The organism is Ensifer adhaerens, from assembly GCF_000697965.2.
Taxonomy (GTDB): domain Bacteria; phylum Pseudomonadota; class Alphaproteobacteria; order Rhizobiales; family Rhizobiaceae; genus Ensifer; species Ensifer adhaerens.
On sequence record NZ_CP015880.1, the window covers coordinates 3,420,344 to 3,475,214 of the forward strand.

57 protein-coding genes and 1 tRNA gene (2 of these 58 cut by a window edge) are annotated in these 54,871 nt (G+C 63.6%); 32 read left to right on the forward strand and 26 right to left on the reverse strand.

All coding sequences use genetic code 11. The features are described from left to right. The 6 genes from zapE to sdhC form a co-directional block, all read right to left on the reverse strand. Positions 1 to 97, reverse strand: the start of a protein-coding gene (zapE, locus tag FA04_RS16625) for a cell division protein ZapE (protein ID WP_034802567.1). Its footprint begins 1,058 nt before the window's first position; the window shows 97 of its 1,155 coding nt (coding positions 1–97); it begins with the start codon at positions 95 to 97; the stop codon falls past the left edge of the window. A gap of 59 nt (positions 98 to 156) precedes the next feature. Then, positions 157 to 705, reverse strand: coding sequence for a protease inhibitor Inh/omp19 family protein (locus FA04_RS16630; RefSeq protein ID WP_034802570.1), 549 nt, complete (start codon positions 703 to 705; stop codon positions 157 to 159). A gap of 299 nt (positions 706 to 1,004) precedes the next feature. Then, positions 1,005 to 1,784 carry a succinate dehydrogenase iron-sulfur subunit gene (locus tag FA04_RS16635; protein ID WP_034802573.1) on the reverse strand — a complete coding sequence of 260 codons (780 nt, stop codon included), beginning with the start codon at positions 1,782 to 1,784 and terminating at the stop codon, positions 1,005 to 1,007. 18 nt (positions 1,785 to 1,802) lie between these two features. Continuing rightward, complete coding sequence (gene sdhA, locus FA04_RS16640; RefSeq protein WP_034802575.1) at positions 1,803 to 3,644, reverse strand: succinate dehydrogenase flavoprotein subunit; 1,842 nt, start codon at positions 3,642 to 3,644, stop codon at positions 1,803 to 1,805. Positions 3,645 to 3,651: 7 nt separating this feature from the next. Continuing rightward, on the reverse strand, positions 3,652 to 4,032 hold the full coding sequence (sdhD, locus tag FA04_RS16645; protein WP_034802578.1) for a succinate dehydrogenase, hydrophobic membrane anchor protein: 381 nt from the start codon (positions 4,030 to 4,032) through the stop codon (positions 3,652 to 3,654). Positions 4,033 to 4,048: 16 nt separating this feature from the next. Further along, positions 4,049 to 4,441, reverse strand: coding sequence for a succinate dehydrogenase, cytochrome b556 subunit (gene sdhC / locus FA04_RS16650; RefSeq protein ID WP_034802580.1), 393 nt, complete (start codon positions 4,439 to 4,441; stop codon positions 4,049 to 4,051). A 305-nt stretch (positions 4,442 to 4,746) separates the two neighbouring features. Here sdhC and FA04_RS16655 point away from each other — a divergent pair, with 305 nt between their 5' ends. Continuing rightward, on the forward strand, positions 4,747 to 5,568 hold the full coding sequence (locus FA04_RS16655) for a hypothetical protein (protein ID WP_051659629.1): 822 nt from the start codon (positions 4,747 to 4,749) through the stop codon (positions 5,566 to 5,568). Between the two features lie 76 nt (positions 5,569 to 5,644). Here FA04_RS16655 and FA04_RS16660 read toward each other — a convergent pair whose 3' ends face one another. Genes FA04_RS16660 through tsaD form a run of 5 tightly spaced genes read right to left on the reverse strand, consistent with a single transcriptional unit; the run spans position 5,645 to position 9,264 of the window. Further along, on the reverse strand, positions 5,645 to 6,304 hold the full coding sequence (locus tag FA04_RS16660) for a class I SAM-dependent methyltransferase (protein ID WP_034802582.1): 660 nt from the start codon (positions 6,302 to 6,304) through the stop codon (positions 5,645 to 5,647). A 48-nt stretch (positions 6,305 to 6,352) separates the two neighbouring features. Then, positions 6,353 to 6,784, reverse strand: coding sequence for an EVE domain-containing protein (locus FA04_RS16665; RefSeq protein WP_034802584.1), 432 nt, complete (start codon positions 6,782 to 6,784; stop codon positions 6,353 to 6,355). A gap of 7 nt (positions 6,785 to 6,791) precedes the next feature. Next, positions 6,792 to 7,085, reverse strand: a complete 294-nt coding sequence (locus tag FA04_RS16670; RefSeq protein WP_034802587.1) for a YciI-like protein — start codon at positions 7,083 to 7,085, stop codon at positions 6,792 to 6,794. A 56-nt stretch (positions 7,086 to 7,141) separates the two neighbouring features. Continuing rightward, positions 7,142 to 8,143 carry an NAD(P)H-dependent glycerol-3-phosphate dehydrogenase gene (locus FA04_RS16675; protein ID WP_034802589.1) on the reverse strand — a complete coding sequence of 334 codons (1,002 nt, stop codon included), beginning with the start codon at positions 8,141 to 8,143 and terminating at the stop codon, positions 7,142 to 7,144. Between the two features lie 26 nt (positions 8,144 to 8,169). Next, positions 8,170 to 9,264 (reverse strand): tRNA (adenosine(37)-N6)-threonylcarbamoyltransferase complex transferase subunit TsaD, encoded by a 1,095-nt coding sequence (tsaD, locus tag FA04_RS16680; RefSeq protein WP_034802592.1) that lies wholly within the window; start codon positions 9,262 to 9,264, stop codon positions 8,170 to 8,172. A gap of 74 nt (positions 9,265 to 9,338) precedes the next feature. Here tsaD and hemC point away from each other — a divergent pair, with 74 nt between their 5' ends. The 6 genes from hemC to FA04_RS16710 all read left to right on the forward strand — a co-directional run bounded on the left by hemC (position 9,339) and on the right by FA04_RS16710 (position 15,278). Further along, a complete protein-coding gene (hemC, locus tag FA04_RS16685; protein WP_034802595.1) occupies positions 9,339 to 10,268 on the forward strand; it encodes a hydroxymethylbilane synthase in 930 nt (309 codons plus the stop codon). 4 nt (positions 10,269 to 10,272) lie between these two features. Further along, positions 10,273 to 10,986, forward strand: a complete 714-nt coding sequence (locus tag FA04_RS16690) for a uroporphyrinogen-III synthase (RefSeq protein WP_034802598.1) — start codon at positions 10,273 to 10,275, stop codon at positions 10,984 to 10,986. A 102-nt stretch (positions 10,987 to 11,088) separates the two neighbouring features. Then, positions 11,089 to 12,369: a COG4223 family protein gene (locus tag FA04_RS16695; protein ID WP_034802600.1), complete on the forward strand. Its 1,281-nt coding sequence runs from the start codon at positions 11,089 to 11,091 to the stop codon at positions 12,367 to 12,369. A gap of 11 nt (positions 12,370 to 12,380) precedes the next feature. Further along, the gene (locus FA04_RS16700; protein ID WP_034802602.1) at positions 12,381 to 14,027 is read left to right on the forward strand and encodes a heme biosynthesis protein HemY; all 1,647 of its coding nucleotides are present in this window, start codon (positions 12,381 to 12,383) and stop codon (positions 14,025 to 14,027) included. Between the two features lie 26 nt (positions 14,028 to 14,053). Further along, positions 14,054 to 14,536, forward strand: coding sequence for a tellurite resistance TerB family protein (locus tag FA04_RS16705; RefSeq protein ID WP_034802604.1), 483 nt, complete (start codon positions 14,054 to 14,056; stop codon positions 14,534 to 14,536). Between the two features lies 1 nt (position 14,537). Continuing rightward, positions 14,538 to 15,278: a glutamine amidotransferase gene (locus FA04_RS16710; protein WP_370689573.1), complete on the forward strand. Its 741-nt coding sequence runs from the start codon at positions 14,538 to 14,540 to the stop codon at positions 15,276 to 15,278. 21 nt (positions 15,279 to 15,299) lie between these two features. On the opposite strand, the gene FA04_RS16715 is transcribed toward FA04_RS16710, so the two are convergent. Then, positions 15,300 to 16,541, reverse strand: coding sequence for an MFS transporter (locus tag FA04_RS16715; RefSeq protein WP_034802606.1), 1,242 nt, complete (start codon positions 16,539 to 16,541; stop codon positions 15,300 to 15,302). Positions 16,542 to 16,778: 237 nt separating this feature from the next. Between FA04_RS16715 and FA04_RS16720 the strand changes: the two genes are divergently transcribed. Beyond that, entirely contained in the window at positions 16,779 to 17,072 is a 294-nt protein-coding gene (locus FA04_RS16720; protein WP_089044330.1) for a YggT family protein, read from the forward strand. Positions 17,073 to 17,093: 21 nt separating this feature from the next. Further along, positions 17,094 to 17,411, forward strand: coding sequence for a DUF167 domain-containing protein (locus FA04_RS16725; protein WP_034802611.1), 318 nt, complete (start codon positions 17,094 to 17,096; stop codon positions 17,409 to 17,411). A gap of 3 nt (positions 17,412 to 17,414) precedes the next feature. Here FA04_RS16725 and ppa read toward each other — a convergent pair whose 3' ends face one another. Continuing rightward, the gene (gene ppa / locus FA04_RS16730) at positions 17,415 to 17,948 is read right to left on the reverse strand and encodes an inorganic diphosphatase (RefSeq protein WP_034802613.1); all 534 of its coding nucleotides are present in this window, start codon (positions 17,946 to 17,948) and stop codon (positions 17,415 to 17,417) included. 160 nt (positions 17,949 to 18,108) lie between these two features. On the opposite strand from ppa, the gene FA04_RS16735 reads away from it, so the two are divergent. Continuing rightward, on the forward strand, positions 18,109 to 18,708 hold the full coding sequence (locus FA04_RS16735; protein ID WP_034802616.1) for a hypothetical protein: 600 nt from the start codon (positions 18,109 to 18,111) through the stop codon (positions 18,706 to 18,708). 33 nt (positions 18,709 to 18,741) lie between these two features. Here FA04_RS16735 and FA04_RS16740 read toward each other — a convergent pair whose 3' ends face one another. From FA04_RS16740 to FA04_RS16750, 3 genes are all read right to left on the reverse strand, one after another. Continuing rightward, complete coding sequence (locus tag FA04_RS16740; RefSeq protein WP_034802619.1) at positions 18,742 to 19,248, reverse strand: GNAT family N-acetyltransferase; 507 nt, start codon at positions 19,246 to 19,248, stop codon at positions 18,742 to 18,744. Positions 19,249 to 19,456: 208 nt separating this feature from the next. Continuing rightward, the gene (typA, locus tag FA04_RS16745; protein WP_034802622.1) at positions 19,457 to 21,283 is read right to left on the reverse strand and encodes a translational GTPase TypA; all 1,827 of its coding nucleotides are present in this window, start codon (positions 21,281 to 21,283) and stop codon (positions 19,457 to 19,459) included. 201 nt (positions 21,284 to 21,484) lie between these two features. Continuing rightward, positions 21,485 to 23,050, reverse strand: coding sequence for an alkaline phosphatase D family protein (locus FA04_RS16750; RefSeq protein ID WP_034802625.1), 1,566 nt, complete (start codon positions 23,048 to 23,050; stop codon positions 21,485 to 21,487). A gap of 263 nt (positions 23,051 to 23,313) precedes the next feature. Between FA04_RS16750 and FA04_RS16755 the strand changes: the two genes are divergently transcribed. Beyond that, a complete protein-coding gene (locus tag FA04_RS16755) occupies positions 23,314 to 24,624 on the forward strand; it encodes an amidase (RefSeq protein ID WP_034803099.1) in 1,311 nt (436 codons plus the stop codon). Positions 24,625 to 25,097: 473 nt separating this feature from the next. Here the strand turns inward: FA04_RS16755 and FA04_RS35670 are convergent, their stop codons facing one another. Beyond that, complete coding sequence (locus FA04_RS35670; protein ID WP_089044398.1) at positions 25,098 to 25,259, reverse strand: hypothetical protein; 162 nt, start codon at positions 25,257 to 25,259, stop codon at positions 25,098 to 25,100. 241 nt (positions 25,260 to 25,500) lie between these two features. On the opposite strand from FA04_RS35670, the gene FA04_RS16765 reads away from it, so the two are divergent. The 6 genes from FA04_RS16765 to FA04_RS16790 all read left to right on the forward strand — a co-directional run bounded on the left by FA04_RS16765 (position 25,501) and on the right by FA04_RS16790 (position 31,770). Then, positions 25,501 to 26,004, forward strand: coding sequence for a hypothetical protein (locus FA04_RS16765; protein WP_034803102.1), 504 nt, complete (start codon positions 25,501 to 25,503; stop codon positions 26,002 to 26,004). A gap of 148 nt (positions 26,005 to 26,152) precedes the next feature. After that, complete coding sequence (locus tag FA04_RS16770) at positions 26,153 to 27,298, forward strand: PspA/IM30 family protein (RefSeq protein ID WP_234798715.1); 1,146 nt, start codon at positions 26,153 to 26,155, stop codon at positions 27,296 to 27,298. Positions 27,299 to 27,303: 5 nt separating this feature from the next. Further along, the gene (locus FA04_RS16775) at positions 27,304 to 27,933 is read left to right on the forward strand and encodes an OB-fold-containig protein (RefSeq protein ID WP_034802632.1); all 630 of its coding nucleotides are present in this window, start codon (positions 27,304 to 27,306) and stop codon (positions 27,931 to 27,933) included. Positions 27,934 to 27,966: 33 nt separating this feature from the next. Then, entirely contained in the window at positions 27,967 to 29,643 is a 1,677-nt protein-coding gene (locus FA04_RS16780; RefSeq protein ID WP_034802635.1) for a flotillin family protein, read from the forward strand. Positions 29,644 to 30,073: 430 nt separating this feature from the next. Beyond that, positions 30,074 to 31,180: a DUF937 domain-containing protein gene (locus FA04_RS16785; protein ID WP_167550703.1), complete on the forward strand. Its 1,107-nt coding sequence runs from the start codon at positions 30,074 to 30,076 to the stop codon at positions 31,178 to 31,180. 92 nt (positions 31,181 to 31,272) lie between these two features. Then, a complete protein-coding gene (locus FA04_RS16790) occupies positions 31,273 to 31,770 on the forward strand; it encodes a hypothetical protein (RefSeq protein ID WP_034802641.1) in 498 nt (165 codons plus the stop codon). A 430-nt stretch (positions 31,771 to 32,200) separates the two neighbouring features. Here the strand turns inward: FA04_RS16790 and FA04_RS16795 are convergent. Then, positions 32,201 to 32,290 (reverse strand) — tRNA-Ser (locus FA04_RS16795). Between the two features lie 295 nt (positions 32,291 to 32,585). Between FA04_RS16795 and rplU the strand changes: the two genes are divergently transcribed. The 4 genes from rplU (at position 32,586) to FA04_RS16815 (ending at position 34,603) form a co-directional block, all read left to right on the forward strand. Beyond that, positions 32,586 to 32,960: a 50S ribosomal protein L21 gene (gene rplU / locus FA04_RS16800; protein WP_034802644.1), complete on the forward strand. Its 375-nt coding sequence runs from the start codon at positions 32,586 to 32,588 to the stop codon at positions 32,958 to 32,960. 33 nt (positions 32,961 to 32,993) lie between these two features. Beyond that, on the forward strand, positions 32,994 to 33,263 hold the full coding sequence (rpmA, locus tag FA04_RS16805; protein ID WP_034802646.1) for a 50S ribosomal protein L27: 270 nt from the start codon (positions 32,994 to 32,996) through the stop codon (positions 33,261 to 33,263). Positions 33,264 to 33,389: 126 nt separating this feature from the next. Then, a complete protein-coding gene (locus FA04_RS16810; protein WP_034802649.1) occupies positions 33,390 to 34,022 on the forward strand; it encodes a GNAT family N-acetyltransferase in 633 nt (210 codons plus the stop codon). Then, entirely contained in the window at positions 34,019 to 34,603 is a 585-nt protein-coding gene (locus FA04_RS16815; RefSeq protein ID WP_034802652.1) for a GNAT family N-acetyltransferase, read from the forward strand. The genes FA04_RS16810 and FA04_RS16815 overlap by 4 nt, the downstream gene beginning before the upstream one ends. 43 nt (positions 34,604 to 34,646) lie before the next feature. Here FA04_RS16815 and FA04_RS16820 read toward each other — a convergent pair whose 3' ends face one another. Next, positions 34,647 to 35,507, reverse strand: coding sequence for an endonuclease/exonuclease/phosphatase family protein (locus FA04_RS16820; RefSeq protein WP_034802655.1), 861 nt, complete (start codon positions 35,505 to 35,507; stop codon positions 34,647 to 34,649). Positions 35,508 to 35,642: 135 nt separating this feature from the next. Between FA04_RS16820 and obgE the strand changes: the two genes are divergently transcribed. From obgE to FA04_RS16870, 10 genes are all read left to right on the forward strand, one after another. After that, a complete protein-coding gene (gene obgE / locus FA04_RS16825) occupies positions 35,643 to 36,665 on the forward strand; it encodes a GTPase ObgE (protein ID WP_034802658.1) in 1,023 nt (340 codons plus the stop codon). Between the two features lies 1 nt (position 36,666). Further along, positions 36,667 to 37,836 carry a glutamate 5-kinase gene (proB, locus tag FA04_RS16830; RefSeq protein ID WP_034802661.1) on the forward strand — a complete coding sequence of 390 codons (1,170 nt, stop codon included), beginning with the start codon at positions 36,667 to 36,669 and terminating at the stop codon, positions 37,834 to 37,836. Further along, positions 37,829 to 39,112, forward strand: coding sequence for a glutamate-5-semialdehyde dehydrogenase (locus FA04_RS16835; protein ID WP_034803104.1), 1,284 nt, complete (start codon positions 37,829 to 37,831; stop codon positions 39,110 to 39,112). The genes proB and FA04_RS16835 overlap by 8 nt, the downstream gene beginning before the upstream one ends. 16 nt (positions 39,113 to 39,128) lie before the next feature. After that, a complete protein-coding gene (locus FA04_RS16840) occupies positions 39,129 to 39,737 on the forward strand; it encodes a nicotinate-nucleotide adenylyltransferase (RefSeq protein ID WP_034802664.1) in 609 nt (202 codons plus the stop codon). A 102-nt stretch (positions 39,738 to 39,839) separates the two neighbouring features. Beyond that, positions 39,840 to 40,271, forward strand: a complete 432-nt coding sequence (rsfS, locus tag FA04_RS16845; RefSeq protein WP_034802667.1) for a ribosome silencing factor — start codon at positions 39,840 to 39,842, stop codon at positions 40,269 to 40,271. A 263-nt stretch (positions 40,272 to 40,534) separates the two neighbouring features. After that, complete coding sequence (gene rlmH, locus FA04_RS16850) at positions 40,535 to 41,017, forward strand: 23S rRNA (pseudouridine(1915)-N(3))-methyltransferase RlmH (protein ID WP_034802670.1); 483 nt, start codon at positions 40,535 to 40,537, stop codon at positions 41,015 to 41,017. 159 nt (positions 41,018 to 41,176) lie between these two features. Then, positions 41,177 to 42,571, forward strand: a complete 1,395-nt coding sequence (locus tag FA04_RS16855) for a murein hydrolase activator EnvC family protein (RefSeq protein WP_034802674.1) — start codon at positions 41,177 to 41,179, stop codon at positions 42,569 to 42,571. Continuing rightward, on the forward strand, positions 42,561 to 43,883 hold the full coding sequence (locus tag FA04_RS16860; protein WP_034802677.1) for a S41 family peptidase: 1,323 nt from the start codon (positions 42,561 to 42,563) through the stop codon (positions 43,881 to 43,883). Before FA04_RS16855 ends, FA04_RS16860 begins: the two co-directional genes overlap by 11 nt. 246 nt (positions 43,884 to 44,129) lie before the next feature. Further along, a complete protein-coding gene (locus tag FA04_RS16865; protein WP_034802692.1) occupies positions 44,130 to 45,344 on the forward strand; it encodes a divergent polysaccharide deacetylase family protein in 1,215 nt (404 codons plus the stop codon). A 52-nt stretch (positions 45,345 to 45,396) separates the two neighbouring features. Then, positions 45,397 to 45,918, forward strand: coding sequence for an RNA pyrophosphohydrolase (locus FA04_RS16870; protein WP_034802695.1), 522 nt, complete (start codon positions 45,397 to 45,399; stop codon positions 45,916 to 45,918). Between the two features lie 76 nt (positions 45,919 to 45,994). Here FA04_RS16870 and bfr read toward each other — a convergent pair whose 3' ends face one another. The 5 genes from bfr to FA04_RS35675 all read right to left on the reverse strand — a co-directional run bounded on the left by bfr (position 45,995) and on the right by FA04_RS35675 (position 52,910). Continuing rightward, positions 45,995 to 46,486, reverse strand: coding sequence for a bacterioferritin (gene bfr / locus FA04_RS16875; RefSeq protein ID WP_034802698.1), 492 nt, complete (start codon positions 46,484 to 46,486; stop codon positions 45,995 to 45,997). Beyond that, positions 46,452 to 46,763, reverse strand: a complete 312-nt coding sequence (locus FA04_RS16880) for a (2Fe-2S)-binding protein (RefSeq protein WP_034803108.1) — start codon at positions 46,761 to 46,763, stop codon at positions 46,452 to 46,454. The genes bfr and FA04_RS16880 overlap by 35 nt, the downstream gene beginning before the upstream one ends. A gap of 360 nt (positions 46,764 to 47,123) precedes the next feature. Further along, positions 47,124 to 50,492: an error-prone DNA polymerase gene (locus FA04_RS16885; RefSeq protein ID WP_034802701.1), complete on the reverse strand. Its 3,369-nt coding sequence runs from the start codon at positions 50,490 to 50,492 to the stop codon at positions 47,124 to 47,126. Continuing rightward, a complete protein-coding gene (locus FA04_RS16890; RefSeq protein ID WP_234798766.1) occupies positions 50,489 to 52,072 on the reverse strand; it encodes a DNA polymerase Y family protein in 1,584 nt (527 codons plus the stop codon). The genes FA04_RS16885 and FA04_RS16890 overlap by 4 nt, the downstream gene beginning before the upstream one ends. After that, entirely contained in the window at positions 51,957 to 52,910 is a 954-nt protein-coding gene (locus FA04_RS35675; protein WP_034802706.1) for an ImuA family protein, read from the reverse strand. The genes FA04_RS16890 and FA04_RS35675 overlap by 116 nt, the downstream gene beginning before the upstream one ends. Before the next feature lie 169 nt (positions 52,911 to 53,079). On the opposite strand from FA04_RS35675, the gene FA04_RS16900 reads away from it, so the two are divergent. Beyond that, positions 53,080 to 53,514, forward strand: coding sequence for a metallopeptidase family protein (locus FA04_RS16900; protein ID WP_034802708.1), 435 nt, complete (start codon positions 53,080 to 53,082; stop codon positions 53,512 to 53,514). Between the two features lie 251 nt (positions 53,515 to 53,765). Here FA04_RS16900 and FA04_RS16905 read toward each other — a convergent pair whose 3' ends face one another. Both FA04_RS16905 and FA04_RS16910 read right to left on the reverse strand, forming a co-directional pair. Then, complete coding sequence (locus FA04_RS16905) at positions 53,766 to 53,972, reverse strand: DUF1737 domain-containing protein (RefSeq protein WP_034802710.1); 207 nt, start codon at positions 53,970 to 53,972, stop codon at positions 53,766 to 53,768. Further along, positions 53,969 to 54,871, reverse strand: partial view of an HpcH/HpaI aldolase/citrate lyase family protein gene (locus FA04_RS16910; protein WP_034802712.1) — the 3' portion only. The gene runs 3 nt beyond the window's last position; 903 of the gene's 906 nt are visible here — the last part of the coding sequence; the start codon falls outside the window, past its right edge; the stop codon is at positions 53,969 to 53,971. The genes FA04_RS16905 and FA04_RS16910 overlap by 4 nt, the downstream gene beginning before the upstream one ends.

The window sequence follows — 54,871 nt, forward strand, 5'->3', positions numbered from 1 at the left end:
GCCGCGCGATCGTAAACTGCGCCGGGTCACGCTTGCGCTCGCCGTTCGCGACGAGCGCTTCGAGCTTGCGGTAAATGCTGTCGTCAGGATTGAGCACGTCTCACCCGAGATGGGACGGAAAATAAAAGCCCGGCACGAGACCGGGCTGGAGAAGCGTCAGCGGCTGAGGCTGACTGGCTGGCCGCCATTGGTCGAGCCGTCGAAACGCGCGTCGGCCGTCTTGTAGAGGCGGGCGATGGCATTGCCGCTGCGGTCCTTGAGGACCACCTGCTTGCCGGCCACTTCCCAGGAGCCCATGGTCGTCAGCTCGCCGGCGCAACCGCGGGTGCCGCCGCGCGAACCAGAACCAAGATTGGTGAGCGTCAGGAACATGTCGCAGGAGCTGCCGGCGCTGGAGACGCGCCAGTTGCCAACCATCGCTTCCTTGGTGACGTCGAGCCCGCCACCTGCAGCCGCGGCGACCTGCGTGCCGGGCTGCTGGACAGCGCCGCCGGCAACCGCCGTGCCGCTCGCCGGTGCAGCCGGGAATTGCGACGTGTTTCCGGTTGGTGCCGGAAGCTGGTTCGACGAAACCGAAGGGACCGGTGCGGCCTGGATGGGAGCGGGCGAGGCGTCCTGGGAGCTGAAACCGCCCATCGACGTCCGTTGGCATCCGGCCAGCGCAAGCACAACCGCCAGCCCCGCCGCCGCATGAATTACCCGCATATCCCTACTCCTGTTCGTGTCCGCGAACCATGATGCAACGCGATAATATAGGCCGAAATACAGCAAATCCACCTGACAAATCAAGGGACGACGATTCCTGGCGACCTGTTGCAGGATTGAAACGTCCGCAGGGCCGGATCGCGCGCCACGTCCTCGCTGCGTATCATCGCCTCCTGCCGTCGGCCCGCCTCTCCCGCATCGGCACAATCACGAATTGTCCGCCGCCCTGGAGAGGCGCAAAACAGAAAACGGCGAGCCAGGGCCCGCCGTTTCCAAAACTTCATGTCCGGTCCGGCCGATTACACACGGCGCTCGACCAGCATCTTCTTGATCTCGCCGATCGCCTTGGCCGGGTTCAGGCCCTTCGGACAGGCCTGGGCGCAGTTCATGATCGTGTGGCAACGATAGAGGCGGAAGGGATCCTCGAGGTTGTCGAGGCGCTCGCCGGTCGCTTCGTCGCGGCTATCGATCAGCCAGCGGTAGGCCTGCAGCAGAACCGCCGGACCGAGGTAACGGTCGCCGTTCCACCAATAGCTCGGACAGGAGGTCGAGCAGCAGGCGCACAGGATGCACTCGTAGAGGCCGTCGAGCTTGAGGCGGTCCTCGTGGCTCTGCTTCCATTCCTTGGCCGGCGTCGGCGATACCGTCTTCAGCCAGGGCTCGATCGAGCGGTGCTGGGCGTAGAAGTTGGTGAGGTCAGGAACCAGGTCCTTCACGACCGGCATGTGCGGCAGCGGATAGACCTTTACCGCACCCTTCACCTCGTCCATGCCCTTGGTGCAGGCGAGCGTGTTGGTGCCGTCGATGTTCATGGCGCACGACCCGCAGATGCCTTCGCGGCAGGAGCGGCGCAGCGTCAGCGTCGGGTCGATCTTGTTCTTGATGTAGAGCAGACCGTCGAGCACCATCGGGCCGCAATCGTCGACATCGATGTAGAAGGTATCGATGCGCGGATTGGCACCGTCATCCGGGTTCCAGCGATAGATGCGGTATTCGCGAACGTTGGTCGCGCCGGCAGGCTTCGGCCAGACCTTGCCTTCCGTCATCTGCGAGTTCTTGGGGAGAGCGAGTTCAACCATGTGGCTTGTTCCTCAAGATCAATAGACGCGGGCCTTCGGCTCGATCTTCTTGGGATCGATGCCGTCGGCGATCAGGTCGGTATGGACGGGGCGGTAGTCGAGCTTGACGTCGCCGGCCTCGTTGACCCAGGCGAGCGTGTGCTTGCGCCAGTTGACGTCGTCGCGGCCGCCGAGCGGACCCTCGGTGTAGTCCTCGCGGGCGTGCGAACCACGGCTCTCCTTGCGCGCTTCGGCGCCGTAGATCGTCGTGATGGCGTTGGCCATGAGGTTTTCGAGTTCCAGCGTCTCGACGAGGTCCGAGTTCCAGATCATCGAGCGGTCGGTGACCTTGATGTCGGGCATCTCCTTCCAGATCGCCGAAATGCGCTTGCAGCCCGATTCCAGCGATTCCTGGGTGCGGAACACGGCCGCGTCTTCCTGCATGGCGTGCTGCATCTTTTCGCGCAGCACGGCGGTCGGCGTGGAGCCATTGGCGTTACGCAGGCGGTCGAAGCGGTCCATGATCCGTTCGCAGGCGGCCCTGTTGAGTTCCGGCACCGGCTCGTTGCGGTCGATGACCTGGCCGGCGCGGATGGCGGCGGCACGGCCGAAGACCACGAGATCGATCAGCGAGTTGGAGCCGAGGCGATTGGCGCCGTGCACCGAGGCGCAGCCGGCTTCGCCGACGGCCATCAGACCGGGCGCAATGCGCTCCGGGTTCTGGCTGTCGGCATTCAGGACTTCGCCCCAGTAGTTGGTCGGCACGCCGCCCATGTTGTAGTGCACCGTCGGCAGAACCGGGATCGGCTCCCGGGTCACGTCGACACCGGCAAAGATCTTCGCCGATTCCGAGATGCCCGGCAGGCGCTCGTGCAGGACGGCCGGATCGAGGTGATCCAGGTGCAGGAAGATGTGGTCCTTGTTCTTGCCGACGCCGCGGCCTTCGCGGATTTCCATCGTCATACAGCGCGAGACGACGTCACGCGAGGCAAGGTCCTTGGCGGACGGCGCATAGCGCTCCATGAAGCGCTCGCCTTCGGAGTTGACGAGGTAGCCGCCTTCGCCGCGTGCGCCTTCGGTGATCAGGCAGCCCGCACCGTAGATGCCGGTCGGATGGAACTGGACGAATTCCATGTCCTGCAGCGGCAGGCCGGCGCGTGCAATCATGCCGCCGCCGTCGCCCGTGCAGGTGTGCGCCGAGGTCGCCGAGAAGTAGGCGCGGCCGTAACCGCCGGTCGCCAGCACCACCATCTTGGCGGAGAAGCGATGGATCGTGCCGTCGTCGAGGTTCCAGGCGACGACGCCGGTGCAGCGGCCGTCATCCGACATGATCAGGTCGAGCGCGAAATACTCGATGAAGAACTCGGCGTTGTTGCGCAGAGACTGACCATAGAGAGTGTGCAGGATCGCGTGGCCGGTACGGTCGGCAGCAGCACAGGTGCGCTGGACCGGCGGGCCTTCGCCGTAGTTCTGCATGTGGCCGCCGAACGGTCGCTGATAGATCTTGCCTTCCGCGTTACGCGAGAACGGCACGCCGTAGTGCTCGAGCTCATAGACCGCCTTCGGCGCTTCCATGGCGAGATACTGCATGGCGTCGACGTCGCCGAGCCAGTCGGAACCCTTGACGGTGTCGTAGAGGTGCCACTGCCAGCTATCCGGCGTCATGTTCTGCAGCGAGGCGGCAATGCCGCCCTGGGCGGCAACCGTGTGCGAGCGGGTCGGGAAGACCTTGGTGATGCAGGCGGTCTTCAGACCCTGCTCGGCCATGCCGAGCGTCGCGCGCAAGCCCGCACCGCCGGCGCCGACGACGACGACGTCGAAGGCGTGATCGACATATTGATAGGCCTTGCCGTTTGCAGCGGGTGAACTGTTCGATGCCATGGCGAAATTACCCTGCAAAAGCGATCTTCAGGATGGCGAAGAGACAGAGCCCGCCAACCGCGATCGTGAAAAATGTATTGAGCATGAGAAGCACGATCTTCATGCCTTCGCCATGCACGTAGTCTTCGATGATCACCTGCATGCCGAGCCGCATGTGAACGAGGCCCGAGAGCACGACGAGCGCCATGACGACGGCGACGAAGGGGTTCGCGAGCGCGGCGACGACATCCGCATAGGGCGCGCCTGCGTAGCGAACGAGAAAGATGACGAAGAAGATCAACAGCGGAACGTTGGCGACGGCCGTCAGGCGCTGGCGCCAGAAATGATCCGTGCCTTCCTTGGCCGAGCCAAGACCGCGAACCTTGCCGAGAGGAGTGCGCATATCCATGAGTATTCTCCCTCAGTCAGCGAACGAGATAGCCGACCACCCAGATCAGCAGCGTCAGCGCCACCGAACCGATGATCGTTGCCTTGGCCATCTTGGTGGCGAAGTGCTTCTCGTAGCCGTAGCCGAGATCCCAGGCAAAGTGGCGCAAGCCGCCGAGCATGTGGTGCACCAGGGCCCAGGTATAGCCGAACAGCACCAGCTTGCCGATCAGCGTACCGAACAGCCAGCTGACCCAGTCGTAATAGGCAGCACCCGACGCAGCGGCGATCAGCCACCAGGCGACGAGGATGGTCCCGAAGTAGAGCGCACCACCGGTGATGCGGTGCACAATGGACATGACCATCGTCGGGATAGGTTTATAGATTTGAAGATGCGGCGAGAGTGGCCGGCTTCTTGTGACATTCGTCATCGGAACCTCACGGAATGCCCGGATTTCCGCCCAAAAAACTGGACGATTTTAGTCCGGTATCGCACCTGATTGTGCGCAATTCAGTCATTCGGACCTTTAATCACCATAAAGCTTAACGACAAGTGTGTTTGCGGTGCAAAATCAATTTAATCGATTAGACGAATTGCGCCATTTTCCTGCCAGCCGGAGACATGGGCCGGCGTTAACGATAGCGACAAAAAGCCAAGCAATTCCGTGACTTTCCCGACGATGTGGCCCAGAGTGCCCTTAACGATTTGTTAAGCGTCACCCGGAGGGCGGGCAGAATGATTCTGTTCAGGGCAATCCATGCGACCAAAGTGCTAGCGCTTGCCGGCCTGGTCATCGCCACCAGCTACATTCCGATGGAAGCTCGAGACCGGGGCGGACTGCCGGAGGCGCAGACGCGAACACGCCATGTCAGGATGAATGCCGATCGTTTCTATCCTCGTCACGATTTCGATCGCATGGGTTATCGCAACGACTGGGACCGCCATCGCGGACCGCGCCGCGACTGGGCGTCCAACGGTGGCCCGCCGGAAGTGAACACGCGCACCCGGCACGTTCGCCTGCCGCGCTACCGCCCCTACCCCGGCGCTTATGCTGGACGGTGGGAGCAGCGTGGCGGATGGGTGCGCGACGGAGCCGGTCGCGACTACTGGACATCCGACGCCCGCAGGCACGACGGTCGCCCAGGCATCTATGACGTGCCGCCGCAGGTCTCGACCCGCACCCGCCATGTCCGCCTGCCGCAATATCGGGCCTATCCCGAGCGGTGGGGCAATGGCGGTGGATGGGGGCGCGATCAGGCCGGGCGCGAGATCTGGACATCGAGCAACCAAGGCCGAGACTATCGCCCGAGCTATTACGGCGGTGATGAATATCCGGACATCATTCCTGGTATCGGCACCTATGTCGGCGGCATTTCGGCCTATGTCGACGTCGGCAATGGCATCTATTTCAGCCAGGAAGGCGACTACGGCTATGCGGATGAGGCAGATACTGCGCCGCCGCCCGAGGCGAAACGCGGCAAGATCATCAACGTCACGCCACAGACCATGAACGGTTCCTGCGCCTACGAACACGGCGTCTGCGTCATCCGCCGGTAATCGCGGCTACAGCGATATCAGCCCGTCAGGCCAACGGCTTCGATGATCGGGCGCATCGTCGGAAGTGCAGGCATCGTCAATTGCAGGAGGTGGTGCCGAAGCGCCAGACGGTGGTGCGCTTGACCTCGCTGTCCTCCAGCGCCCGGGTGACGGGAACCTCGTAGGTGGCAAGCGCCGTCATCATCTCGCGCGGGCAATAGGAACGTCCGGGATCGCCGACGATCACCGAGGCGCCGTTCGCGGCAAGTCCCGAAAACCACGGTTTCAACCGGTCGGCAAAAGCCTTGTCGTAGAAGACGTCGCCGGCGAGATAGACCTCGGCTTCAAGATCGCGGCCAGTGATGTCCTCGCCGGTATAGGAAAGCGTGACCCCGTTGAGTGCGGCATTGAGCCGGACGGCCGTTTCCGCCCAGGGGTCGATATCGGCGGCCAGCACCGATACTGCACCCGCCTTCATCGCCGCGATCGCCACCAGACCCGAACCGGAGGCAAAGTCGACGACACGGCGGCCGCGCACAGCTTCGGGGTGATCGAGGATGTAGCGGGCGAGCCCCTGCCCGCCGGCCCAGGCGAAGGCCCAGAACGGCGGCGGCAGGCCGATCTCCTGCAGCTCTTCCTCGGTCTTCAGCCAGAGCTCATGCGCTTCGGTCGCCAGATGCAGACGGATCTCCGGCACATGCGGCGGCGTGAGCACATCGGTGTTTTCGAGGATGAAGCTTTCCGGATCGGTCTTCACAAAACTCTCCGCGCCTGCCCGAGCGTCCCGGACAGGCGGAAAACAAGACTAGCGCGGCGGATTGTCGAGCCCGCCCATGCGGCAGACCTCGAGCCATTCGTCCTCGGTCACCGGCTGCACCGACAGGCGCATGGAGGTGACGAGCGACATCTTGGCGAGCTTCGGATTGTCCTTGATCTCCTTCAGCGTCACCGGCCGCGGCATGTCGGCAACCGCGCGGATATCGACGCAGTCCCAGCGGGCGTCACCCTCGGCAGTCGAATCCGGATGCGACAGCGCGCAGACCTCGGCGATGCCGACGATCTCAAGCCCTTCGTTCGAGTGGTAGAAGAAGCCCTTGTCGCCGATCTGCATCGCCCGCATGTTGTTGCGCGCCTGATAGTTGCGCACGCCGGTCCATTCGGTGCCCTTGGCGCCGGCATCCTTCTGCATCTGCCAGGACCATTTGAACGGTTCGGATTTGTAGAGCCAATGCGCCATCTTGGTCTCAAGCCTCCGGATTGTTGAAGACCCAGTTGAAGGCCTTGATCTCGACATTGGAAAAGAGCCCGGCCTTGGCATAGGGATCGGCTTCGGCGATCGCACGCGCCTCGTCGATCGTCTCTGCCTTGACGAGCACCAGGCTACCGGTCGGCTTGCCGTCGTCGCCGAGGAACGGACCGGCCATCTTCAAAATGCCCTTGGCGTTAAGATCGTTGAGATAGGCGACGTGATCAGGGCGGGTATCGAGCCGAAGCTGCAGCGCGCCTGGCTTGTCGGTACAATGAAGTGCGAAGAGCATGCTTCCTCCTAGAGTTTTCGTTGGTGCGGGATGCGGGCGGAAGATCGCCGCTCCCTTCATTCCTGAGTGATCGGGCGGGTCATCAACTGTTCGAGCGCGGTGCGGACATCGAGCTTGCCGTCGATGATCGCCGCCACCGCTTCGGTGATCGGCATTTCGACGCCGAGATCATGGGCAACGCGGGCAGCAACCGATGCGGCGAACGCGCCTTCGACCAGTTCGCCCTTGCGTCCGCTGGCGCGACCATCCTTGCCGAGCGCGATGCCGAAACGCAGGTTGCGCGACTGGTGGCTGGTCGCCGTCAACACCAGATCGCCAAGGCCGGAGAGACCGCGCACAGTATCGGCCTCGCCGCCCTCGGCAGCAATGAAGCGCGACATCTCCGCAAGGCCACGCGAGATCAGCGCGGCACGGGCGCTGTCGCCAAGGCCTGCGCCCTCGACGATGCCACAGGCGATCGCCAGCACATTCTTCAGCGCGCCGCCGAGCTGCACGCCGATGCGATCCTGCGAGGGATAGAGCCGGAAGGTCGGACCCGAGAGCACCTCGGCCAGCATCGTCGCCGTCTGACCATCGGCCGCGGCGACCACCATAGCCGTCGGTAGGCCCTTGGCGATATCGGCGGCGAAACCCGGACCGGAGAGCACGCCGACCGCATGGCCGGGCAGCTCCTCCGCCAGCACGTCGGTCAGCAACCGTCCCGTCGCCTGCTCCATACCCTTGGCGCAGGTGACGATCGTGGCAGCCGCATTGATATGAGGACCATACTGTCTCGCCGCATCCCTATGCGCCTGCGACGGCATCACGAAGAGCACGACCTCGGCATCGGCAAGAACCGAGACATCGGCCGTATGTTTCAGCGCCGGCGGCAGGTCGATGCCCGGCAGGGCGTCCTCATTGCGGCCGGTGTCGCGGCAGGATTCGGCAATCTCCGGACGACGGGCAAGCAGCGTCACGTCGCTGCCTTCGGTCGAGGCGGCAACCGCGGCGAGCGCGGTGCCAAAGGCGCCTGCGCCGACCACGACGATCTTCGGCCCGTTCTTGGAAATGTCGCTCATGCTCTATCCGTATGCTTTAGATCTTGTCACGCCTTGGCGCCGCGTTTGCCCGAACCGAGCAGCGCCTGCGCCTGGGCGTCGAGCGGCCAGCGCGAGCGCGGCGCGACATCGAGGCCGTCGGCCGCCATGCCTGCCGCCAGCCGCTCGGCACCGGCCCAGGCGATCATTGCCGCGTTGTCCGTGCAGAGCGAAAGCGGCGGCGCGATGAAGTCGAAACCGGACTGCGCGCACAAGGCCTGCAGCGTCGAGCGCAGCACCTGATTGGCGGCGACACCGCCGGCAACCACCAGCGCCGGGCGCGCCACACTGCCATGCTCCGCCTTGAAGCGCTTCAGGCCGCGCCCGACCCGATCCTTGAGCGTGCGGGAAATCGCCCGCTGGAACGAGGCGCAGATATCGGCGATGTCCTGCTCCGTTACCGGCTCCAGCGATTGCGCCACCTGGCGCACCGCCGTCTTCAATCCCGAAAAGGAAAAATCGAGCCTGGCGTCACCGACGAGCGGTCGCGGAAAATCGAAACGCTGCGGATCGCCGGCAAGTGCTGCCCGCTCGACCGCCGGACCACCCGGATACGGGAGGCCGAGCAGCTTGGCCGTTTTGTCGAAGGCTTCGCCGAGCGCATCGTCGATCGTCGTGCCCCAGCGTTCGTATTCGCCGACGCCCTTGACGAGGATCAGTTGCGTGTGACCGCCGGAAACGAGCAGCATCAGATAGGGAAAGGAGAGCCCATCGGTCAGCCGCGCGGTCAGCGCGTGGCCTTCGAGGTGATTGACGGCATAGAGTGGCTTGCCGGTTGCGCGCGCGATCGCCTTGCCGGTCATCAGCCCGACGATCAGGCCGCCGATCAGACCGGGACCACTTGTCGCAGCAATGGCGTCGATGTCGGAAAGCGTGACGCCGGCCCTGAGCAGCGCTTCCTCGATCAGCGTGTCGAGCGCCTCCACATGGGCGCGCGCCGCGATCTCCGGAACCACGCCGCCATAGGCGCTGTGCTCTTCCAGCTGGCTTAAGACCACGTCGCCGAGGATATGGCCCTTACCGCCGGAATCGCGCAAAATGACGGAAGCGGCGGTTTCGTCGCAGCTTGTTTCTATGCCGAGGATGCGCAGGGGCGGAGACATCGGGAACTACTCAAAGATTGCGGTCGCACCGAAAGGTGGGTACACGGAACTCCGGTAACAATGGATAGCCTTTGATGCAAACAAAACCTTTCCGGATCGGCACGCGCGGCAGCCCGCTGGCGCTCGCTCAAGCCCATGAAACGCGCGATCGCCTCGCAGCGGCGCATGGTCTGGCGCCGGAAATGTTCGAGGTCGTCATCCTCTCGACCAAGGGCGACCGGATCACCGACCGCTCGCTCGCCGAGATCGGCGGCAAGGGCCTGTTCACCGAAGAGATCGAGCAACAATTGCTGTCGGGCGAACTCGATTTCGCTGTGCATTCGTCCAAGGACATGCCGACGAAACTGCCTGACGGCCTCTGTCTTTCCGCCTTCCTGCCGCGTGAGGACATTCGAGATGCCTTCATCGGTCGGACGGCAAAAAAACTGCTGGAACTGCCGCAGGGCGTGACGGTCGGCTCGTCGTCGCTGCGCCGCCAGGCGCTGATCCGCCGGCTGCGTCCGGATATCAATGTCATCACCTATCGCGGCCAGGTGGAAACACGGCTGAGAAAGCTCGCCGAGGGCCAGGTCGATGCCACACTGCTTGCCTATGCGGGCCTCAAGCGTCTCGGCATGACCGACGTTCCGACCGAACTGCTCGACCCCCAGGAATTCCCGCCGGCGCCGGCCCAAGGCGCGATCTGCATCGAGAGCCGCATCGGCGACAGCCGCATCAACGACCTGCTCGCAGCCATCGACGATCCCCGCACCCATGAGGCAGTCGCCTGCGAGCGTGGCTTCCTCGCGACGCTCGACGGCTCGTGCCGCACGCCGATCGCCGGTCTCGCCACCTCGGACGGCACCCATCTCAGCTTTTCCGGCATGATCCTCACGCCCGACGGCCAGACCCATCACCGGGTTACGATCGAGGGCAGGGCCACCGACGCCGAAGCGCTTGGGCAAAAGGCCGGCGAAGAGATCCGCGCCAAGGCCGGCCCCGGCTTCTTTGCAAGCTGGACTTAAAGCCATGCGCGTGCTCGTCACCCGGCCGCTTCCCGCCGCCGAGGCGACGGTACGCCGGCTGGAAGCCGCCGGCCACCGGCCGATCCTGCTGCCCCTGATGCAGGCGACACATCTTGCTGCCGTCTCCGTTGCCGCGCTTGAAGTGCCGCATGCGGCGATCGTGCTCACCAGCGCCGAAGCCATTCGGATGCTCGTATCGTCAGATGCAGACCTGTCACAGCATCTGGCGACCCCGTGCTTCTGCGTGGGCGCCGCCACGGCGCAAGCAGCAGCCGGGCTCGGTTTCTCCGATCTGCGCATAGCGGAGGGTACCGGCCAGTCCCTGGCGGAACTGATCGGCGCGACCATCGACACGCTGCCGCCACTTCCCCTGCTCTATCTGGCAGGAACGCCGCGCTCCGAAGGGCTGGAAAAGGGGCTGAGACAACGCGGCATAGAGCACCGGACGGTCGAGTGCTACCGCATGGAGCCGATCGCCCATTCGCGCGCCGCGATCGAAGATCTGCGGCGGAGCAGCCGTCCCGACGCCGTGCTTTTATACTCGCGAGAGACCGCGCGACAGTTCGTTCGCCTGCTTTCCGAAGCCGGTGTCGATGCTGCTTCCTTTGCGCCGCGCTACCTCTGCCTCAGCCCCGTGGTGGCCGAGGCGCTGCCGGGTAACGTCGTGGCGGAGACCGCCGCAAGGCCCGATGAAGACAGCCTTTTCAGTCTTCTCTAACATCGAATTCATCCAAAAACGGAACGGAGGGGCTTTCCCTCACCGTTCCGGCTGACTAGGTTTGAAGGAAGAGCCGACAGGCACTAACGGTAAGAGGTCACCATGGTATCGGAAAACCCGCCGCGCCGCTCGAAGTCCGAGAAGGAACCGCTGACGATCGACCTCGAAGCGGAGAAAACCGTTGCGGAACCGGCCGGCCCGGAAGCAACCGGCGAGACGCTGGCAGACGCTGCGGCCGAGAACACAGCGCACAAAGCCGAGACGGATGAGCCGATAAGGGACACCAGCGACGACAGCGCCGCCGGATCCCGCCTGGACGAAGAAATCGAGGAGCAGCGCGCCGATGCCGCCGCCGACGCGGCCGCGGCCGTCTTCGCCGAAGAGCCGCCGCATGTGGCCCGCGAGCCCGAACCGGCACCGCCGCAGAAGCCGGTATCGAACTCCGGTGCGCTCGCAGCCGGCATCGTCGGCGGTCTCGTGACGCTGCTCGGCTTCGGCGGCCTGCAATATGCCGGCATCGTGCCTGGACTTGGGCCGACCCGCGGCGTCGAGCAGAACATTTCCGGCGAACTGCAGGCCCTGCGCGACCAGATCGCGGCGCTGCCCACCCCCGCAGCCGTCGTCGACAACACCGCACTCGAAGGTCGTATCGCCGCGCTCGAACAGTCGGCCTCCCAACCGGCTGCGAGCGGCGCGCCGAGCGCCGAGGTCGAGACGCTGAAGGCGGAAGTCGACAATCTCACCAAGGAGCTTGCAGGCCTGAAGACGGCGCTCGCCGATGCGCAGCAGTCGGCAACCGCCGAGAAGGCGGAACTGACGAGCCGCATCGAGACCGCCGAGCAGAAGCTCAACGAGCCGGTCAACGATATCCAGATGGCGAAAGCCGTTGCGGTCACTGCACTGAAGTCGGCGATCGATCGCGGCGGGCCTTTCCTCGCCGAACTCGACGCGCTGCGCAGCATCGCGCCGGATGAACAGGCCGTCGCCGCGCTCGCCCAGGATGCCCAGGTCGGCGTGCCGACCCGCACGGATCTGCGCCGCGAGTTCCCGAAAACCGCCGACGCCATGCTCGACGCTCTCAACCAGCCCGACCCGAACGAGGGTATCTTCGACCGGCTAGTGTCCAGCGCCATGTCCGGCATTCGCGTGCGTCCCGTCGGCAGCGTCGAGGGTGAAACGCCCGAAGCCGTCATCGCCCGGATCGAGGACAAGCTGAACAATGGCGACCTCAAGGGCGCCGCTCTGGAATGGAATGGTCTGCCCGACACCGCCAAGCCGGCGGGCGAGGCTTTCAAGGCCAAGCTCGACCAGCGTTTGCGGGTCGAAGCCGCGATCGATGCCGCCGTCGCTGCGACGATGGCAAAACCAGGCACGGAAGGCTGAGGGAACCAGATATGATCCGCATTCTGATTTTCATCCTGATCGTGCTTGGTCTCGGCCTCGGCTTCGCCTGGCTCGCCGACCGGCCGGGTGAACTCTCGGTCGTCTGGCAGGGCCAGTTGATCGAGATGAGCCTGATGCGCGCGGCATCGCTGCTGATCTCGCTGATTGCCGCGGTGCTGATCGTCGTCTGGCTGGTGCGCACCATCTGGCTTTCGCCGCACACGGTCACCCGCTATTTCCGCGCCCGCAAGCGCGACCGCGGCTACCAGGCGCTGTCGACCGGCCTGATCGCCGCCGGCGCCGGTGACGCCAATCTTGCCCGCAAGATGACCGCCCGCACCCGCGGCCTGATCAGCGCCGACCAGGAACCGCTGATCCACCTGCTCGAAGCCCAGACCGCACTGATCGAAGGCAAGTACGACGACGCCCGCCGCAAGTTCGAGCTGATGGCCGACGATCCGGAGACGCGCGAACTCGGGCTTCGCGGCCTTTATCTCGAGGCCAAGCGGCTCGGCGCCCACGAGGCCGCGCGGCAATATGCCGAGCGCGCCGCCGAAAAGGCGCCGCACCTGCCCTGGGCAGCGCTTGCAACCCTCGACAGCCAGAGCCAGGCCGGTCAATGGGACGATGCCCTGCGTCTGCTCGACCAGAGCCGCATCGCCCACGTGGTCGATCGCAAGGAAGCCGATCGCAAGAAGGCAGTGCTGCTGACGGCGCGCGCAATGACGAAGCTCGAGGGCGACGTGAAAGGTGCACGGGACGATGCGCTTGCCGCGCTGAAGCTCGACGAACATCTCGTGCCGGCGGCGCTGACGGCCGCCAAGGCGCTGTTTCGCGAGGACAACCTGCGCAAGGGCACCTCGATCCTGGAGAAGAACTGGAAGCACGAGCCGCATCCGGACGTGGCCCGGCTCTACGTGCGCGCCCGCGGCGGCGACACTGCGGTCGACCGGTTGAAACGGGCGCGCAAGCTCGAAGCCTTGAAGCCCAACAATGCCGTGGCGATGGCTGCCGTCGCCGAAGCCGCACTCGAAGCGCGCGAACTGCTTCTGGCTCGCACCAAGGCGGAAGCCGCCGCCCGGCTCGACCCGACCGAGAGCATCTTCCTGCTGCTTGCCGACATCGAAGAGGCCGACACCGGCGACGAGGGCCGCATCCGTCACTGGATGGCGCAGGCGCTGAAGAGCCCGCGCGATCCGGCCTGGACCGCCGACGGCGTGACCTCGCCGACCTGGCTGCCGGTCTCGCCGGTGAGCGGCCGGCTCGATGCCTTCGAATGGAAAGCCCCGCCGCATACGCTTTCGGCCACCGTCGACCACGACCAGTCGAACGCCGACGAGGCGATCCGCAGCCTGCCCGCCGTGGTGGAGGCGCATGTGCACCAGCCCGCACCCGCGGCCCGGCGCAGCGAGACGCCCGTGATCCTCGAGGCCGAGCGCGAGGAGCCGCGTCCGGCACCGCAGCCGATCAAGGTCGCCGAGCGCAAGGCGCCGGAACCGGTTGCCGACAAGCCTCCGGTCAAGGCGGAGAAGGAAGAGGGCGCGAATGGCGAGCACAGGCCCGATCCCTTCTTCGGCCGCCCGCCGGATGACCCCGGCGTGCGCGATCCGGCCGCTGGCGAGAAGGCGCCGGAAAAGACGACTTTCCGATTGTTCTGAGTTCTCAAGGGGCTGTGGCAAAATACATGTTTGAACGCTTACGGACGTTTCTCGATGGTCTGACCGGCCCGGCGAAGCGCATAGAGCATGGCGATCCGCGCGTGGCGGTCATCGCTCTCTGTTTCCAGGTGATGGAGGCCGACGGCCGGATCCTCGCGTCCGAGCGGCGCAAGATGCGCAAGGTCATCAAGGAGCATTACAAGCTCGACGATGCCTCGCTCTCCGCTTTGATCGAAGCCGGCGAGACTGCCGAGAGCGAGGCGATCGACTTCTACCAATTCACTGCCGAGCTCAAGCGTCACCTCTCCGAGGAGCAACGCGTCGAACTCGTCGGCATGCTCTGGGACGTTGTCTATGCCGATGGCGAGCGCAGTGAGATGGAAGATCACGTGATCTGGCGTATTGCCGATCTGCTCGGCGTTTCCGGTCGCGACCGGGTGTTGCAGCGCCAGGAGGCGGCGGCCAGAAGCGACACGGTCGAGAAAGCCGAGTCACAACAGGATAACTGAAATGCCGATGCCCGACGACAGCGCCCGAAAACCCGTCCTGATCATCCTGCATCAGGAGCGATCGAGCGCCGGCCGCGTCGGCCAGATACTCGAGCAGAAGGGTTTTGGGCTCGACATCCGTCGTCCGGCGCTCGGCGACGATCTGCCGGAAACGCTGGAACGGCACAGCGGCACGATCGTCTTCGGCGGTCCGATGAGCGCCAACGACGAGGAAGAGTTCGTCCGCCGCGAGATCGACTGGCTTTCCGTGCCACTCAAGGAAAACAAGCCCTATCTCGGCATCTGCCTCGGCGCGCAGATGCTCGCGCGCAACCTCGGCGGCTCGGTGGCACCCCATCACGAAGGCATGACCGAGATCGGCTGGTATCCGCTGGTTGCGACCGAAGCGGGCAAGGCGCTGATGGACTGGCCGGCCATGGTCTACCATTTCCACCGCGAGGGCTTCGACCTGCCTTCCGGCGCCGAGCTGCTCGCAACCGGCGACACCTATCCCAACCAGGCCTTCCGCTACGGTGACAATGCCTGGGGCATCCAGTTCCACGGCGAACTCACTCGCGCGATGATGCATCGCTGGGTGGTGCACGGCGCCCATCGCTTCGAGATGCCCGGTGCCCAGGTGGGCAAGGCCCATCTCGACGGCCGCATGCAGCACGACGGGCCGTTGCGCACCTGGATGGAGAACTTCCTGGAACTGATCTTCCTGCGCGATGAACGGCCGGGAGAAAAGGCGGAAAGCGCGTAACGTGCTGTCCGCTCGCACCGCTTACTTGTGGTGATCGGGCACGTCGAGCGTATCGATCTTGCGCAATTGCGGAAAGCCAAGCGCCCAAAGCCCTGAGACGAGCAGCGTGCCCATGCCACCGAAGACGACGGCAAAGACCCCGCCGAAGCCGGACGCCATCATGCCGGCGCGGAATTCGCCAAGTTCGTTCGACGCGCCGATGAAGACCATGTTGACGGCGTTGACCCGGCCGCGCAGTTCGTCCGGCGTCCAGAGCGTGATCAGCGTCTCGCGCACATAGACCGAGACCATGTCGGCAGCACCCATGACGACGAGGGCCGCGATCGAGACCCAGGGGGTCGCTGAAAGGCCGAAGATAACGGTGCCGAGACCGAAGAGCGCCACGCCGATGAACATGTAGAAACCGGCGCGATGGCGGATCGGGTGCGCCGCCAGCCAGACCGCCATGGCAACGGCGCCGACACCCGGGGCCGCGCGCAACAGGCCGAGCCCCCAGGGGCCGAGGTCGAGGATATCGCGGGCAAAGACCGGCATCAGCGCCACGGCGCCGCCGAGCAGCACTGCAAAAAGGTCGAGCGATATGGCGCCGAGCACCACCTTCTCCGCCTTGATGTAGCGAAAGCCGGCGGTGATCGTCTGCCAGCTTTGCGCCGAGGCCTGGGTGCGCGTCGCCGGCTTCGGAATGGCAAAGACCATGAATGCGGAGGCGAGGAAGAAGCAGAAGCCGATGGCATAAGGAAAGACCGCGCCAAGCGCGTAGATGAGACCACCCGCGACCGGGCCGACGATCATCGCGATCTGCCAGGAGGTGGAGTTCCAGGCGATCGCGTTGGGCAGATCTTCCGGCGGCACCAGGTTTGGCGCCAGCGATTGCGACGCGGGTGCAAGGAATGCACGCTCGATGCCGAAGACCACGAGAACCGCATAAACCGGCCACGGCGAAAACAGCCCGGTAACTGTCAGCGCGAGCAGCGCCGCTGCGCAAAGCGTGCTGACCACCATGCAGACGCCCATGATCATGCGCCGGTTGTAGCGGTCGGCCACGGATCCTGTGACGAGGATCAGCACCAGCGATGGCAGGAACTGGAAAAGGCCGATCAAGCCAAGATCGAAGGGATCGCGCGTCAGATCGTAGATCTGCCAGCCGACGGCGACAGAGATGATCTGGATCGCGAAATAGGCGAGGAAGCGCGAGAAGAAGTAGCGACGATAGCCGACATGCCGAAACGCGGCAAAACGATGCGAGGCATGGACGGCGGACATGAGGAAGTCGCTCCTGAAGCGGGTCGCGCAAAACTGGGTCGCGGTTTTGCGATAACGACAAGTGAAACGTCAATATTCAAAAGGCAGGCAGCGCATCTGAAGGATCGCGACATGCTCTCGTCGGCACCGACTGTCGAGCGGCCACACGTTAAACATGATCGCGCCCGATAAACCGGCGTACTTGCTCGTTTAGGTCTCAATGTCTACATGTCTGTCAATAACGATTTGGAGACCGGCATGCTTGCTGTTATCGGCACCTTGAACTTCATCATCAACATCGCGTGGTTTCTGGTCATCGCGTCGGCCATCTTTTCCTGGCTCTACGCGTTCAATGTCATCAACGTGAACAACCAGGCGATCAACATGATCGGCCGCTCGCTTTACCAGTTGACCGAGCCGCTCTACCGCCCGATCCGCCGCATCCTGCCCGACATGGGCGGCGTCGACCTTTCGCCGCTGGTCGTTCTGGTAATCCTCTATTTCATCCAGCTTTTCCTGAACACGACGATCGCGCCGGCCTTGCTGGGCTGACGACGGCCGGCCAGGTGCAGGGTGAGTAGCACGGCCTTCACCGCGCATGGCGACCATGTTCGCCTGACGGTGCGCCTGACGCCGAACGGCGGCCGTGATGCCATCGACGGGCTGGAAGCGGCTGCTGATGGCGAAGAATATCTGAAAGTGCGCGTCCGCGCGGTCCCGGAGAAAGGCAAGGCCAATCAGGCACTGCTTGCCTTTCTTGCCAAGACGCTCGGGCTTGCCAAGAGCAAGCTCTCCCTCATCTCAGGCGAAACGCAGCGCAAAAAAATCCTCCGGATCGAGAGCGACCCGGAGGAGCTGATGAAACGCCTTGCCGAACTGGCCGGCAGATAAAGCTTACTTGGCGCCCTTGGCGCGCTCGACGGCTTCCTTGATCAGCTGGCGGGCGGTGGAAGCATCCTTCCAGCCGTAGATCTTCACCCACTTGCCGGGCTCCAGATCCTTGTAGTGCTCGAAGAAGTGCTCGATCTGCTTCAGCGTGATTTCCGGCAGGTCGGTGTACTCGTGAACCTTGTCGTATCGCTGCGTCAGGTGACCCGACGGAACGGCGATGATCTTCTCGTCCTGGCCGGAATTGTCTTCCATCATCATCACGCCGATCGGGCGCACATTGATGACGCAGCCCGGAACCAGCGGACGGGTGTTGCAGATCAAAACGTCGATCGGATCGCCATCGTCCGAGAGCGTATGCGGCACGAAGCCGTAGTTGCCCGGATAGGTCATCGGCGTATAGAGGAAGCGGTCGACGACCAGCGTGCCGGCTTCCTTGTCCATCTCGTACTTGATCGGATGGCCGCCGACGGGAACCTCAACGATCACGTTGACATCTTCTGGTGGATTCTTTCCGATGGAAATCGCGTCGATGCGCATGGATCTACTCCAGGGTCGGTTTGAGAAGTTTGCCCGTCGGATAAAGGGAAACATGCCGCGATGCAACATAACTTTCGTCCGTAGCGCAGATTCAACCGGTCGTTTTGCGCCTGCCCATCGACCTCTACAGGTCTGCCAATCGCGTTTGAGGGAGTTTTGTATGAACGGAAGGGTTGCATGCCTGGCGCTGGTGCTTTTGTCCGCCGGCCCCGTCTTGGCCAATGAGAGCGTCTATACCGACATCGGCCGCGACAAGTGCAAGACGATCGCCGAAGAAGAGGGCATGTACGCGTTGATGACTTGCCCTGGTCATGCGGACTATCCCGTTCGCTTCAAGGAAGCCGACATCCGCCAGAGTGTCTCGTTCGGTCACCTGAACCAGCGCTATGCCGACGACGCTTTCGAGAGTTTCATTCCATTCAACCACGCCGGCACGACCGTGGAGTGGCGGGTTGCCAAGGATGGCAAGGCCGTAGCGACGATCCTGCGCTGGTTCATCGAGAACACGGACGAGTCCGGCGCTTCGGTTCCTGCACTTCAGGGGCAGGTGCTCGTCATTTCCAAGGTGGCCGAGAAGGATGACGGCAAGGGCTGCGTCGCCGGCTATGTCGATGCGCTTGCCAATCCCGATCCGAATGCGTTCGCCCGCAAGATCGCCGACGAGGTGGCACCGACCTTCCGCTGCGGCGTCGACAAGCCCGCCTATCACGGCACGCGGGGCGACAAGGCGGCCGATCCCAACAACGAACTGCCTGAGTAAGTCTTTGATTTCAGTGTCGCGGAGGCGTCGGGCCTAGTTCCAGGCGAAGCCGACCTTCTTCAGGTGCTTGTCGCCGAAATCTTCCATGCCTTCGGCGATATCGGTGCCGCCGGCACCCTGGAAGAACTGGTAGGCATGCTCGCTGTCTTCGAGGCACCAGACGACGAGGCCACGGCAGCCGAGCGAACGCAGCAGGCTCTTGGCCTCGCCGAAGAGAATGCGCCCGAGGCCGATGCCCTGGTATTCCGGCCTCAGGTAGATCTCGTAGATCTCGCCTTCCTGCGGCAGGGCCTTGGCGCGGCTGAGGCCGAGCGTTGCGTAGCCGGCGATGGTTCCGGCGACGTCGACGACGAGCAGCGTGGCAGGACCGCGGGTCGCCTTGCGCCACCAGGTCTCGTCACGGCGATTGACCATCTGAACGAGCGGACGATGGGGAATGAGACCGCCATAGGTCTGCAGCCACGAAACGCGGTGCACATCGGCAATTGCCGACGCTTCCTGCGGCTCTCCGGGCCGAATCTCTATCGAAACAGTCTTCATGACTCGCGACTCTAAACACACACAAGGCGAACAGGAATCCCGCCCGGTTGCCAGCCTGCGTTAACCCACAGGCAACTTTAACGGCACCCAATGGAAGGTTAACGCCTTTTTAACTTTATCCGCAAGTCGCCCATCGGTGGCACACACAGCAAAAAACCCCGGATCGCTCCGGGGTTTTTCTGAAAGTCGTAGGATCGATCAGGATCGATCAGGCAGCGCCAGCCGTGCGGGCCTTTTCGAAGCGCTTGCGATCGTTCGGGTCGAGGTGCAGCTTGCGCAGACGGATCGACTTCGGCGTCACTTCGACCAGCTCGTCGTCCTGGATCCAGGAGAGCGCGCGCTCGAGCGTCATGCGGATCGGCGGCGTCAGGCGAACAGCTTCGTCCTTGCCGGCAGCGCGCATGTTGGTGAGCTTCTTGCCCTTGAGCACGTTCACTTCCAGATCGTTGTCGCGGGTGTGGATGCCGATGATCATGCCGGCATAGACCTTCTCGCCGGCGTCGATGATCATCGGGCCGCGGTCTTCCAGGTTGAACATCGCGTAGGCAACCGATTCACCGGCGTCGTTCGAAAGCAGAACGCCGTTGACGCGACCACCGATCTCGCCCTTGTAGGGCTGGTAGGCGTGGAACAGGCGGTTCATGATCGCCGTGCCGCGGGTGTCGGTCAAAAGTTCCGACTGGTAGCCGATGAGGCCGCGGGTCGGAGCGAAGAACACCAGACGGACGCGATTGCCGCCAGACGGACGCAGTTCGACCATCTCGGCCTTGCGCTCGGACATCTTCTGCACGACGACGCCCGAATGCTCTTCGTCGACGTCGATCACGACTTCTTCGATCGGCTCGAGCATCTGGCCGTTGTCATCCTTGTGCATGACAACGCGCGGACGCGAAACGGCAAGCTCGAAGCCTTCACGACGCATGGTTTCGATGAGAACCGCAAGCTGCAGTTCGCCGCGGCCCGATACGAAGAAGGAGTCCTTTTCCGAGGATTCTTCGATCTTCAGCGCAACGTTGCCTTCGGCTTCCTTGAACAGGCGGTCGCGGATGACGCGGCTCGTGACCTTGTCGCCTTCGGTGCCGGCAAGCGGGCTGTCGTTGACGATGAAGGACATGGTGACGGTCGGCGGGTCGATCGGCTGCGCAGTCAGCGCTTCGGCGACCGACGGATCGCAGAAGGTGTCGGCGACGGTGCCCTTGGTAAGGCCGGCAATCGCAACGATGTCGCCTGCCTGCGCTTCTTCGATCGGCTGACGCTCGATGCCGCGGAAGGCGAGGATCTTCGAGATACGGCCGGTTTCAAGCAGCTTGCCATCCTGGCCGAGAACCTTGACGGCCTGGTTCGGCTTGACGGTGCCCGAGTGAACGCGACCGGTGATGATGCGGCCGAGGAAGGGGTTGGCTTCGAGGATCGTGCCGATCATACGGAACGGGCCTTCGGCAACCGTCGGCTCCGGCACGTGCTGCAGCACCAGGTCGAGCAGCGGCGCCATACCCTGGTCCTTCGGACCTTCCGGGTTGACGTTCATCCAGCCATCGCGGCCCGAACCGTAGAGGATCGGGAAGTCGAGCTGCTCGTCGGAGGCGTCGAGGTTGGCGAAGAGGTCGAAGACTTCGTTGATGACTTCTTCGTGGCGACCGTCCGGACGGTCGATCTTGTTGATCGCCACGATCGGCTTCAAGCCGACCTTCAGCGCCTTGCCGACAACGAACTTCGTCTGCGGCATCGGGCCTTCGGAAGCGTCGACGAGAACGATGGCGCCGTCCACCATCGACAGGATGCGCTCGACTTCACCGCCGAAGTCGGCGTGGCCAGGGGTGTCGACGATGTTGATGCGCACGCCCTTCCACTCGACCGAAGTCGCCTTGGCGAGGATGGTGATGCCGCGTTCTTTTTCGATGTCGTTGGAGTCCATGACGCGTTCGGCAACGCGCTGGTTTTCGCGGAACGAGCCCGACTGCTTCAGGAGCTCGTCAACAAGGGTCGTTTTCCCATGGTCGACGTGCGCGATAATCGCGATGTTACGAATGCTCATTTTTCGTCTCGGAAGGTTCAGGGCAAGCCCCGATGGGCCACGCCGCTTTTTCAATGGTCGCGCTCATACAGGTTTTTTTGCGATTGCGAAAGGGGGGCGCGCGCATGAGCGTCGTGTTCAAATGCCGGTAGGCCATGGGTTTGCACTCGTCAGGGGTCTCGCGAACGCCGTTTGCAAAGCTGTTGGCCGCGACCGAATTCCTCATGCAATTGCGGCCGGATCGAGCGTCACGCGCCAGAGTTCCTGGTCCTGCCGGTCCATCAGCCGCACCGTCATCTGCTGCGTCTGGCCGTTGATATCGACGATGCCGAAAAACTGCAGACCAGCTGATGGCGGCAGGTTCTGGTCGATGCCGCCGCCGGATGCCTTGATGAAGCGAACCTCCGGCCCGAAGGTCATGTCGAGGTCCTTCGGCCCATAGGTGCCGGAATGCAGTGGACCGGACACGAACTCCCAGAACGGCGTGAAATCCTTGAATGCGCCGCGCCCCGGATCGTAGTGATGCGCGGCGGTGTAGTGCACGTCCGCCGTCAGCCAGACGAGGTTGTCGATGCCGTTGTCGCGGACGAAGCGCAGGAGATCGGCAAATTCGCGTTCGCGCCCCGCGGGCGGACCGTTGTCGCCGTTGGCGATCGCGTCCGAGCCGCGCCGGTTGGTGTAATCGTCCCAGACGACGAGACCGATCGGCATGTCGCAGGCGATCACCTTCCAGGTGGCCCGCGAGGCAGCAAGTTCGCGCTTAAGCCAGTCGACCTGCCGCCAGCCGAACAGGGCGCCGCCGCCGTCTTCTCCCTGGTTGGCGCCGCGATAGGATCTGAGGTCAACGAAGAACACGTCGAGCAACGGACCATAGCCGATCTTGCGGAAGATGCGGCCGGGCTGCGTTGCCGGCATGCGGATCGGCGTCATCTCGTTGAACGCCCGCGCCGCCCGCTCCGCATAGACGGCAACATCCTTTTCCGGATAGCGCGCGTCGTCGCGCAGGTCGGTCGAGGCCGACCAGTTGTTCAGCACCTCGTGGTCGTCCCATTGATAGAAAGTGGGGCACACGGCGTTGAGTTGCCGCACATGCTCGTCGAGCAGATTGTATTTCCATTGCCCGCGATATTCTTCCAGCGTCCGCGCCACGTCGCGCTTCTCATGCGTCACCACGCGGTTCTTCCAGACACCGCCATCACGTAGCGCTATCTCGTCAGGGATCGGGTTATCGGCATAGATCGTGTCACCGGAATGAATGAAGAAGTCCGGCTCGTGCTGGCGCATGGTCGAATAGGTCTTCATGCCGACATCATCAATGCCCCAGCCCTGCCCGGCCGTGTCGCCAGACCAGACGAAGCGGATCGAGCGCTTGCGCAAGGGCGCGGTGCGAAACCGGCCGGTGACCGGCGCGGAGACGCGGTTGACGTCGTAGAGATCCGTGGCGGTGAAGCGGTAGAAGATATCCTGGTCCGGCAGCAGCCCGTCGAGCGAACATTTGATCGCGCAATCCGTCTGCGGCGTCGCCGTCAGATCGGAAAGGCGAAGGGGGTTAGAGAAGCTCTCGGTGGTCGAGTATTCGACCGACACCTTCGACGGGCGATCCACCCGTGTCCAGATCATGCCGGAGGACGTATCGACATCGCCCGATTGCACGCCGTGAATGAATTCCGGCCGGCCGTAGCCGCGTGCATAAAAGGGTGTCGCAAGACCGGATGAGGCCACGAAGCCCGCGGCACCGGCGGAAAGCAGGAAAGAACGCCTCGAAAGCGTCTTGAGGATATCGGCCAAACAGACCTCCGATTCGGCAGCGCCACCGCGCGTGCCGGACCTTTGGTCATCTGGGTGTCAGCGACGTAACAGGCGCATGAAACTATTTGAACGGTTTGGCGACAGTTCGGTGAAGGCCGGAGCTGGCCGCGGCGACAATGGGACGATGGCAAACGCCGCCAATGCTGTTATCAAAGGCGATCAGCGTTGGCCTTGGTGAATCCGGGCAACGAACCCGCCTCCTGCCCCCGTTCGGTGGCCACACAAATCGACAGGTGATCATCGTGTCCCATGCCGCCAACGTCTCCGTCCGCGACCGCCTGGAACAGATCCTGAGCCGGCTCAACAATCGTCGGCACGAGGAAAAGGCTTTTGTCCGGCTCTACGAAGAGCGCGCGCGGAGCGAGGCAGACGCGGCCGACCACCGCCGGCGGGCGGGGGACAGCCTTGGGCCGCTCGACGGCAAGATCGTTTCAATCAAGGACCTGTTGGATATCGCCGGCGAACCGACGCTTGCCGGCTCCATCATCCGCCGCGACGCGCCGCCGGCCCAAAAAGACGCGCTCGTTGTCCAGCGGCTGCGTGCTGCCGGTGCGGTCATTATCGGCAAGACGCATATGACCGAATTCGCGTTTACGGCCGTCGGGCTCAATCCGCACTACCCCGTGCCCGGAAACGCCACCGACGAAAGCCTGATCCCCGGCGGTTCATCCTCGGGCGCTGGCGTGTCGGCAGCAGAAGGCACCTGTGACATTGCCATCGGTTCAGATACCGGTGGCTCGATCCGCATCCCCGCGGCGCTGAACGGCATCGTCGGCTTCAAGCCGACGGCGAACCGCATCCCGCTCGATGGCGCCTTTCCGCTCTCGCCGGTTCTGGATTCGCTCGGACCGCTCGCCCGGACCGCGGCCGATTGTGCAGCGACCGATGCTGTGATGGCCGGCGAGCAGCCAAGGCCGCTTGTCGCCCGTCCTGTCGCAGATCTTCGTATCGGCATCCCCCGTGGCAGGCTGTTTGAAGACCTCTCCCCCGAAGTCGCCGACGCCTTTGCGGCAAGCCTCGACCGACTGGCCAAAGCGGGTGCCAAGATCGTCGACTGCACCATCGATGACTTGATCGAGAAGCTCGGCCAAGCGACGCGGATCGGCTCGATTGCGGGCCTGGAGGCAAGCCGTATCCACGCCGGATGGCTGGGTGATGCGGCCGTCCCAGTCGACGAAAGGGTCAAGTTCTCGCTTCGCCGCCGCCTTTTGGTGCCCGACGCGACGATCTCGGCCCTGCTGCAAACCCGGCATGCGCTCGCTGCCGCCATGGACGAGCGGCTCTCGCCCTACGATCTCATCGCACTGCCGACGACGCCGATTGCGGCCGTGTCCATCGCAAGCGTCGACACCGACGCGGCGGAATACGACCGCGTGGAGAGCCTGCTGCTGCGCAACTGCCAGGTCGCCAACCAGTTCGATCTCGCCGCTATCACCCTGCCGATGCCGGGCCTTGTGCGGCCGGCCGGACTGATGCTGGTTGGGAGAAACGGAACCGATGCGACCGTACTGGCGTCAGCCCTTTCAGCCGAGGCGCTGCTTCAGGAAGCTTGAACGGCGCGCCCGATGGTCATCGAATGAAACACCAGCCTGCAAGCAGTCCGGTTCGGCAGTCGTCGTCGAAGGACATCAAGCGGGCATGGATCCCGTTGAAATCGGAACTCCGCAACGCCTTGTTCTCTACGGCCAATTGCTCGCGCCTTGATGCGCCAAGCATGCCGAGCGATGTGCGCGCCGATTTTGCGACAGCGATATGCGATGAAGCAGACTTGATCTGCGACGCGCTTTAGCGTGAGCGCTTCGAGGCCTGAAGGATCAGCCAGACCGGTACGCCGATGACCGTATGCCAGATAGAAAATGTCATGCTTGTGCGTCTCCCCTAGCGCAAGCGATACGTGGCCGCGAACTCTCCCGACATCCGACGCGTCGCCGATTGAAACCCGGTCAGAACAGGACATCCCTGATTCGATTCGCAACCGATGGTGGATTACGTTCGAAAAATAGTTCGTGGAGGAGACGCGCTCCGCTCAATGCATCGTTTCGCCGGAGATCTCGTCACGGAGGATGCGGAAGGCATCTTCAAGCGCGGCGACCAAGACATCGGTCAGTTCGTCGCCGTCATTGTTCGCGAGATAGAGGGCAACCATCGTGTCGGATGGGTCGCGGTAATGCTCGATATCGTTTGACATATCATTGTCCTTCATTCGCCGTGTCACATCCCGGCCATTGAGGTGACTATAGGCGAAGGGACTTGCGTAAAGCTGGATGCATGACATCAGGCGAAGGGCACAGCACGCAGCGTCGCGTTATTCTCCATGCGCTCCCTAACGGGGTCGACCGACAAAGGATAGAGGATAGCGACCTATTTCGCTCGCGCCGGGCGCACGAGCACGCTAGAGCATGTCGCCGACGAACGACGCGGGAATGAGCATGTCGAAGAAAACCAAGAGCGACGAAACCGCGGACGTGCAGCGCCTGAAACTCGATTTTCCCGACATCCATGCGGATCTGATCGCCGGCCGCATCCCGTCGCTACGCAAGGCGCTTATCGCGGCAGGGCTTAAGGACGAGCGCACGCGCCTCGACAAGCTCAAGAATTCCTGGACCAAGGCAAGCCCCACCGAGCGTGAAACGTTCCTCAAGTGGCTGAGCAGCAATGGCGGCCCGGACGGGCTTGCCCCACACGCTCATATCGATCCGCCGCTCGCAGCGCCCCCCGCGATTGCCAGCGGTCGCTACCTGCTCCCCGAAACGATCGCCGAAATCCGCACGATCATGAATCGCCGCCGGATGCGGGCGAACGACATCATGGCCGAGATGGGATTTGCCGGCGACGACCTGTCCCTCACCCGCGCCCTGTCCAAGGGCGCAAGCCTGCGGCTCTCGGTGATTGCCGCGCTGGAAACCTGGTTGCGCAACAACGCGGCGGAGTGAACCCGCCGGACAATCGTCCGCTTTCAACGCGCCCCTCTTCCGCCCGCTGCAACCCGCATTGCCGGCGCGCGACCGTTGCGCGCGTTCAGCAGAAGAAAATTGCAACTTAAACCTGAGCCAATCCTTGAAAGCACGAAAGTGGTGCTTTATGTTATTGCTCATGGCTCAGGGCAACCACACGTCGATCTTGTACTACGATCTCGCGCCGGACGCGGAGGCCAGACGTGCGCTGGAAGAAACCTTCGTTGCCTACGGCGACATGCTGGCGATGCTCGATGAACTCGCCGGCGAAAAGGCGGGCGCCAATCTCGTAACGTTGCATGAACTTGCCTACGAAACGGTCCGGGAGCGCACCGGGCTTCCGGCGCGCATGGTCACGCTTGGACTGCGTGACTTCGCGGCAAACCGCGGACAGCAGGCCAATGCCGAAAGGCTGCCGCTGGACGACAAGCTTTTCGCAATCAAGGGACCGTCGGATCTGACCGTCGCCACCGTGCGTGGTCGCGTCGCGATCCCATACGACGTCGCCGGCTATTCGCCGGGCACTCTGAATATCTTCGCCGCCCAGCTCGTTGCACAGCACGGCGGCTATCAGATCCACATTGGCGTCACCACGCATTCCGACCGAACGGAGAAGAAAATGATGACGAATGAAGGCATCCTATCCCGTATGGGCCGCTTGATCGCCGGTCTCGCCAATGCCGCCGTCGACAAGGCGGAAGGCAGCAACAAGATCGTGATCGTCGAACAGGCACTCCGCGAAATCGACGCGGCGGCTGAAGAGGCCCGGGTCGATATCGGCCAGGCACGCGCCGAGGAGTATCGCATCCTCAGCCGCCGCGACGAAATCGGCGCCGATCTCGAAAAGCTGGACGAAAAGATCAGCACCGCCATCTCTGCCGCCCGGGAAGACCTTGCCAAGGCCGGCGTCGCCCGCCAGATCGACCTGGAATCGCAGCTCGCCGCCCTGGACAAGGCGCTCGCCGGCGCCCGCACCGATCTCGAAGAGGGCCAGCAGGCGCTGCAGGCGGTGCTTGCCACCCGCCGCGAGGCCGAGGCGCGGCTCGCCGATCTCAAGCGCAGCATCGCCCAGTTCCCCGAGAGCAAGGTTTCGGGCCTGGCGAAGCCCAGCCCGGTGGACGGTGCCGCCCGCGCCGCTGCCGCCGTCTCCCGCGCCACGGGCGTACCGGGCGGAGAACACGGCAACAGCGCCGAGCTGGACGAACTCGACCGCCTGCATCGCGATCGGGCGATCGACGCGAGACTGGCCGCACTCAAGGCAAAGCAGCACTGACGCCGATGCTGTTCTTCCTCGCCCCGGAATCCCTACCCTTCGCGGTTGCGGCGGTGATGTTGGCCGCCTTCACCGGCATCGAGCTCCTCTGCCTGCTGCTCGGCTTCTCACTGGGTGAGGCGATCGACAAGGCCTGGCTGGACGACCACAACGCATTGGGCGGGCTGATGTCCTGGTTCAATGTCGGCGGCGTACCGCTGCTCGTGCTGCTGATGCTTTTCCTCGGCCTCTTCGCGATGATCGGTTTTGTCATCCAGGCGGTGGCCGGGGCCCTGTGGGTGCCGCTGCCTGCCCTTGTCGCGGCGCTACCGGCACTCGCCGTCTCGCTGCCCGCAGTTCGGATGTCGAGCCGATGGGTGGCAAAGATCGTGCCGCGTGACGAAAGCTATGCCGTCGATCTCGGCGATTTCGTCGGCCGCAGCGGCGAAGTCACCGTCGGCCCACTGGACCAGGGCCTGCCGGGACGCATCCGCCTCAAGGATCGCCACGGCAACTGGCATGTGCTGCGCGCGCGCGCCGCCCGCAACGAGCAACCGATCGCCATCGGCGCGCAGGTGCTCGTCGTCGATCGCGTTTCCAACATTTTCATTGCGATATCGGCGCCGGCAGACCTGCTGACGCCGCCCAATCCTTAAAATTCCCACGTCTTAAAGTCTCACGGAGCAACCATGTTTTATGAACTCTTGGTGCCGGCCGGCATCGGCATCGTCCTGATCCTCGGCATCGGCTTTGTTCTTGCATCGCTCTATACCCGCTCGAGCCGCGACGAAGCCTATGTGCGCACGGGCCTTGGCGGCCAGAAGGTGGTCCTCGACGGCGGCTCCATCGTGCTGCCGATCTTCCACTCGATCGCCCGCGTCAACCTGAAGACGCTGCGCCTTGAAGTCCGTCGTGGCGAAGGCGACGCGCTGATCACCAAGGACCGCATGCGCGTCGATATCGGCGCGGAATTCTATGTCCGCGTGAAGCCCGATGCCTCCTCGATCGCGCTTGCAGCCCAGACACTCGGCGACCGTACCAACGATGCCGAACAGCTGCGCGTGCTGATCGAGGCCAAGTTCGTCGACGGTCTGCGCTCGGTCGCCGCCACCATGAGCCTCGACGCGCTGCAGGAACAGCGCATGGATTTCGTCAAGGCGGTGCAGGAAGCGGTCGGCGCCGACCTGCAGTCGAACGGTCTCGAACTCGAATCCGTTTCGCTGACCCGTCTCGACCAGACGGATATCAAGCACTTCAACGCCAACAACTTCTTCGACGCGCATGGTCTTGCGGCGCTGACCCGCATTACCGAGGGCCGCAAGAAGGAGCGCAACGAGATCGTGCGCGATACCGAAGTCGCGATCGCCCAGAAGGATCTGGAAGCCCGCCAGCAATCGCTGACGATCGAGCGCACCAAGCGCGAGGCGGAGCTGAACCAGGAACGCGACATCGCCAACAAGTCGGCCGCCACCCGCGCCGAAACCGCGCAGCAGGAACAGGCGGCCAAGCGCGCCGAGGAAGAAGCTCGCATCGCCGCCGAGCAGGCGATCGCCGAACGCGAGGCGCTTGCCAAGCAGGCGCGTGAAAGCGCCAACATCGACGCCACCCGCGCCGTGCAGCAGCGCGACACGGAAGCCCGCCGCGACCTGCAGATCGTTTCGCAGGAAAGCGCCATCGCGGTTGCCAACAAGAGCCGGGAAGAGTCCGAGGCGAAGGCCCAGGCTGAAACCGCCCGCGCGCTCGCCATCGCCGCGGAAGAAAAGGTGGAGACGGCAAAGGCCGTGGAAATCGCCGAACGCGAACGCCAGATCGCCGTCATCGACGCCCGCAAGAACGCCGAAACCGAAGCGACCGCCGTGACCGTCGGCGCCGAAGCCGAAAAGCAGGCGGCCCTCGACCAGGCCGATGCGATCAAGACGCTGGCCACCGCCGAGGCCGACGCCGCGATCATCAAGGCGAAGGGCGTGCTCGAAACCGGCAAGGCCGCAGCCGAGAGCGAGGCGCTGCTCAACGAGGCCCGCAACAAGCTGAGCTCCGCCATCATTGAATTCGAGATCCTGCGCGAACGCATCCGCATCATTCCCGAAGCGCTGGCAGAAGCGGTCAAGCCGATCGAGAAGATCTCCGACATCCGCATCTTCGACACCGGCGGCATGCTCGGCCGCAACGGCGGCGGCGACGGTGCTGCCAACGGCATCGGCCTTGGCGACGGGTTGGCGGGCCAGCTCCTGTCCTACCAGGCCAACAAGCCGATCGTCGACCAACTGCTGAAGGAAGCAGGCTTCAACGGCGAAAATGCGATCTCGTCGCTGCTCGGCAACCTGCAGGCGGCACCGTCGCCGGCGGAGAAATCGCCGAAGAAGTAACGCGAAACCGACGGGATCCCTGGCCTCGCGGCTGGGGATCAGACTATGGGTGCGGGCATCAGGTCAGGCCGGCCCGCGCGTGACCGCAAGCATCCTGCGGCGCTGTCGTCGCGACCCTTAAACCGGCCCTGCGGCCGACGGTCCGCCTGCTTCCCTCCTGCCTCGGCTGCCGGGTCACGGGCCGCTCAACATGCTGGCGCACTAGCGCGCGTGTTCAATGCGCCACGTTCTGCCGTTTCCGCAAGTTGCCGAGAACTGGCCATTTACATCCACAAGTGCTAATATTTTTGGGCCGAAGGTTCCAGAGGAACCCGCCTCGCGACCGACAATCAGATAAACGCGAATTGCTTGCAGCCAATTGCCGCGCCGTCGGACGACCGCTCCATGAGCGCCGTCGATGTCCGACGACATCAACGTGGAGGAAAAGCCAATGGCCAGCAATCTTGTTTCGTATATCGCGCAGATGCTTACCCCTGACATGATCGCACGCATCGCTTCGGCGCTCGGGCTCGACAGCAGCAAGGTGCAGGGCGCCGTCAGCGCCGCCATTCCCGCGGTGCTGGCGGGACTGACGGGTGTCGCCGCGCAACCGGGCGGGGCGCAGAAGATCGCCGATACCGCCAGTCAACAAGGCGGATCGCTCGACAGTCTCATCGGGATGCTTCAGGGAGGCGATCAGGCGACGCTTAGCCAGAACGGGTCACAGATCATTTCGTCAATCTTCGGGGCAAAGGACGGCAGTGCGCTGGCAAGCGCCATCGGCGGGATCTCCGGCATGGACCCGCGGGCGAGCGGTTCGTTGCTGGCGACGCTTGCTCCCCTCGTGCTGGGTGGCCTTGCCCGGCAGAGCGGCGGCGATCTCAGCGCCAATGGCATTGCCGGACTGCTCGCGAGCCAGAAGGACAACATCGCGGCCGCCCTGCCCTCCGGCGCAAGAGAACTGCTTGGCGGAACAGGCTTGCTCGGCGGGCTCGGCGCTTCGGCACAGTCTGCCGCGGCCTCGGCGAGCCAGGTCGCCCGCGACGCCGCGACAGCGGCTTCGTCCGTCGGTGGAGCCGGTCAGCGCGCAGCCGAGGCGGCGACGCCGTCCGGGTCGCGCAACTGGCTCTACTGGGTGATTGCCGTGCTCGCGCTTGCAGCCGTGCTCTTCTATCTGTTCGGCAGACCGAGCGGAGAGGTCGCGCCACAGGCTGGCACGGCGGGGCAAAGCTTGACGGTCGGCGGGGTCGACATCGGCCGGCAGGTCCAGGACAGCATGGCGAGCCTGCAGACAACGCTGACCGGTGTCACGGACGCCGCCTCGGCCACGGCCGCCCTGCCGAAACTGGAGGAGATTTCAGCCGGGCTCGACAAAGTCACGGGCGCCACCGGGCAACTGTCTGCCGAACAGAAGGCAGCCCTTTCCGCGCTCGTCGGGCCGATGATGCCAACGCTCAACGGGCTTTTCGACAAGGTGCTGGCGATACCCGGCGCTTCCGACATCGTGAAACCCGCAATCGATGCATTGAAGACCAAGCTCGCCTCACTGGCGACCTGAAGAACCAGCCCAAGCATGAGCTGCCGGCCCTGCATTCCGCACGGACCGTTGGCGATTGTCATCGACGAAACCGGATAGGAAGGAAGACGGCCATGGCCGACAAATCGACATTCACCCCGGAAGAATGGACGCTGCTCCTGGAGAGCGTGATGATGGCCGGCATTGCCGTGACGGCCGCGGAGCCGAGCGGCCTCTGGGGGATGATGAAGGAAGGCATCGCCAACAGCAGCGCACTTCTGCAGGCAAAAGCCGATGCCGCAGCAAGCCCGCTCGTCAAGGCGCTGGTCGCCGACTTCGAAACCTCGGAGGGCCGGACCGCCGCTCGCGATGGGCTGCAGACGAAACTCAAGGGTGCCAAGCCGGAGGACATGAAGGCCAGGTGCATTGAAACGCTGAATCAGGCCCGGACACTCGTCGAGACCAAGGCGCAGGGTGATGTCGCAGCCTTCAGCACATGGCTATACCAGATCAGCCAGAAGGTGGCGGAAGCCGCCAAGGAAGGCGGCTTCCTGGGCTTCGGCGGCGTCGCTGTCAGCGATGCTGAGAAGGCCACCTTGTCGGAAATTTCCGCGGCGCTGAAAGTCGCCTAGGCAGCTGCGTTTCGCCGCGGAAGCACGAACGTGCCGTCAGCCCGGCCGCCGACGCCCTTGCCCGGTTCGCAACGGCATCGATGGCTATAGTTCGGCAAACCGCAATCGCTGGCGACAACGCCGCGACATCGTTGTCAGATGGGTCACCCTTTGACGCGGCGCACGACCCGCGATCGCCATATCAGGGTGGGCTATCGGAAGCGCCGGATGACCGCTGGCAAGGAGAACGATCGATCGCCCCGCCTCCGACACAACAGGAACGTGCCCGCCCCCATCCTGAAACAGATATCGAGCCTGCTGGCGATTTTGTTTCCTGGACGCCGAAGTCGAGTTGATAGAGACGCGCGTTTAAACAACGAACCCCGGAAGCTTCCGTGAACCGCCCTGAAGTCGGGCTGCTTCGCATAGCACATGGTGGTGAGATAGATTATGGCGGAGAGGGTGGGATTCGAACCCACGGTACGGTTGCCCGTACGCCGCATTTCGAGTGCGGTGCTTTCGACCACTCAGCCACCTCTCCGCTTTGCTGGTCGGCGCTTGTTCGGCGCGGTCGGGTTCATAGCGGCAGATTCGGGTGCTGGCAAGGGCCTTGTTTGAAGAATATGTAACGGCCTCGTTGCTTTCGCCTTGACACGCCTGTGCAAATCCTTGTAATCCGCGCAATGAAGTGGTGTGGCCTAGCTTCACCGCAGCGGGTGTGATTTGCGCCCTTTCACCGGTGGATATCCGAAAAGGAGATCCACTCAACTGTCGACTGAGAAAAAGACGGCCTTGTCTTCGGGCAGAGAGCCGGATCGAACATGAAAGGATAAAAAATGTTCGCAGTCATCAAGACCGGCGGTAAGCAGTACCGCGTGGCCGCCAACGACGTCCTCACCATCGAAAAGCTGGAAGGCGTTGCAGGCGACAAGATCGAATTCACCGAGATCCTGATGGTCGGCGTTGGCGCCGATGCAACCATCGGTGCTCCGTTTGTCGAAGGCGCCGTTGTCAGCGCTGAAGTTGTTGAGCAGGGTCGCGCCAAGAAGGTCATCGCCTTCAAGAAGCGTCGCCGCCAGAACTCCAAGCGCTCGCGCGGTCACCGCCAGCACCAGACGACCGTCCGCATCCTGGACATCGCTGCTGCCGGTGGCAAGGCAAAGAAGGCTTCGAAGAAGTCTGAAGCTGCCGCTGAAGCCGCTGCAAACTGAGTTCAGGGATCTAAGGTTTAAAGGAGAACACCAATGGCACACAAAAAAGCTGGCGGTTCGTCGCGTAACGGTCGCGATTCTGAGTCCAAGCGCCTTGGCGTGAAGAAGTTCGGCGGCGAGAACGTCATTGCAGGCAACATTATCGTGCGCCAGCGCGGTACGAAGTGGCATCCGGGCGCCAATGTCGGCCTCGGTAAGGACCACACGATTTTTGCACTTACGGCCGGCAACGTGGACTTCCGTACGAAGGCCAATGGCCGCGTGTACGTGTCTGTAATGCCGAAAGCCGAAGCAGCGGAATAAGCCGGTAGCGCTCTAAAACAGCCGGCGTCTCATCGACCCGGCTGACGCACCTGATGGTTCCAAGCCAGACTTCAAAGGGGAGATGGGGCAATACCCAACTCCCCTTTTTCGTTTCTGGAGGAAACCATGCAAACCGAGTTGTTGAGGGAAGACCAATCCCGGTCTCCCGAGCAGAGGCTGAGGCCCCAACGGTCAAGGACCGATTGCCCGATATTGTTGTCACCCCGGCTCGTTCTGCGCGCGCCCCATGAAGACGATATCGACGCCCTTGCCCATCTTGCCAACAATGCCAATGTCGCGACCATGGTTTCGCGCATGCCGCACCCGTATACGACGGCCGATGCCGCCGACTTCGTGCGACGCGCGAAAGCCGGCACGATTGGCAAGTGCGTCTACGCGATTACCAAAGCGGACAATGGCGCATTTCTCGGTTGTTGCGGTATCGAGCCGCATCCCGATGGCAAGACGGCGGAGCTCGGCTATTGGCTGGGCGAGCCCTATTGGAACCAGGGCTATGCCACCGAGGCCGCCCAGGTCCTGACCGACATGGCCTTCCGCACCCGCGACATCGACCAGATCGATGCGCGCTGCCGGGTCATGAACTTGGCATCGCGCCGGGTCATCCAGAAGTGCGGTTTCCAGTTCCAGGGCAGCGGCATGGTCGGCAGCCTGGCGCTCGGCGGCTCGATCGCCGTCGAATGGTACCGGCTCGACCGCAAGACCTGGGTCTCCTTGAGAAGCTGGGGAGGCATGCGATGAACGCGCTCGCTTCCGAACGCCAGCGGATCGTTGCCCGCCCCGGTCCCGGCCCCTGCCCGGTCATCGAGACCAAGCGCCTGGTCCTGCGCCCGCATCGGCGAAACGACGCCGAGGCGATCGCCCAGTCGCTCGGCGATTTCCAGGTGGCGCGCATGCTGGCGCGCGTTCCCGCGCCCTACGATCAGCAGGACGCGCTCGACTGGCTGACGGCGCAGACTTCGGGGCTGACGCCCGACTGGACCTTCGCCGTCACCACCGGTGACGACGTGCACATCGGCTGCGTCGGCATCGAGCTCCGCCACGGCCAATGGCATGTCGGCTACTGGCTGAACCGCTTCTACTGGGGCAAGGGCTTTGCCTCGGAGGCGACCTATGCGGCGGTCGAGCGCTTCTTCCGCCGCATGCCCGAAACGACCCTGCATTCCGGCGTCTTTGCCGACAATCCGGGATCGCTGAAGGTGCAGGAGAAGATCGGCTTCCAGATCACCGGCTGCGCCCAGGTCTATGCGCTCGCGCGCAACGCCATGGTCGCCCATATCGAGACGCGGCTGACCGCCGCCGATCTGCGCCGACCGCACTAGAGAACATCCCCGCGAAGCTCGGGCTTCGCGGGGACCTTTTTTGTCATGCGAGCGTGAAACCGACAGGCAGGTGGTCGGAACCCTTGGCCTCATAGTCGGTCCAGGCATCGGTGAGACGAGACGCAAGGCCGGCGCTCAAGAAACAATAGTCGAGATGCATGCGTTTTTCGGGGTTTTCGGGATGGATCCAGCTATAGCTTTCAGGCGTCAGGCGGCCGAGATGGGCAAGCGCATCGACCGGATTCTCAAGCCGCAGCGAACGGCCGTAGAAGGCGTCGCGCGAGCCGGTCATCGCGCAGTATTCCGGCGTCTCCGGCTCCATGTTGAAATCGCCCATGACGACGAAGTCCTCCGGATGCGGCGGCTCGGCCATGCCGAAATCGGCCGCCCCGGTGATCGCGCCGCCTTCGAGCGGATAACCGAGCAGCCGCTCCTTGAGATAACGGATCTGGGCAATACGCTCGGCCGGCAGCACATGATCGAGATGCACGGAATAGACCCGGAGCGGACCGTCGGGCGTTGCGACCAGCGCTTCCGTCGCCCCGCGCTGCAGGTTCATCGGGCTGATCGTGCGGGTGCGCGGCAAGGGGATGAGCCGGGTTGCAAGGATCGGCCAGCGCGACAGGATCATGTTGCCGAACTGGAAGCGCCGGCTGACGGCGCGTCCATCCTCGATCGCCGAACCGATGTCGATGTCGCAAGGCGCGTGGAAGGCGGAGAAATGGCCGGGAAACAGCTTTTCGAAGCGGGTGACGAGATCGACATGGCCGTTGCGGTGAAAGCCGCGCGTCACTTCCTGAAGCGCGATGATGTCGGCGTCCCCGATCGAAGCGGCGATACGCTCGGGATCGAAGCGACCGTCGAGGCCGATGCCGTATTGGATGTTGTAGCTAACGAACCGCACGATATTCTTTGACCTCCGAATAAACCGCCTATATCGATGGCGGCAAATTACAGCGCCGCGCATCCTTTAGGACCTGCAAAGGTCGCTGTAACACTTTCTAAGACCGCGCACTTACACCGAACAGATGGCAGCCCAATGAAATTTCTCGACGAAACGAAAGTCTATATCCGCTCCGGCGACGGTGGCGCAGGCGCCGTCTCGTTCCGGCGCGAGAAGTTCATCGAGTTCGGCGGACCGGACGGCGGCGACGGCGGCCGTGGCGGAGACGTCTGGGTTGAGGCCGTCAACGGTCTGAACACGCTCATCGACTTCCGTTACCAACAGCACTTCAAGGCCAAGACCGGCCAGCACGGCATGGGCCGCAACCGCACCGGCGCCGGCGGCGACGACGTGACGCTGAAGGTCCCGGTCGGCACCCAGATCTTCGAGGAAGACAACGAGACGCTGATCGTCGACATGGTCGCCGAGGGCCAGCGCTATCGGCTGGCCGCCGGTGGCAATGGCGGCTTCGGCAACGCCCGCTTCAAGTCCGCGACCAACCAGGCGCCGAACTGGGCCAACCCCGGTCTCGAGGGCGACGAGAAGACGCTCTGGCTGCGGCTGAAGCTGATCGCTGATGCCGGTCTCGTCGGTCTGCCGAATGCCGGCAAGTCGACCTTCCTTGCCGCCTGCACGCGCGCTCGCCCGAAGATCGCCAACTATCCGTTCACGACGCTGCATCCCAATCTCGGCGTCGCCACCATCGACGGCAACGAGTTCATTATCGCCGACATTCCCGGCCTGATCGAAGGTGCGCATGAAGGTGTGGGCATCGGCGACCGCTTCCTCGGCCATGTCGAGCGCACGCGTGTGCTGCTGCACCTCGTCTCCGCCCAGGAGGAAGATGTCGCCAAGGCCTATAAGACGGTCAGGCACGAGCTCGAAGCCTATGGCGGCGGGCTGGAAGACAAGCCGCAGATCATCGCACTGTCGCAGATCGACGTGCTCGACGAGGACGAGCTGAAGATAAAAGCCAAGGCGCTGGCCAAGGCCTGCGGCGAGCAGCCCCTGCTGCTCTCTGCCGCCGTCGGCAAGGGCATGACCGAAGCGCTGCGAGCGTTGCGCAGCGTCATCGTCGCCGCCAAGGCCGGTGAAGGCTATGGCGAGGAGAACCTCTGAGATGACCAAGACCCGCAAGCCGCTTTTGAAGTATCGCCGGGTCGTCATCAAGATCGGGTCGGCATTGCTGGTCGACCGCGCCACCGGGCTGAAGAAGGCCTGGCTTGACGCCATGTGCGCCGACATCGCCGGCCTGAAGTCCAAGGGCGTCGAAGTGCTGGTCGTCTCCTCGGGCGCGATCGCGCTCGGCCGTACCGTGCTCAACCTGCCGGCAGGTGCCCTGAAGCTCGAAGAGAGCCAGGCGGCCGCCGCCGTCGGCCAGATTGCGCTCGCGCGCGCCTGGTCGGAGAGCCTTTCGACCGATGCCATCGTCGCCGGCCAGGTGCTGCTGACACTCGGCGACACGGAAGAGCGCCGCCGCTACCTCAACGCCCGCGCCACCATCAACCAGCTGCTGAAACTCGGCGCCGTGCCGATCATCAACGAGAACGATACGGTCGCGACCACAGAAATCCGCTATGGCGACAACGATCGTCTCGCCGCCCGTGTCGCCACTATGGTCGGCGCCGATTTGCTGGTGCTGCTCTCCGATATCGATGGGCTCTACACGGCCCCGCCGCATCTCGACCCGAACGCCCGCTTCCTCGAAACGATCGCCGAGATCACCCCTGAGATCGAGGCCATGGCCGGGGGTGCGGCATCCGAGCTTTCGCGCGGCGGCATGCGCACCAAGATCGATGCCGGCAAGATCGCCACGACCGCCGGCTGCGCCATGATCATCGCCTCAGGCAAGCCGAACCATCCGCTGGCGGCGATCGAGGACGGTGCCCGTTCGTCCTGGTTCGCACCATCAGGCTCGCCGGTGACCGCGCGCAAGACCTGGATTGCCGGGCAATTGCTGCCGGCCGGAACGCTTGCCGTCGATGCCGGTGCCGAAGAGGCGCTGCGCTCGGGCAAGAGCCTGCTGCCGGCCGGCGTCCGTGACGTGACGGGCAGCTTCAGCCGCGGTGACACCATCGCCATTCTCGGCACCTCCGGCCGCGAGATCGCCCGTGGTCTTGCCGGCTACGATGCCGACGAAGCCCGCCAGATCGCCGGCAAGAAATCGGCCGAGATCGCCGCGATCCTCGGCTATGCCGGCCGCGCCGCCATGGTGCACCGCGACGATATGGTGATGACCGGAAAACGCGCTGAGGCCGAGGGCAGCCGGAAGGATGAAGTCCATGCTTGACGAGGTGAAAAACAAGGGCGACGTCGAGACCGTCATGCTGGAGATCGGCCGCAACGCCAAGGCCGCCAGCCGACCGCTTGCCATCGCCAGCGCCGAACGCAAGCACGCCGCCCTGATCGCCATGGCCGATGCGATCGTCGCCCGCACGGACGAGATCCTGGCGGCCAATGCGATCGACCTTGAAAACGCCCGAGAAAGCGGCGTCGCCGCCTCTTTCATCGACCGCCTGACGCTGAGCGAAGGCCGCATCCGCGACATGGCAAACGGCATTCGCGCGATTGCCGAGTTCAAAGATCCGGTCGGTGACATCATTGCCGAATGGGACCGGCCGAACGGCCTGCACATCGAGCGCGTCCGCACGCCGCTCGGCGTCATTGGCGTCATTTATGAAAGCCGGCCGAACGTGACGGCTGATGCCGGCGCGCTGTGCCTCAAGGCCGGCAACGCCGTGATCCTGCGCGGCGGCTCCGACAGCTTCCATTCCTCCAGCGCGATCCATGCCTGCCTCGTCGAAGGCCTCAAAGCCGCCGGCCTGCCGGAACATGCGATCCAGATGGTGCCGGTCTCTGACCGCGCGGCCGTCGGCGCCATGCTCTCGGGTCTTGGCGGCACGATTGATGTGATTGTACCGCGCGGGGGCAAGAGCCTCGTTGCCCGGGTGCAGAACGAAGCGCGCGTGCCGGTCTTTGCCCATCTCGAAGGCCTCTGCCACATCTATGTCGATGCCTCTGCCGATCTCGCCATGGCGGAAAAGATCGTCGTCAACGCCAAGATGCGCCGCACCGGTATCTGTGGTGCTGCCGAAACACTGCTGATCGACCGCAACGACGCCGACCGACTGGTCAAGCCGTTGCTGAACGCCCTGCTGTCAGCGGGCTGCGAAGTACGCGTCTCCGACGAGCTCTCAGGCGCGGTCGACGGCCTGAAGGAAGCGACCGACGAGGATTGGGCAACGGAATATCTCGACGCCATCATCTCCGTGAAGCTGGTTGACGGGATCGCCGGTGCGATCGAGCACATCGGGACCTGGTCGTCGGCCCACACGGAGGCCGTCATCGCTGAGGATCCCGAGGTCGTCGAGCGTTTCTTCTCGGAGATCGATTCCGCGATCTTGCTGCATAACGCCTCGACCCAGTTTGCCGATGGCGGCGAATTCGGCATGGGCGGTGAAATCGGCATCGCCACGGGCAAGATGCATGCGCGCGGACCGGTCGGCGTCGAACAGCTGACCTCTTTCAAGTATCGGGTGCGTGGTGCTGGACAGGTCAGGCCCTGAGGTGACGGCAGGCAGGGTGAACACCCGCTACCTGCGCATGCCCCATGTCGAAGCCGGCATGGTGGTGGGCCTCTTCGGCGGATCCTTCAACCCGCCGCATGAGGGCCATGTGCTCGTTGCCGACACGGCGATCCAACGGCTCGGGCTCGACCAGCTCTGGTGGATGGTGACCCCCGGCAATCCGCTGAAGGACCACAACAATCTGGCGCCGCTTGCCGACCGCATCGCCATGAGCGAAGCGATCGCGCACAACCCGCGCATCAAGGTGACGGCCTTCGAAAAGGCGTTGAGGCAGAGCTATACCGCCCGCACGCTCGAAATCGTGCAGGCGCGAAACCGCGACATTCGCTTCGTCTGGATCATGGGCGCCGACAACCTGAAGAGCTTCCATCGCTGGCAGAACTGGCAGAAGATCGCCCGCACTTTTCCGATCGCCGTCATCGATCGGCCGGGCTCGACGCTCGCCTATCTCTCCTCACGCATGGCGAAAACCTTCGACTATGCTCGCATCGACGAGGACGACGCGCGGCGCCTCCCCTTCCACCGCGCGCCAGCCTGGACCTTCATCCATGGACCGCGCTCATCGATGAGTTCGACGGCGCTTCGCGCCGCCGGTGGAGTATGATTTCCAGGGATTCAGTTCTGCTGTCTTGAAACAGCTACGGTTTGATGCCTACATTCATGGACGGTTCGATCTTTGTTCGAATCGGAAGTGCCTGTTCTGTTCATGTGGAAAGGAAAGACCCTGACAACAGCACACGCCAAGGGATATGCGGTTACCGCATTCCCGCGCAGCACGGGATCTAGCGACGAAGCCGCTGTCCGTGCGCTTCAACTGGTCCTCGAGAGCCTAGAGGACTCGAAGGCAGAAGACATCGTCAGCATCAACATTGCCGGAAAGTCGGCGCTGGGAGACTTCATGGTCGTTGTCTCCGGGCGATCGAACAGGCATGTGATGGCCATTGCAGATCACCTGACGACCGACCTGAAAGACGGGGGCTTTGGCAATGCCCGTGTCGAAGGTCTGGAAGGCGGTGACTGGGTGCTGATCGACACCGGTGATGTGATCGTTCACATCTTCCGGCCGGAAATCCGGGAGTTCTACAACATCGAGAAGATGTGGGCGGCTCCCGAGATCGAGGACGGCACCTTGCATTGAGACCGACCGGGTCGCCGCGCAGCTGAATGCCGGACGAGCCGAGTTGCGGTCATGCATGAATGTGAAGGGCTGGCGCCGCCTTGGGCGGCGTTGTCAGCCGGATATTTGTTGCGACTGATCGTAACCTGCAGGCCCGTCAACCGGACAAGGCGCGCAACGACGCTGCAAGGCTCCAGGAACGCGGTATAAGATTCTCCTTGAATCGACCCGATTTCAGGAACTATGCAGTGCGCGTTGCAGCGCAAGCGAGGACGGACAAGGTCATGCGTATCGGACTTTTCGCAGTCGGCCGCCTCAAGGCGGGGCCGGAAAAGGATCTTGCGGCCCGTTATCTCGATCGCTTCTCCAAGGCCGGTCCGGCGATCGGGCTTGAGCTTTCCCGCGTCGTCGAAGTCAACGAAAGTCGTGCTTCGAACGCCGAGACGCGCAAGCGCGAGGAAGCCGCACAGCTCGAAAAGGCACTGGCCGAAGGCAGTCTGCTCGTGCTCTTGGACGAACGCGGCAAGGCGCTGGATTCGGAAGGCTTCTCATCGCTTCTCGGCACGTTCCGCGACAGCGGCAAGCGTGACCTGATGATCGCGATCGGTGGCGCCGATGGTCTCGATCCGAGCCTTCATCCCCGCGCCGATGCGGTGCTGAACCTTGGAAAGATGACCTGGCCGCACCAGCTCGTGCGCATCCTGATCGCCGAGCAGCTCTATCGGGCCGTCACCATTCTCTCCGGCCACCCCTATCATCGGGTCTGAAGCGGCGGGGCTGCTTTTCGGGCAACCTCTCCCGGTACACGCGGCGATAACGAGAATATGCTTGGTCGTGCGCGCCAAATCAGATTAGGTTTTTTCCTCATATTTTCGGATGGACGCACGCAACGGATGACGCCCCGAGGCAGGACCAGCGTTTTCGGCATGGGAAGAGACGACGCAGGACGGCTTGCCCGTACTGCGGCGGTCTTTGCGCTTGCGCTTGCGATCGGCCTGCCGGCGAGCGCCCAGGAGGCCACGCCGCCCGCCGCCGCGACCGGTCAGGAGCAGGGCCCGCCCGACCCCGCCGCCGACCTCACGCTTCGCCGCAACAGTACGCGCAGCGAACTGGATGCGCTCTCCAAGACGATCACGCTTTCCCAGGAGCGCGCCAATGCGCTGACGGAAACCATTGCCGAAATCGACAAGACCAACGAGACGCTGCGCGCCGCAATCGTCGAGTCCGCAAAGAAACGCCAGGATCTCGAACAGCAGATCGTCGATGGCGAGAAGAAGCTGAGCGACCTTAGAACCAAGGAAGACACGGTCCGTCGCTCGCTGCGCTCACGCCGGGGCGTGCTTGCCGAGGTGCTCGCCGCCCTGCAGCGGATGGGACGCAACCCGCCGCCGGCGATCCTGGTGACGCCTGAGGATGCGCTCGGCTCCGTGCGCAGCGCCATTCTGCTTGGCGCCGTCGTGCCCGGCCTGCGCAAGGAAACCGAAAACCTGGTGGCCGACCTCAAGGCGCTCGCCGACATCCGCACCGGCATCGACCGGCAGCGCGAGGACCTGACTGCGGCAATGACCGCCAATGTCGAGGAAGAGCGCCGCATGTCGATGCTGGTTGCCGAAAAGGAAAAGCTGCGCCAGACGAGCGCCAGCGAACTTGCGGCCGAGCAGCGCAAGGCGCAGGAACTGGCCTCGCAGGCGACCAATCTCCAGGGCCTGATCGGCTCGCTCGAGGACCAGATCTCCTCCGTTCGCGAGGCTGCCGAAGCGGCGCGCGCGCAGGAGGAAGAACGCCGTCGTATGAGCGAGGCAGAGCGCGAGGCGGCGCGGGAACTCGCCCGCAATGCGGTGCCTGACAAAAACCGCATTGCGCCCGCATATGTGTTTTCGGAGCTGAGGAACAAGCTTGCCTATCCGGCCGCGGGATCGCTGTTGCGCAAATTCGGCGATGCAGACGGCACGGGGCATTCCCTGCAAGGGATCATGTTGGAAACCAATCCCGGCGCGCTGGTGACTGCGCCGTCAGATGGCTGGATCGTCTATGCAGGCAATTTCCGCAGTTATGGGCAGATGATCATTCTCAACCCGGGCGACGGCTACCACGTCGTGCTTTCGGGGATGGAGAAGGTGAGCGTTCAGACTGGGCAGTTCGTCGTCGCCGGAGAACCGCTGGCGACGATGGGCGCAAAAAGAGTGGCGAGCGCTGCGGCCTTGGCGCTGGAAACGGACCGGCCGACGCTTTACATTGAATTCCGAAAAGACGGAAAACCGGTTGATTCCCGACCATGGTGGACCGCAGCAGAGGTTGGAAAGGCGCGAAATGATACGTAGGGCTTCACTTGTTCTGGTCGGGGCGCTGATGGGCGCGACCGCGATGGGCGTGGTTTATTCGGCTGTCGTTCCGGCCGTCGCTGCCAACACCTCGACCTATCGCGAACTGGCAATCTTCGGCGACGTGTTCGAACGCGTGCGGGCGCAATACGTGACGCCGCCGCAGGACGACAAGCTGATCGAGAACGCGATCAACGGCATGCTTTCCTCGCTCGACCCGCATTCGAGCTACATGAACTCGACCGATGCCGAGGACATGCGCACCCAGACGCGCGGTGAATTCGGCGGCCTCGGCATCGAAGTGACGATGGAAGACGACCTCGTCAAGGTCACGAGCCCGATCGACGACACACCTGCGGCCCGCGCCGGCGTGCTTGCCGGCGACTTCATTTCCAAGATCGACGGTGCGGATGTTCGCGGACTGAAGCTCGAAGACGCCGTCGAAAAGATGCGCGGCGCCATCGGCACCCCGATCAAGCTGACGATCCTGCGCAAGGGCGCGGACAAGCCGATCGAACTGACGATCGTCCGCGACGTCATCGCCGTTCGTGCGGTCAAGTTCCGCACCGAAGGCGACGTCGGCTACCTGCGCGTCATATCCTTCACTGAAAAGACCTATGACGACCTGAAGAAGGGCATCGAGAAGATCAAGGCCGAAGTGCCGGCCGATAAGCTGAAGGGCTACGTGCTCGACCTGCGCCTCAACCCGGGCGGTCTGCTCGATCAGGCGATCAACGTCTCCGACGCCTTCCTGGAACGTGGCGAAGTCGTTTCGACCCGCGGCCGCAACCCGGACGAGACCCGTCGCTTCAACGCCACGCCGGGCGATCTGACCGATGGCAAGCCGGTAGTCGTTCTGGTCAACGGCGGCTCGGCCTCCGCTTCGGAAATCGTCGCCGGTGCCCTGCAGGACCTGAAGCGCGCGACCGTGCTCGGCACGCGCTCCTTCGGCAAGGGTTCGGTCCAGACGATCATCCCCCTCGGCGAAGCCGGTGCGCTGCGTCTGACGACGGCGCTCTACTACACGCCGTCAGGCAAATCGATCCAAGGCACGGGCATTACGCCCGACATCAAGGTCGAACAGCCGCTGCCGCCGGAACTGCTCGGCAAGGTCGAGGCTCAGGGCGAGTCCGATCTGCGCGGCCACATCCAAGGCCAGAGCGAGACCGACGAAGGCTCCGGCTCGGTCGCCTATGTGCCGCCGGAAGCCAAGGACGACCTGCAGCTGAACTACGCGCTCGACCTTCTGCGCGGCAAGAAGACGGACCCGTCCTTCCCGGCGAGCCCCGAGCAGGCACAGTTGAAGAAATAAGCCTCACAGACACGAAACGAAGCGCCGCATGTTCACCCGAACATGCGGCGCTTCGCATTTGGCCCCATGACTCGGCCGGCCGATGCACTGGTCAAGCCTTCGCCACTAAATTATAGGGTTAGCAAGCGCTGCCGCGGCCACTGATTCTTTCGAAGGCATACGGCGTGCGACGGGAGAGGATCGGCACGCGTCCTGGCGCCGGCCTCGCTCTAGCGGCAACATCCCACAGCTCGACCGAGGCTTCGTTTGGGAACTGATCTCAATGCTCCGCTCGGCCAGAACCGGCGGGCCAAGCCAGTGTCGAAGCGCAATCCCCAGCGAACGCTCGGGTTTTCTCTTGCCGGCCTTTGCATCGCCGCGGTGATTGGCATTTCCGCCTGGAACACGCTTTCGCCGGACGGTTTGCGGCGTGATTCCGCATCGCCGGTCGTAACGGCCGAGAAAGCGAAGAGCCCAGGCGACAAGGCATCCAACCCGGCCAGCGGCCAGACGGGCGTCGGCTCCGGAACGATGGCACCGGGAACGGCCTATTCCGGCGCCGATGTCGAGCGCACGCTTACCGACGACGGCTCCACCGTCACGACGTTCTCGCCGCGCAGCCGCGACGGCAAGGGACCGGCCCTCATCAATGTCGGTCCGATCCGCGGCCAGGATCCGCGCATGGCGGCGATGCCCAATGACGACCTGCTGGAAGAAAGCCCCGCCGGACGCCTGCCGATCATCGGTCCCGACGGGCTGCGGCCGCTCGATCAATATGCGCGCCCCTGGTCGGGCGCGCGCGGCACACGCATCGCACTTGTCGTCGGCGGGCTCGGCCTCAGCCAGACGGGAACCCAGAAGGCGATCCGCGACCTGCCGGGTGAGGTGACGCTCGGCTTTGCCACGGCTGGAAACAGCCTGCAGCGCTGGATGCAGGAAGCGCGCCGCAGCGGCCATGAGATCCTGTTGCAGCTTCCGATGGAGCCGTTCGACTATCCGGCCAACGATCCAGGCCCCAATGCGCTGCGCGTCGGCCTCGGCGAAAAGAAGAACCTCGCGGAACTGCACCGCAACCTCGCCGAGATCACCAATTATACCGGCGTCATGAATTATCTTGGCGGCCGCTTCCTGTCCGATGCCGATGCGCTGGAGCCGGTCATGCGCGATCTCGGCAAGCGCGGCCTGCTGTTCCTCGACGATGGCACCTCGGCGCAGTCGCTGTCCGGCAAGCTTGCCGGCGCCTTCGACGTGCCGCACGGCTTTGCCGACCTGACGCTCGACAGCGAACTCAGCCGCAACGCGATCCTGAAGAAGCTTGATGAACTCGAACGCATCGCGCGCCGCAACGGTACCGCCATTGGCGTCGCTTCTGCCTTCGACGAGAGCGTCGGCGCGATTGCCTCCTGGATCGGTGAAGCGCAGGGGCGCGGCATCGAGATCGTCGGCGTTTCCGCGCTCGTCAAGGATCCGCAACAGAACTAGCTTAAAGCCGTCCCCACGGGACCAATGAACGTTTGCACAGAAGAGGCAGCCGATGAGCAAGGACAAGAAACTGAAGGCGGATGACCTTCCCTATCGCCCCTGTGTCGGGGTGATGGTGCTGAACCGGGCGGGCCTCGTCTGGGCCGGTCATCGTATCGCCGTCGGCAATTCCGAATATGACGGCTCGCCGCAGCAATGGCAGATGCCGCAGGGCGGCATTGACAAGGGAGAGGATCCGCTGAAGGCCGCCTATCGCGAGCTTTACGAAGAGACCGGCATGAGCACCGTCTCGCTGCTGGCCGAAGCGCCCGGCTGGATCAACTACGACCTGCCCGAACATCTGATCGGTATCGGCCTCAAGGGCAAGTATCGCGGCCAGACGCAGCGCTGGTATGCCTTCCGCTTTGAAGGCGAGGAAAACGAGATCGCCATCAACCCGCCGCCGGGCGGACATGAGCCGGAGTTCGACGCCTGGGAATGGAAGCCGATGCGCGACCTGCCGGAGCTGATCGTGCCGTTCAAGCGCAAGGTCTACGAGGAAGTGGTTGCGGCTTTCGCGCATCTGGCGCCGTGAACCGGACCTGCCCGTTCCTGAAACGACAAAGGCCGGCGATATCGCCGGCCTTTATGTTTGCAAGCTTTTACCAGGCTCAGTCGGCTTCGGCCTCGTTGGCCGGAGCGGCATTGAGCTGGCCGTATTTCTCTTCGCCGATCTTGTCGAGCAGCTCGAGCTGGGTTTCGAGGAAGTCGATATGGCCTTCCTCGTCGGCAAGCAGCTCTTCGAAGAGCTTCATGGAGACGTAGTCTCCGGCGGCATGACAGATGTCGCGGGATTTCTTGTAGGCGGTGCGGGCGTCGTATTCGCCGGCGAGATCTGCCTTCAGCACTTCCTTGACGTTCTGGCCGATGCGCAGCGGCGCGACCGTCTGCAGGTTGGGATGGCCTTCAAGGAAGATGATGCGCGCGACGAGCTTGTCGGCATGTTGCATCTCCTCGATGGATTCGGCCCGCTCCTTCTTGGCGAGAAGCGTATAGCCCCAGTCTTCGAGGAGGCGGTAGTGCAGCCAATACTGGTTGACGGCACCGAGTTCGAGATAGAGCGCTTCGTTAAGCTGCTCGATGACTTTTTTGTCGCCTTTCAAGATCCGCCCTCCGGTTGTCGTCGTGGAATTGTCTGAGGCGGGTCATGAAATCAAATATCTCTGCGTCCGTCGAGTCGCGGTGCGCGTGATATTGCTCGGTGGTGCGGATGATGATGTCGACGACATTGGGGAAACAGCCGCAGCAACGGCCGCGTTTTTCCATCGCGTGGTAGACTTTCGCCGGCACGATCAGCTGCCAACAGTCCTCGTCGAGGAGACCAATGATCGTGTCCTCGATCTCTTTTTCCGTGATGAAATTGCAGCTGCAAACCAGCATGTCGTCTCGCCTGTCGTACGCAACGCCCTGTATCAGCGCATAAAGCAAAACAGGACATTTAGTGTCAACTAAAAACTCCGCGAGCGGAAGTTGCGGGTGGATTAGAACGACTCTAAACTTGACAAAAAACTTCGCCTTTTCAGAATTTTAGAGATTCCTGAGCGACTGCGCCTGCAAACCCTGAATGGGTCATGAGGCGCACAGCCTGCGACATTTTTACACACCTCCGGTCGCGACGGCGGGAAACTCTGCCCATGACCCCGCGCCGGAAGCATTCCATGGAATCCCTCCGACGTATCTGGCCGTCCCTTCGCCAAACCGCCCCACACAATCGGGAGACAGCAAAGCCGGGTCGGGCTTTCAATGGAAATTGCGCCCCTTCGGCATCACGTCGGCCACCTCGGCTGTCGCTCGATCCGGGTTGCTGGAACTGCTGCCGGAATGGCGGGGGATCGGTAGGCGCTGGTCGCCTTGCGCCCGCTTCATGCGCGCGTCGCCGGTCGGTCTCAGTGCCTCATCGGCACGCTCGCTTGCGCCGAACCGCCGCGCTTCCTTGCGCAACAACCCGAGCATCGGCGTGATATCCTCGATGTGCTCGGCGACCACATGGATGACGCTGCTTTCGCGCTGCAGCCGGCCGCGGATCTTCACGAGACGCGCACCCATGACCACCGGCCGATAGGTCGGAAACACCTTCGGCCAGACGATCGCATTGGCAACACCGGTCTCGTCCTCGATCGTCATGAAGATGACGCCCTTGGCCGAACCCGGGCGCTGGCGGACGAGCACCAGCCCGGCAACGGTCACCCGCCGCCCGACCGGAGCGGTCGCAAGCATGCGGCTCTGGACGATCCCTTGCGCGGCAAGCGTGTCTCTGAGGAAGGAGACCGGATGCGCCTTCAGCGAGAAGGAGAGATAACGATAGTCGTTGATCACCTGCTCGCCTGCCAGCATCTCCGGCAAGATCATCGCGGGCTCCGGCCGCAACTCCTCTCTCGCAGCCCCCTCGAAAAGCGGCAGCCGCTCGGCCGCACTTTTTTCGTCGAGCGCCTTCACCGCCCAGAGCGCCTTGCGACGATCGAGCCCAATCGAGCGGAAGGCATCCGCATCCGCAAGCCTTTCGAGCGCGGAACGGGAGAGGCCGGAGCGCAGCCAGAGATCGCGAACCGATCCGTAACCGGCCCCCCTATTGGCGACGAGCTTGTCCTCGAGTTCCCTTTGGTTCAGCCCCTTGATCGAATTGAAGCCGAGGCGCATCGCCTTCGTCGTCCTGATCACAGTCTCCATCTCGCGGTGGCGCGGCTCGATGGCCCTCTTGTCGAGCCCCCCCTCTTCGAGATCCGCATCCCAGACCGAGTGGTTGATATCGACAGGCAGCACCCGGACCCCATGCTCGCGCGCATCGCGCACCAACTGACCGGGCGCGTAAAACCCCATCGGCTGCGAGTTCAAGAGCGCCGCGCAGAAGACATCCGGGTAATAGGTCTTGAGCCAGGACGAGACATAGACGAGCAGCGCAAAGGACGCGGCATGACTTTCGGGAAAGCCGTATTCGCCGAAACCCTCGATCTGCTTGAAGCAACGCTCGGCAAAATCGCGCGGATAGTCGTTCCTGACCATGCCTTCGATCATCTTTTCGTGGAAGGTATGGATGGTGCCGGTGCGCTTGAAGGTCGCCATGGCCCGGCGCAACTGGTCAGCCTCGCCGGGCGAGAAGCCTGCGGCGGTAATCGCGATCTGCATCGCCTGCTCCTGGAACAACGGCACGCCCAGCGTTCGCTTCAGCACGGCCTCCAGTTCAGGACTTGGATATTCGATGGGAATTTTTTTATCCCGCTGCTCCCGCCGCTTCAGATAGGGATGCACCATGTTGCCCTGGATCGGCCCGGGCCGGACGATCGCCACCTCGATGACGAGATCGTAGAAGATGCGCGGCTTCAGCCTTGGCAGCATGCTCATCTGCGCCCGGCTCTCGATCTGGAAGACGCCGATCGTATCGGCGCGACAGATCATGTCGTAGACGTCTTTCTGGTCATCCTTGAAGAGCTGATGCAGCGTTTTCTGCTCGTTGTAATGCCGGTCGAGAAGCTTGAAGGCACGGGCGATGCAGGTCAGCATGCCGAGCGCCAGTACATCGATCTTCAGGATCTTCAGCGTGTCGAGGTCGTCCTTGTCCCACTCGATCATGTAGCGGTCGGGCATCGCCGTATTCATGATCGGCACCACCTCGTCGAGCCGGTCGCGGGTCATCACGAAGCCGCCGACATGCTGGGAAAGATGGCGCGGGAAACTCATCAGCTCGGTGGCGTAATCGAGCACCTTCACCGTCGTCGGATCCTTCGTATCGAGCCCGGCCGCCTGCGCCTCGCGCTCCGAGAGATCGGCGACCGACCAGCCCCAGACGGAACCGGCAAGCGCCGATTGCACGTCTTCTGAGAACCCGAAGGCCTTGGCGGTCTCTCGGCCGGCCGAGCGCGCCCGGTAGCTGATGACAGCCGCCGTCAGTCCCGCATGCTCCTTGCCGTAGGTGCGGTAGATATGCTGGATCACCTCTTCCCGCTTCTCATGCTCGAAATCGACGTCGATATCCGGCGGCTCGTCCCGTTCGGTCGAAAGGAAGCGATCGAAGAGCAGGGTGGTCTTAAGTGGATTTACCTCGGTGATGCCAAGGCAATAGCAGACGGTGGAATTCGCCGCCGACCCGCGGCCCTGGCACAGGATGTCGGCGCCGCGCGCGAACTGCATGATGTTGCGCACTGTCAGGAAGTAGGGCTCGTAGCGTTTCTCTGCGATCAGGCCGAGTTCGTATTCGATCTGCCTGGAAACCTGTTCGGAAATTCCTTCGGGATAACGCTCGCGCGCGCCCTCCATCGTCAGCCGCCGCAGCGTCTGCGTCGGCGTCTCGCCCGGAATGCTCTCATCCGGATATTGATATTCGAGATCCGACAGCGAGAACTTCAGCCTCTCGAAGAAATGCCCGGTATTGGCGATCGCTTCCGGATAGTCGCGGAAGATGCGGATCATTTCGGCGGGCGTCTTCAGATGCCGCTCGGCATTGGCATGCAGCCGATAGCCTGCGGTCGCGATCGTCACATGCTCGCGGATGGCTGTAACGACATCGGCAAGCGGCCGGCGGCCGGCGGCATGAAACAGCGGACTGTTGGTGGCGACGAGCCTGACCGACGCATGGCGGGCAATGGTTGCAAGCCCGGCAAAGGCGAACTGATCGAAGCCATCGTAACGCGGCACCAGCGCCAGATAGAGCCGATCGGCGAAATGCGGTTTCAGTCGCTTGAGAAAATCGGCAAGCAGGGTTGCCTCCGGCGCGCCGATGACAGGACCCGGCAGCACCGCGAGAAGCAAATCCTCGCCCCATTCGATGAGATCGGTCTCGTAGAGCGTGCAGGTGCCCTTCTTGGCCCGCAGGTTTCCGGCGCTCAGCATTCGGCAGAGATTGCCCCAGCCGCGGCGGTTTAAGGGATAGGCGAGCACGTCGGGCAGGTCTTCGGCAAAGGTGAGCCGCGCACCGGGCTGGAAAGCCGACTTCTCCACCTTGGCCTGCGCATGGGCGCGCACCACGCCGGCGACCGTGTTGCGATCGGCAATGCCGAGGCCGCCAATACCGAGGCGGCTCGCCGCAACGACCATCTCACCCGGATGGGAAGCGCCTTCGAGGAAGGAGAAATTCGACCAGGCACCGATCTCGAAATAGGGGGTAGCGTCGCTCATGCGAAGACTCCATGCATGAACCAGCGCGGCGGAGCGCTCGCGCCATAATGCCCCTCGCGAAACAGCCAGAACCGCCGGCCGCTATCGTCCTCCACCCGGAAATAATCACGCTCCAGCGCCGGCTCGCCATCAAGCCACCATTCGCCGGCGATCCGCTCCGGCCCCTCAGCGCGCGCGATACGGTGCAATGTGCGCCGCCAGCGAAAGCTTCTCGGCGGCCCCTCCGGCACTTCGGCCACCGCCTCCACCGGTTCGGGACTTGGAAAGAGCCGCTGCGGCCGGGCGGCGGCAGCAAGCAGGGGCGCCGGGATGTTGTTACCCGGTTCCTCTGCCTTGCCGATCAGCGCCAGATCCGTGAGCGGCCGGAAGCTTGCCGCCCGCTCCGGCACATGGCTTTCCGAGAGCGCCGGCACCATGAGGCTTTCTGCGCCGAAGCGCGCCATGACCCGGTCGGCGAAGGCGGCAAGCGGACGCTCGCGATCCGGCGTGCCAGAGAAATCCTCCTGCATCACCTCGTATTTTTCGCTCTTCGGCACCGAAAGCCTGAGGATTTCGAAGCCGAAGCCGGCATCGAGATCTTCGTGCACCGCCTGCAGGCGTTCGCGGAAGAGACCCGCGACGCGACGCGGCTCGTTGAGCGGCGAGGACGTGCCGGCGGCGATGCGAAAGACCGCACCGTCGACGCGGAAAAGCAGCAGTTCGAACAGGCGCCCGCCCTCGCCGCGCTTCTCCAGTTCCGGTTTCAGCCGCAACGCCAGTTCTTCCGTCAGGCCCAAAATATCGTCTTCACCCTGGACCGGCTCGCCGAGCCGCCGCTCTGCCGAAAGGGCAGCGACGGGCAACCGTGGCGACAGCGGCTCGTCCTCGCGCCCGAGCGCCTGGTCGAGACGCAGAAGCAGGGTTGCGCCGAACCGGCGGGCGAGCGGTGCGCGCGGCGCCTCGATCAGGTCGCCGATCTGCTTGAGCCCGACCCGGCCGAGTGTTTCGATCGTTTCCTGCGGCAGCCGCAGCGCCGCCATCGGCAAGGGTGCCAGCGCTCGCACCGCCTCGTCCTCGGCAAGGATAGCGTCGGAGCCGAAACGCGCCACCGCCCAGGAGAGCCCGGCGGACGAAGAGATCGCCGCCCGGGCCTCGACCCCCAGATGAAAGAGGCGAGCGAGCAGATCGTCGAGCAGCGCTTTTTCCCCGCCGAGAAGATGGGCGCAGCCGGTGATGTCGAGAAAGAGGCCGCTGTCGCCATCGAGCGCGACGAGCGGCGTGTAGCGGCAACACCAGGCCGCCAGCCCTGCAAGCAGCGCCCGGTCGGCGGCGGGATCGGCCGGCAGCACGTCGATCTCGGGACACATGGCCCGCGCTTCGGCGACACCCTGGCCGATATGAAACCCACGCTTTTCAGCGAAACCATCGAGCGCAACGAGACGCATTGCGCTCTTCACCTTGTCGGCGAAGACGACGGGCGGATGCTCAGGACGCCCGCGGGAAAGCCACGAGTTCCCCCAGCGCTTGCGCGCGACCCGATCGGCCGGAAGATGCGGAAAGGCGAGCGACAGAATGCGCTGATTCTGGATCTGCCGCAGCAGCGGCTGGTAGGGGCTCGACGGGGTAAAGGCGGCGGTCATGGGGGTTCCACTCCAGGAAGAAGCCGAGCGGCGCAGGAGCCCTGCTCTTCTCGGCAATGACGTGAAAGACGGGATGGCCGATGCTGCCGCGAAGCATCGATCCATCCGGTAGCGGTCGCTCACGCGCCGGTGCCGGCTCGACGAGGAAGCGGAAGAAGGCGCTGCTCGCCTCCTCGTGTCCGGATTGGCGCAGAAGCAGAAGGGGGACGTGGCCAGCGCGCGAGCGCACATGCAGGCGTCGGCTCTCGCTGAGTGCCAGGGCAGCCGGGTTGCCGCGAATTTCAAGGATGACGGCACAGAAGCTCGGCACGGAAAGCGCGGCCTCGGCGATCCAGAGCGCATCCTTTATCGTGCGTGGCAGGCTGAAGACGAGGCCGCGGACATCGAGACCAAAGGCCTTCAGACCCAACCCATAGGGCATGCCCGCCTCGGTGGAAGCCATCGACTGGCTGATCCAGAGAACGGGGGCGGCCGGCTCGCCCTTTTCAAGCCGCGCCCGTTGACAGAGCACGCTGAGTGCTGCGGCAAAACCGGCGGCTGCACCGGCATCGCGCGTCTCGGCATTGCGGATTTCCGTCATGCCTTCGAGCGGCAGGCCGCCTTCGAGAAGATCGTCCAGATCGGGAACGCCGAGCGCCAGCGCCTTGCGGCCAGGCTCGTCTTCTTCCCGTTGACGGAAGCCGCCGGGATCGGCCGCCTTGGCGGCGCGCACGACGCCCGGAAGCCGACGGTTTTCGATCCTGGCTATGGTTTCTCGGAGCGAAAGTACCGTCTCCCGCTGCACGGCTGTGTCGGCCATGACGGTCAACTCCCATCAGAATGTTCATGTTATGTTCTATTAGATTCCAGAGCTTCCTAAATGAGTCAACAGCCAATTCTAAGAATTTATTCCTGTCCCTGTGGTCAAGGAATTCAACACTCGAAAAACAAAGGCAAAATCGCTATATGGAGGGCAACAAGGAGTGCCTATGGCCCGCATTGACCAGACCGATGATTGGCGGGAACGCCACGCACCGACGCTTACCACTTTCGAGCAGCTTGCGCTGGAGGCCTATGGCCACCTGCCGCAGGAATTCCGCCAGCTGACGACCGACCTTATCATCGAAGTTGCCGACTTCCCGAGCGACGACGTTTTCGAGGACATGGCGCTGGAAACGCCTTTCGACCTGCTCGGCCTCTTCGAAGGCCGCGGCATCAGCGAACGCTTCACCATGGAAACCGGCCAGTTTCCGAACCGCATCACCCTCTACCGCCGCCCGATCATCGACTATTGGGCGGAGAACGAGGAGACGCTGGGCGACATCATCACCCACGTGCTGATCCACGAGATCGGCCACCATTTCGGCCTCTCCGACGACGACATGGAACGGATCGAGGCCAGCGTCGAGCACGTCGGCGGCTGACACTTCATTTGCCTATCATCGCGCGGTGAGGAAGCCTCTCATCCGCCTGCCGGCACCTTCTCCCCGCAGGCGGGGCGAAGGAAACTCGCGATACGCATCCCAATCGGAGCACGACCGATTCCAGAAAGCAGGCCTCACACGCCGATTGTGAGCATCAACCGCGTCCCCTCGCCCCGCCTGCAGGGAGAGGGTTAGTCCTCGGGCTAAACCCGAGGAGAGGGGCAAACCTGCACGACGGCAAACAGCCTCGACTACTGCTCCGACAGCTTGATATCCGGGGTGTATTCCTTGCCTTCGACCTCCTTGACCACCGCCTGGCCGCACTGCATGTGCTGCGTGTCGGCATTGAAAGCATAGGTGGGCGAGCCATGCAGGCTCCAGCCCTGGTTTAGCGCCGCCGTCACCTTGTGGCAGAAGGAAGCGTCGTCAGGGCCGGTCAGGAAGCGGAAGAGTTTCAAGATCTTGTCTTTCGTTTTTCGATGAGGTCCGCCTTGGCGGCAAGCGTGACGGCCTGGTCGAGGTGCAGCCGCTCGACCATCCGCCCGCTGAGGTTGATGACGCCCTTGCCGACGTTTTCGGGCAGCGCAAAGGCGGCGATGATCGCGCGCGCCTCGTCGACGGCGATCTGATCGACGCCGAAGCGCTCGTTCGCCGGGCCAATCTGCGCTGGATGGATCAGCATTTTGCCGTCATAGCCCATGTCGCGGCCCTGCCGGCATTCCTCGTCGAAACCGGCACCATCGCGGAAATCGTTGAACACGGCGTCGATGACATCGAGCCCGCCGCCGCGCGCGGCAAGCAGGATCTGCATCAGCCAGGGGATGAGATAGGGCCGGCCCGGACGATCCGGAACGCCGGTCTCCTTGCGCAGGTCGTTGAGGCCGACGACGAAACAATCGAGCCTGCCACTGAAGGTACGGCCGGCCTCGGCGATTGCCGGCGCGTTGATCACCCCGCGTGGCGTCTCGATCATTGCCCAGAGGCGCAGCGTCTCCGGCGCATCGTTCTCGTCGAGCCAGTCGGCCGCCGCCTGGATATCCGCCGGGCTTTCGACCTTCGGCAACAGGATGGCGTCGGGATTGGCCGCAAGCGCCGCAGCAAGATCGCCCTGACCATAGTCGGAGCCGATCGCATTGATGCGAATGACAATCTCGCAATCCGGCCGGCTCGCCGTCAGATACTGCACAAGCGCCGCACGCGCTTCCACCTTGCGCTCGGGCGCTACCGCATCCTCGAGATCGAAGATCGCGACATCCGTCGCGAGTTCCGCGACCTTGGCAAGCGCGCGGGCATTGTCGGCCGGCACGCAAAGCACCGAGCGGCGCAGGCGTACAGGGTGATGTTCGCTCGATTTGTT

Bases quoted from the DNA above. Each gene is read 5' to 3' on its own strand.
- FA04_RS16855 (WP_034802674.1), top strand. From the start codon at position 41,177: ATGGGAAGAGACGACGCAGGACGGCTTGCCCGTACTGCGGCGGTCTTT.
- FA04_RS16900 (WP_034802708.1), top strand. From the start codon at position 53,080: ATGGCCCGCATTGACCAGACCGATGATTGGCGGGAACGCCACGCACCG.
- FA04_RS16665 (WP_034802584.1), bottom strand. From the start codon at position 6,784: ATGGCGCATTGGCTCTACAAATCCGAACCGTTCAAATGGTCCTGGCAG.
- FA04_RS16870 (WP_034802695.1), top strand. From the start codon at position 45,397: ATGAGCAAGGACAAGAAACTGAAGGCGGATGACCTTCCCTATCGCCCC.
- FA04_RS16710 (WP_370689573.1), top strand. From the start codon at position 14,538: ATGCCGATGCCCGACGACAGCGCCCGAAAACCCGTCCTGATCATCCTG.
- FA04_RS16705 (WP_034802604.1), top strand. From the start codon at position 14,054: ATGTTTGAACGCTTACGGACGTTTCTCGATGGTCTGACCGGCCCGGCG.
- hemC (WP_034802595.1), top strand. From the start codon at position 9,339: ATGCAAACAAAACCTTTCCGGATCGGCACGCGCGGCAGCCCGCTGGCG.
- FA04_RS16715 (WP_034802606.1), bottom strand. From the start codon at position 16,541: ATGTCCGCCGTCCATGCCTCGCATCGTTTTGCCGCGTTTCGGCATGTC.
- FA04_RS16655 (WP_051659629.1), top strand. From the start codon at position 4,747: ATGATTCTGTTCAGGGCAATCCATGCGACCAAAGTGCTAGCGCTTGCC.
- FA04_RS16635 (WP_034802573.1), bottom strand. From the start codon at position 1,784: ATGGTTGAACTCGCTCTCCCCAAGAACTCGCAGATGACGGAAGGCAAG.
- FA04_RS16765 (WP_034803102.1), top strand. From the start codon at position 25,501: ATGTCGAAGAAAACCAAGAGCGACGAAACCGCGGACGTGCAGCGCCTG.
- FA04_RS16700 (WP_034802602.1), top strand. From the start codon at position 12,381: ATGATCCGCATTCTGATTTTCATCCTGATCGTGCTTGGTCTCGGCCTC.
- ppa (WP_034802613.1), bottom strand. From the start codon at position 17,948: ATGCGCATCGACGCGATTTCCATCGGAAAGAATCCACCAGAAGATGTC.
- sdhC (WP_034802580.1), bottom strand. From the start codon at position 4,441: ATGACGAATGTCACAAGAAGCCGGCCACTCTCGCCGCATCTTCAAATC.
- FA04_RS35675 (WP_034802706.1), bottom strand. From the start codon at position 52,910: ATGGCCGACACAGCCGTGCAGCGGGAGACGGTACTTTCGCTCCGAGAA.
- FA04_RS16785 (WP_167550703.1), top strand. From the start codon at position 30,074: ATGGCCAGCAATCTTGTTTCGTATATCGCGCAGATGCTTACCCCTGAC.
- FA04_RS16835 (WP_034803104.1), top strand. From the start codon at position 37,829: ATGCTTGACGAGGTGAAAAACAAGGGCGACGTCGAGACCGTCATGCTG.
- FA04_RS16880 (WP_034803108.1), bottom strand. From the start codon at position 46,763: ATGCTGGTTTGCAGCTGCAATTTCATCACGGAAAAAGAGATCGAGGAC.
- FA04_RS16720 (WP_089044330.1), top strand. From the start codon at position 16,779: ATGCTTGCTGTTATCGGCACCTTGAACTTCATCATCAACATCGCGTGG.
- FA04_RS16860 (WP_034802677.1), top strand. From the start codon at position 42,561: ATGATACGTAGGGCTTCACTTGTTCTGGTCGGGGCGCTGATGGGCGCG.
- FA04_RS16885 (WP_034802701.1), bottom strand. From the start codon at position 50,492: ATGAGCGACGCTACCCCCTATTTCGAGATCGGTGCCTGGTCGAATTTC.
- FA04_RS16770 (WP_234798715.1), top strand. From the start codon at position 26,153: ATGTTATTGCTCATGGCTCAGGGCAACCACACGTCGATCTTGTACTAC.
- FA04_RS16815 (WP_034802652.1), top strand. From the start codon at position 34,019: ATGAACGCGCTCGCTTCCGAACGCCAGCGGATCGTTGCCCGCCCCGGT.
- tsaD (WP_034802592.1), bottom strand. From the start codon at position 9,264: ATGTCTCCGCCCCTGCGCATCCTCGGCATAGAAACAAGCTGCGACGAA.
- proB (WP_034802661.1), top strand. From the start codon at position 36,667: ATGACCAAGACCCGCAAGCCGCTTTTGAAGTATCGCCGGGTCGTCATC.
- FA04_RS35670 (WP_089044398.1), bottom strand. From the start codon at position 25,259: ATGTCAAACGATATCGAGCATTACCGCGACCCATCCGACACGATGGTT.
- FA04_RS16690 (WP_034802598.1), top strand. From the start codon at position 10,273: ATGCGCGTGCTCGTCACCCGGCCGCTTCCCGCCGCCGAGGCGACGGTA.
- FA04_RS16735 (WP_034802616.1), top strand. From the start codon at position 18,109: ATGAACGGAAGGGTTGCATGCCTGGCGCTGGTGCTTTTGTCCGCCGGC.
- FA04_RS16810 (WP_034802649.1), top strand. From the start codon at position 33,390: ATGCAAACCGAGTTGTTGAGGGAAGACCAATCCCGGTCTCCCGAGCAG.
- FA04_RS16695 (WP_034802600.1), top strand. From the start codon at position 11,089: ATGGTATCGGAAAACCCGCCGCGCCGCTCGAAGTCCGAGAAGGAACCG.
- FA04_RS16780 (WP_034802635.1), top strand. From the start codon at position 27,967: ATGTTTTATGAACTCTTGGTGCCGGCCGGCATCGGCATCGTCCTGATC.
- FA04_RS16775 (WP_034802632.1), top strand. From the start codon at position 27,304: ATGCTGTTCTTCCTCGCCCCGGAATCCCTACCCTTCGCGGTTGCGGCG.
- sdhD (WP_034802578.1), bottom strand. From the start codon at position 4,032: ATGGATATGCGCACTCCTCTCGGCAAGGTTCGCGGTCTTGGCTCGGCC.
- rlmH (WP_034802670.1), top strand. From the start codon at position 40,535: ATGCGTATCGGACTTTTCGCAGTCGGCCGCCTCAAGGCGGGGCCGGAA.
- typA (WP_034802622.1), bottom strand. From the start codon at position 21,283: ATGAGCATTCGTAACATCGCGATTATCGCGCACGTCGACCATGGGAAA.
- rsfS (WP_034802667.1), top strand. From the start codon at position 39,840: ATGTGGAAAGGAAAGACCCTGACAACAGCACACGCCAAGGGATATGCG.
- FA04_RS16670 (WP_034802587.1), bottom strand. From the start codon at position 7,085: ATGCTCTTCGCACTTCATTGTACCGACAAGCCAGGCGCGCTGCAGCTT.
- rplU (WP_034802644.1), top strand. From the start codon at position 32,586: ATGTTCGCAGTCATCAAGACCGGCGGTAAGCAGTACCGCGTGGCCGCC.
- FA04_RS16630 (WP_034802570.1), bottom strand. From the start codon at position 705: ATGCGGGTAATTCATGCGGCGGCGGGGCTGGCGGTTGTGCTTGCGCTG.
- FA04_RS16675 (WP_034802589.1), bottom strand. From the start codon at position 8,143: ATGAGCGACATTTCCAAGAACGGGCCGAAGATCGTCGTGGTCGGCGCA.
- sdhA (WP_034802575.1), bottom strand. From the start codon at position 3,644: ATGGCATCGAACAGTTCACCCGCTGCAAACGGCAAGGCCTATCAATAT.
- rpmA (WP_034802646.1), top strand. From the start codon at position 32,994: ATGGCACACAAAAAAGCTGGCGGTTCGTCGCGTAACGGTCGCGATTCT.
- FA04_RS16790 (WP_034802641.1), top strand. From the start codon at position 31,273: ATGGCCGACAAATCGACATTCACCCCGGAAGAATGGACGCTGCTCCTG.
- FA04_RS16740 (WP_034802619.1), bottom strand. From the start codon at position 19,248: ATGAAGACTGTTTCGATAGAGATTCGGCCCGGAGAGCCGCAGGAAGCG.
- obgE (WP_034802658.1), top strand. From the start codon at position 35,643: ATGAAATTTCTCGACGAAACGAAAGTCTATATCCGCTCCGGCGACGGT.